Here is a 53,130-nt window from a genome sequence, read left to right as displayed (position 1 = left end):
TTAGTTCGACTAAATCTAAAACTTTTAAGATTCGTTCCGCTTCCTTTTTGTATCGATCAGGAAGTAAAGCTACAGAAACTTCTCTGGATGCTTTTGTTCGTAAATGCTTTTTGGTGATTTCAGTCAAACCGGCTTGAGTGAATAAACTGTGAAGTCGATTCTTACCTTGCGTCAGTTGCCTTGTCCAGTTCTCATGCTCTGTACACAATCGCCGATTATCTTCCTCTTCATCCGTGGGAATCGGAACAACCGGTAATTCTTCTATTGGATAACGTTGAATGAGCCTGGCTATTTTTAAACTGTCTTCTTTATCAGTCTTTTTCAAAGATTGATAGATCGTTGCTAAGTCTCCGGGATTCAAGACAATTACTTGAATCCCTTTGTTTAAAATTGATTTTGCAATTCTAAAAGATTGAGAGCCCGCTTCCAGACCTACAATATCATTTAAAGTCAGCCATTTTAATAAACTGCTAATACCGCTTTCCGTTGTACTGAATTGCCGACGTTCGAGCGAGTTCTCCGAATTAATTCGAACAACCTCTAAACTTTTCTTTCCGCAATCAATTCCTACATACTTGATTTCTTGACTGTTCATTTCTTTTCTCCTAAAATGACAGAGGGCGGAAGGTCTTAACAAAGCCGGGTGATATCACCAGCACTCCTATTCGCGGTCGACTTTGTTAAGCCGCCACACTTTGGTTTGCGGTGGCCGATTTAGATTCATCTATGGACCGGGGTCTAAGCCCCAAGAGAGCGATCAATCTGCCATCGGCCTTCTTGACTCCGTCGAATCAAGAATATCACACTTCGAGCTGTCTTACGTCCAAGAATCATACTAATCTATGGATCGCTCGACATGCCCAAACTTTCCCCACGAATTCACGTTAAATTCGAATGACTTGAAAATGTTTCGGAGAACCGGAGCCGTCCTTGTATAAACATTTCTGCAATTGTCTCATTTCTTTACAGATTCTTCTTTTAATTCCGGAGGCGAGCGCCCATTCGCCGAAGTGATAGGGGAATTTTAGTTTAGAATGATTTGTGAAAGTTATTTTCGTTCCCCGATCGGATGTTTGGAACGTATAAATGTCCCTTTGATCGATGAACGAACTTTGAGCTTCCATTATCATCCGAGAATTGGGAATCCATTCCTTTGCGAAATAATTCGTCTTGAGTTTGAAAGGCCCGAAAGAATAAAGGATTTCATAAACCGGAAGATGATTCCCGTTCCTGGTCGGAAAGACGTCGGAAATCCTATCTCCCCAATAAACTAAGTTTCTAAAATCCGCCACAAAACGAAAGGCATCGTCTAAAGAATATGAAACTAAAAAGGTTACAGTAGTTGTTATCATGGTTGAACCGTTATATCTATCTTCAAGAAGAATCTGCACATAACCAAAGAGGAGCGTTTACTTATGAATCTGAGAAAAGTGAAAACAATCAGACCGTCGCTCAGGACGATCGAAGGAGGAGGTTTTCCGGTCCGTAGGCCGTTTCCTGTTCAAGACTTAATTCAGTTGGATCCCTTTCTGTTATTAGACGAGATGGGACCTATAGAATACAAACCCGGAAAAGCGATCGGCGCTCCGGAACATCCGCACAGAGGATTTGAAACGGTCACTTATTTATTGACCGGAGAAATGGAACACCGGGATTCGTGGGGAAACTACGGAAAATTAAAACCCGGAGACGTTCAGTGGATGACCGCCGGTTCCGGTTTGGTTCATTCCGAATTGCCTTCCAACGAGTTTCAAAAGAACGGAGGTCGGATGCACGGTTTTCAATTGTGGGTCAATCTTCCTTCTTCTCAAAAAATGAGTCGTCCGAGATATCAGGACACTCCTTCGGAAAGAATTCCGGAAATTGAAACGTCCGATGGGAAAACAAAAATCAGGGTGATCGCCGGAGAAATCTTGGGAACGAAAGCCGTGATCGAAACTAAAATTCCGATTTTATATTATCATTTGTATCTCGTCCCGGGCGCCGATATCACGATTCCCGTTCCCGAGTCGTATAACGTGTTCGCTTATCCTTTTTCCGGAAACGGAGTTTTACACGCGGAAGAAGGAGCGACGACCGTGGAAGAAGGAGACATGGTTTGGTTCGAAAGGGGCGAAGGTGACGTTCGATTTTCTCTGCCGGAAAATTCTCCGAACGATTGGGAATTTCTTTTGATCGGAGGCCAACCGGTGGATGAACCCGTTGCGAGATACGGCCCGTTCGTGATGAACACCCAGGAGGAAATCCATCAGGCATTTCTCGATTTTCAGTCCGGAAAGATGGGTGCAATTCATTCGTAAAACATTCTATTTGAATATGAATACGACGATAGAAAGAGGGGGAGATTGCCGAGCGGATTTTCCATAATCGAGGATGATTTTTCTTCTTCCTTGGATTTTTAAACGGAAGTTTAAAAGGCGGGAGAGACTGGAGTTTGGGATTTTAGGTTGGAGGGGATCGTATGGGAAAACCCGTCACCAGTCGAAAGTTATCCTTGGAAAGAGCGGTAAAAGTGAACGTTTATCTTTGGAACGCCCGGTTTTTAAGAGATTTTAACCGATTCTCCCCTTGCAAAAGTTCAAGAAAGGAATATGATGAGTTTACGAATCTGAAAATTTGGAGGTGAGCTATGGATCGTTTGAACCGCTGGCTACAAGAACATCGGGATTGGTTGGTGGACTTCCTGCGAATTTATCTCGGAGGAGTTTTAATTTATAAAGGTCTGGAGTTCCTTTACGATACGGACGCATTGATTCGTTTGATGGAGATGAATAACGCTCCCATGGCGTCTACGTTACTCGCTCATTACATCGTAATCGCACATATCTGCGGAGGGATTTTACTTTTATCGGGACTATTGACTCGTTTTGCGGCTATCCTTCAGGTTCCCGTGCTGATCGGAGCGGTTTTGTTCATTCACGGTAAGGAAGGATTTATGGCTCCGGGGTCGAATCTTCCGTACGCCGCGATGATCTTGCTTTTGCTTTTTCATTTTTCTTTATACGGCTCGGGAAGACTTTCCGCGGATTATTATATCGAAACGCATAGGAGCGTTTAGATTTTAATCACCGATTTGAATTCGAGGCGGTAAGAACTTCCTGGATTGTCTTCTGAAAGTTTTCTTTGGAAGAAACGGTAAAGTCCGTAAAACTTTCGTCTTTCATCACGAGACGAACTTTCACGTTTGCGGCTCCTTGTAATGTTTTGAGAGCGGCTTCTTCGATATAAAAATACAATATTTCCGCATCCGCAGAATAGGTTCCGGTCATGTTGGTTCTGTAATAAGAGGCGCTCAGATTTTTCTTTCCGATTCTGAATAGAACTTTTGAAACGTTAGTCGGTTCTATATAAACCTGATTGTTTACCCAGAAATCCACGTTGTAAGCGACGTAGGATTTGTCCGCAGTCATGATCTTTGCTAAAACTAAAAAATGATTATTTCCTTTTTCGTCCTTTAAGGTAATGTCCGTTTTCGTAGTGTATCTTTCTTTGTCGTCTTCCTGAGTGTAGACGGCGGTTGTCGCCGTTATTAGAATAAGAGCGGCAATTTTAAAAAGTTTTGTTTTGAAGTTTTGATTCATTTTGAATTCTTCCTCGCGTTAAATATAGGTTGGATACTTGTATTACTTACGAACGTAAAGCGATTTTTTGAAAAATGATCTTATTACACGTGAATTCGGCGTAAAAAAGTTTGGGTATGTCGAGCGATCCATAGCGAGGCATCCGCCTAAGTTTTCTCGGTCGCAACATAATGCTCCAATCAACAAATTGATAGATTGCTCTAAAAACGAAATCCTTTCGTCATTCCAATTTGTTTATTCCCGGAACACGATCCACAACCGAGCGACCGTAGGAGCGGGTTTTAGTTTAGAGAGTGTTCTGCCGAGTTCAACTTCGATCGCTTTCGCATTGGCACTCACGTTAATTACGGGTGCAAAATCCTAAGCTCGTTTTTGTATGGAACGTAATGGGTTTCTATAAAAATCGGGCTAGGAATTTTCCGTTATGAGTTCCAAATCGGCGGAACGACCGAAGATTGCGGTCATCGGCGGAGGGGCCGCGGGATTTTTCGGAGCGATTCAAATCGCCTCCGAAGGAGATTGCGAGGTTACACTTTTGGAAAAAGGCAAACAATTTCTTTCCAAAGTGAAAGTATCCGGAGGAGGGAGATGCAACGTTACGCATCATTGCCTGGACCCCGAAACCTTGAGTAAAAACTATCCCAGAGGGGAAAAAGAACTCCGCTGGGCTTTTGAAACTTTCGGACCTAAGGACACGATTCGATGGTATGAAGAGCGGGGTGTTCTTTTAAAAACCGAGGCGGACGGAAGAATGTTTCCGGTTACGGATTCTTCGGAAACGATACTTCAAACCCTATTTCAAGAGGCGAAAAAGTCTGGCGTAAGGCTGAAAACGGAGACGGAGATTCAATCGGTAACTCCGACGTCTGATTTTAAGTTTCGGATCAAACTCAAAACGGAAGAAATATTAGAATATAATAAAATACTGTTTGCGACCGGCTCCGGAAGAAAGGCCTGGAATTGGCTCCAGGCGCTGGGGCATACGATATCGGACCCGGTCCCGTCTCTGTTTACTTTTAAAATCGTGGATCCTCGTCTTGAAAATCTATCGGGACTTGCCTTTGAAAAAACGGAATGTTCTCTCGTCGAGTTCGGTTATTCCCAACTCGGTCCGTTACTTATAACACACTGGGGAGTTAGCGGACCTGCGGTCTTAAAACTTTCCGCAAAAGGTGCGAGAGAATTATTCGAGAAAGAATACGATACGACCCTAAAAGTCAATTTTGTACCCGGAATGAAAAAGGACGAGGTTCGAAAAAAGATCGAAAAGGAAAAGGAACTTCATCCTTCCAAATCCGTCTGCAACGCGCCCGTTCTCGGAATCCCAAGAAGATATTGGGAAAGAATATTAGAAATTCATTCTATAGATGTTTCCAAAAAATGGTCCGGATTATCCTCTAAGGATTTACACGGAATCACAGAAGAACTTACGGACGCACGATTTAAAATTTCCGGAAAGGGAGAATTTAAGGACGAGTTCGTGACCTGCGGAGGGGTTAACCGCAAGGAAGTGAATTTCAAAACGATGGAAAGTAAGATCGTTCCGGGGATTTATTTTGCCGGAGAGGTTTTGGACGTGGACGGTGTTACGGGCGGATTCAATTTCCAGAACGCATGGACCACATCTTACATCGCGGCCCGAGGAATTCTCGACTCCGTTTAAAACGGCCACGGATCCGGATAGGAAGAATAACCTAAAAGATTTCCGTCCGGGTCCTTAAAGTATTTTGTATATTCGGTTTCTTGAATCCATTTCGGAAGATCTTTCAAATCCTCGGGTTTTAGACAAGAAGTCGAAAAAATCAAAGCCTTTGGACCTTTTACGTTCGTATCGATTTCCAACATAAAAATCGTATCTCCCGCCTGAAACCAGACCGAACGAAGGCTCCCGTCCGGATTTTGATTTTCCCTTATTTTTTTTAAACCGGGGAGGGATTCGTAAAATTTTTCAAGAGAGTTTACGTTTGGAGAACCGATCGCGATATGATGAATCATCGGGCGACCAAATCGTCGTAATTCGGATGTCTGTTCAAAAAAGTTATCGTATACGAACAACTCGGAATGATTTTTTTATTCAGGGAACGGGCCTTGTCCAAAGCGGTTCGAACGAGATCCGCAGCAAGGCCTTTGCCGCGGAGTTCGAGAGGGACGTACGTTGAAACTAAATTCCAGATATTATCGCCTTCTTCTCTGTAAAAAAGATAGGATTCATATTCGTCCATTTTAGCGTAAAATTTTGATTCTTTTTCAGAATGAAATACTTCCGGGTTCATTCATCAATTCTAAGGTTCGAAAGGAATTCATCAAGCCGAAAGAAAAACAAAGGATAAAAATCAAGAGGAAACGTTCGTTGCAGTTCTACGATACGCTTCTATGTCTTCGAAAAAATCGAATCGAAGAATTTTGACTTTCCATTTGTGAGAAATAAAAAATCCTAAGCCACTAAAAACTTCGAGAGGACTGTACCATGAGCTTGGATTCGGCTTCGAAAAAGAAAGAAATTATTTACGATTACGATTATATCGTAGTCGGCTCGGGATTCGGAGGAAGCGTTTCCGCGCTTCGACTTTCTCAAAAAGGATATAAGGTCGCCGTTTTAGAATCGGGCAAACGATGGAACAGTTCCGAATTTCCGAAAACCAATTGGAACCTACGTAAGTTTCTCTGGTTTCCGAAACTTTTTTGTTTTGGAATTCAGAGAATCAACTTTCTAAACGACGTAATGGTTTTGAGCGGCGCCGGTGTGGGCGGCGGAAGTCTTGTTTATGCGAATACTTTGTATGTTCCTCCCGAGCCGTTTTGGAAAAAGGCGATCGTTCAAAAGATGGGAGGAAAGAAAGGGATTCTTCCTTTTTACGAACTTGCAAAAAGAATGTTGGGAGTTGTGGAAAATCCTAAGACATGGGAATCGGATCGGTATATGCAGGAAACTGCAAAGACTTTCGGGATCGAAGATTCGTTCATGAAAACTCCGGTCGGAGTTCACTTCGGCAAAAGCGGGATCGATCCTTTTTTCGGAGGAGAGGGACCGGAGAGAAATTCTTGCAACGATTGCGGCGGTTGTATGGTCGGTTGTAGATACAACGCGAAGAATACGCTTGATAAGAATTATCTTTATTTTGCCGAGAAGGCGGGAGCCGTCGTTCTTCCCGAAACGAAAGTTTCCAAGTTGATTCCTTTGGGTGAGGACGGTTCGGAAGGTTATGAGATTCATACCGAGAGAACGACTTCTTTTTTCGGTCTTCCCAAAAGAATTTATAGGGTGAAGTCCGTCGTTCTTTCGGCGGGAGTTTTGGGAACGTTAGGCATTCTTTTAAAGATGAAAGAGGAAGGGATTCTTCCTAAACTTTCAGACCGGCTGGGGCAAGTCGTTCGAACCAACAGCGAATCGTTGATTGGAGTTACGCTCAAAGATAAAAAAGCGGATTTATCCCACGGGGTTGCGATCACTTCCAGCGTTTTTCCGGACGAACACACTCACATAGAGCCGGTTCGTTATTCGGACGGATCGGATGCGATGAACGGTTTGGCCGCGGGAGTTCTCGTGGACGGAGGGGGAAGTATTCCGAGACAACTTCGATTTTTAATCGAGGTTTTAAAACATCCGATTCACAGCGTCAGTTTGTTGAATCCGATCGGTTTTGCAAGAAGGACGATCATTCTTCTCGTAATGCAAACGGTGGACAATAGCATCGAAATCGTTCGTAAGAGAAGGTGGATTTGGCCGTTTAAAAGAACTCTTTCTTCCACTCAGGAAAACGGGGAAAAAATCCCCACTTATATACCGATCGCAAACGAGTTTGCAAGAAGGTTGGCGAAAATCTCGGGTGGGATCGCAAGAAGCAGCATCAACGAAGCTTTGTTGGACATTCCGGCGACCGCGCATATATTAGGGGGATGTAATATAGGAGAATCTTCGGAAGAAGGCGTGATCGATCTTCAAAACAGGGTTTACGGTTATCGTAATCTTAGGGTCTGCGACGGTTCCATGATTCCGGCCAATTTAGGCGTCAATCCGAGTCTTACGATCACGGCTCTTACGGAAAGGGCAATGTCCTTTGTTCCTCCGAAAGAGAAGGAAATATTCAGTTTTAATTTCGAAAAGAAGTGGGGCGTTATCGGTCTTTTCAGTAAGGTAAAAAATGCGGCGCTATAACGAGGTACGCGAAATATAAACCGACCCTAAAGTCAAAAAAAGATAATTAAAATATTCTAAAATTCAAATGTTTTCGGAAAGCCGTGGATTTGTTTTCCGCGGATTTCCGAAAGAAGTTCGTTCTTAGCCGAGTTTTTCCTCGATCAAAGAATCCACGGAAGCTTTTCCGCCGCCTTTGATAAAAAGAACTACCGAAATTGCGATGTAAAGAAGATGAAATTCATATCCTTCGCCTTGTTGATTCGCGAACCAATTCATAAAGAATCCGTATTGCGAATGAATTACGGCCGCGCCTAACATGATGATTCCGATTCCGAACGCGGATAATCTCGTAAGAAAACCGAAGATCAGTCCGAGCGCTCCGAGGGATTCTCCGATGATTATGAGAAATGCGATTGGTGAAGGAATTCCTAACCCGACGAAATAACCCATAGTTCCCGTAAAACCGAAACCGCCGAACCAGCCTAAAAGTTTCTGCGCTCCGTGCGGGAACATTACGATTCCTGCAACTACTCTGAGAATGAGGGATCCAAGATCCGAATCCGTTTTAAAAAATTTTTGAAGCATTTGTTTCCTCCTAAATGATTCCATAATGATCAGTCGACATTTTTGAATGATCCGAAATTAAGGTGCGGCTTTTGCAGACCAGGATTTTGCAAGAAACGTAAACTCGTAAAACCCTGATCCCTAAAATCTATCCACTGACCCCTAGAATGTGGGAACTCCCGCATTTTAGCGAACTCCACCCCATATTTTGATATTAAATCGTTTATATTCAAAGTATAAATTTGCAAAAAAAAGTTCATACCGCTTTCAATCCGACTTCCTTGCAGAAGTCACCTAAGTCCAAGAGTTGATTTTCCGACAAAGATCCGAACTTATGAATCAAAGTACCCAGGAGATCCGGAAACGCTTCCTTTACGAGTTTGCGTCCTTCGGAAGTCAGATGGATGATAATATAACGTCTGTCTTCTTCGCTCCGAACTCTTTGAACGAGTTTTCTTTTTTCGAGATTGTCTATGATTTGGGTGATATTTCCTTCGCAAGAAAACAATTTTTGCCCGATTTCCTTTTGGCACATCGAACCTAAATGGAGAAGGGTTTCCAAACAACCGAATTGACCCGTGGTCAATCCGTATTTCGCGAAAACCCTTTCTTCCAACTGACGAATAGAATCTGAACAACGGCTGAGTTTGATAAAAGCGTTTAGAACCGCAGTTTCTCGATTATTTCCTTTATAGTGCGTTCCCATAAAATACTTTAAACTTAAACTATTATTTTGGATCCACTTCTATGGTCAATGTTTTTTTGAATTCAAGATCGTTTGTGTGGGAGTTCCCACATTTTTAAAATATAGATCAAGATGCCATCTTGGCCGCCCTTTTTTTGATATGTTTGTTTCTAATTTCCTAACGCCGAACTTACGCGAGTCCGGTGGGCGAGGGATTCGGAGCTAGGAGTTCCTAGATTTTATGAATGAGTTTAAGTTTCACGTAAGTTCGGCGTAAAAAAATTTGGGCGAATCGCTCGCGAATTTCATAGCAAAAATGGCTCGCGACCGCGCTTTTCGCTCCAATTCCTTCGGAATTTCCACTACAATCGCTTTCGCATTTGTTATGCTGAACTCACCTTCTCTAACGAATTCACGTTAAGCAAAGGTGCAAAGTCCTAACCCCAATTAACTAAACACTCGCCACTTGAAACGTGGGAACTCCCACGAATATTCGATCGGTCGTGAAACGCGATCTGTGGATAAAGTTATGGATTGTTTGTGTGGGGAGTTCCCGCATTTTGGAACTGTGTCGGAGCGCCCATACAGCGGTTTTTTGGTTTATGACTTGAAGCAGAACCCGGAAGATTTTCAGGTCGAGGAAATTCTTCGTCCTAATTTTATCCAAAGAACCGGAAAATGGGCGGTTTTTCGACTTCAAAAATCCGGTTGGAATACGTTAGACGCGCTTTTGAGAATTTCGAAAGAATCCAAGGTTTCTCTCCCAGAGATCGGATATGCCGGAAAGAAGGACAGACACGCGACAACGACTCAGTACATAAGCTGCCAAAAACCTTTGAAGATTCCGAAAGAACTCATGAAGGTTTTGCAGCTGGAAAAAGTAGGCTTTAGCGAAAAATCCCTGAGTCCGGAAGTGAACGCTGGAAACCGATTTATCCTCGTACTTAGAAATTTGCTCGAAAAGGAAATCGAATCGATTCGGAACAATTTCGAAAAGATCTTCCAAAACGGTTTTATCAACTACTACGATTCGCAAAGGTTCAGCCGGTATCACCCGGAGTTCCGACTTCCCATTTTCCCTTATCTCAAAGGCGACGCTGAAACTTGTCTAAAACTGCTTTTGACCGACGCTTATCCGGGAGAAAAAAAACAGGCCCGAGACCGAAAGAAAAATCTTCAGACCGCTTGGGGAAATTGGCCTCAGTGTGAAAAATTGTCCGGGAGTAAATTGGAAAGTAGGATCTTTTCCAATTTAAAGCGGGAAAAGAATCCGACTCAAAAAACGTATTCCGATTTGATCCACCGGTTTCCTGAAGAAGAATTATTGATGTTGGTCTCATCGATGCAGTCCCTGATTTGGAATCAATTCGTATCCGAACTTTTGATTTCGGAGGAACTTTCCGGCGTTTGGATCAAAACTAAAACGGGCCCTTTGTTTTTTCCGGGGGAATCTTCCGTCGGGTCTTTTCCCTTTTCCCGAAACCTTACGGTTCCTGGAAGCCCGGGAATTCATAAATTAGAATATTCTAAAAATGAAATGAGGATTTTAGCCGAAGTCCTGGCCTATAACGGCTTGGGTGAAACCGTCTTCGATCACTCCCCGTTTGCAAGGATTAAAATGAATTCCTTTGAACGAAAAATAAAAGTAATTCCTGAAAATTTTCAGATGACGGATTTTGAAGAGGACAATTTACATCCGGGAAAAAAGAAGGTAAGAATATCCTTTCAGCTCCCTTCCGGGGTTTATGCGACTATGTTGATCAAACGCCTGATGCTTAGGGCGAACCTATAGGAGTTATATCGAAAATAATTTAAGCATACTCTAAAATAGGCGCCGTTAAGTTGTACTATGAGTTACTTTTAAAATAAATTCCAGTAATTATTATCACTTACCGCTTTGGAGATTTTACATAAATTCCGATTTAATAAATAAGGAATATATGAAAATTCTTATAGATACAAACATACTGATCCCGTTGGAGCCGGTCCACGCTGGCGTATCATAAACATTTCCGTTAAAAAGCGGCCCAAGCGCATTTTAATGAATTGAAAAAGTCGCGTAAGGAAAATTCATTCAAAAGCCGCATTCTATATCCGGACAAAACTTCGCAAAGAAATATTCAAAAATTAAAATATACTAAATTTTCAAAAACGGCATGGGGTTAATTTTTAGGTTTAGTTCGATATGAACGCTAAACCAAAACCCCGCGACCCAATTTCGGCTCACTGGGGAATTTTCGGTCCGAATTCGATCACCAACTGTTCTTCCGGAACGGTAAGGTCGATCTTATCCACTTTTTCGGGAATCCTTCCGGACAAAACGTCCTCGGTGAGATTTTTGATCTTTGTAAGAATTGCCTCGTCCGTGCAGTTCGAAATGGAGATGATATTCGGAAGGTCCCTTCCCCAAGAAAAACGAACCCCCGGACTATCCACGAAAAAGGATTCCGTAACGCCGTCTCCTTCCTTATCGATCATGGTAAAGACCGTGGCATCTCCCGTAACGACGATCGCCTTTCTGCCTTTTTTCACCTTATCGGCCTTAACCCGAGTATTGGTCATGTCTCGGTTCCAAAGATAATAGTATAATTTTCTAATTTGCGAATCGATGAGTTTGTCTCTCGCGGACTTATACAATTCGCCGTATTTTTTTCCGACTTCCTCCTCTCCTTTCATCTGCCCGTCCAGTTCGCGGGGAGTAGTGGAATGAAGATAAAAATCCGGAACTCCGTTGACGATGTTCGTATAAAACGCCTGATCTTTTCTATCTCCCGGATAGGGGTTTGTGGAAGCTCCCGGATTTTTTAGGAATTGAATCAAAATGTTTCTTCTTTCGTTTACTTTTTTTCTGAGTTCTTCCGCCCTAAAACGAATCGAACTCGTTTTTGGGGAATCCTTACCGTAAAAACGTTCGGCTCTTTCCAGCTCTGCGCTGACGGCTCTTTCGGAGGAATAACTTTTCAGAAGTTCCTCGTCGTATTTCAAAAGAAGATCCAGTTCTTTTGTTTTTTTCAAGGGTTCAACGGACGTCTGGATCGCCTCACTTGTGTTAGATGAAGAAGTTTGTGAAGACGTGTTTGAATTCGTTGAAGTTGCGTTTGCCGCGGGAGGATTCGTAGCAGAACCCGACGAATTACCGGGAACGTTTTCGTTTGAAGATTTGCTCGGGTTTACGGATCTTTCCGATTCCGGAAGTCTGTAATATTCCGATTCCAACTCCTTAAGTCTTGCATAGTTGGAAATTTTTACGAGATATTCCTTTTCCTTCTCCCTAATCCTGTTCGGATCGTCGTAACCGTCCTTTAGCAACGTTAGTTGTCCTTTGTAGATGATCATCAAAGTCGCTTCGGAAGAATCCCGGTTCGGATTGGTCTCCGATAAGGTTTTACCTTCCTTGTCCACAAGTTGAATGAAGTGAAACGCGAGACGATCCGTTCGGAAATCTGTGATGTTTTGAAGTTCGGGAGAGATTTGCAGATCGGAGGAAGACGACAAACTGCCGCTCAAGACGAGTAGAACGAGAAAACAAATCGAAACGGATTTATTTTTGCCGATCGGAAACAAACGATCCGTAAAATTGGATTTCATCTTGTTTCTAGTATCGGCCAAAAAACGATCGGAAAAAGAGGATCAGTTCCTTTTATGAGACAAATTGAGAGAATATTCCATTCCGGGAATGTCTTCCGATAAACCGTCCAGCCGATATTCCACGCTTTGAATGTCCTGAAAATTCTCGAAAACCGTCTTTTCCAAAGCGAGAAAAGTGGAATCCAAAAGGGCCATCTTCTTGCGCGCGATTTCCTTTTGTTTGTCTTCCTCTTTCATATTCTGTTGAACGTATGTATAATCGATTCTGAACTTCATTCCGGAAAGAATTTCCTGAAGTGTGGATTTCCTAAAATCCAAAATCATAACCCCTCCGTTTTTCCAAATCGTTTTTACGGCGTATTGAATTTCGGGAAGACGTTTTAGATTTTTATAATGTTCTCCCTTTCCGCTTTCGAAAGTTTTATCGAAATAGGAGGATTCGCTGATCTCTCCGATCAAGGTCATCGTTTTGTGCCGAAATTCTTCGTCTTCCAAAAGAACCCTTCTTCGAACCGGAAACACCCGACGTTCTCCGTCCGATCCGTAAATCGTGATCTCCGTCCTTGGATCTCGGTTTCCGACGTCGTAAAGAGAAAACGGAACGAGGGTTACGAAAGGACTATTCCCCGCGAGAATAAAAGAGGTAAAAAATAAAACGATTCCGATCCACGCGTAAGTGAGGAACAACGTTTTCCTAGAAACTCCGTCTTCGGTAGCGGTGCGAAACAGCCAAAGATATCCGAGATTGATTTTTTTTCCCGCGGTCTTGAGCGCTTCCCAAGCCGCGTCTTTGATCGCGATTGCGGGTTTTTTAATTTTTTGCCAATTCATATCCTCGAATTCCTTCTACGATGCTTTTCGCTATCTTAACTTGTAAACTTTTGCTTTGTAAAAGTTTGGATTCTTTTTCATGAGAAAGATAACCCATTTCCACGAGAACCGCAGGCATAAGACTTCCTCTGAGGACCGAAAAATCCGCCTTTTTCACTCCCCTGGACAAGATTTGAGGTTGGAGCTTTTTTTTCATCTCCGATTCCAAGGATCTCGCCAAGATTCTGCTTCTTCTTTGAATGAGAGAAGACATCATGCCGGCCTGAATTTTTTTAACGGCAGAAGCGCCTTTTACTTTGAGAATTTTATTTTCCAAAAGGGCGGTTTCGCGAGCCGATTCGGTGGACGGAGTTTGAGAAAGATAATAGATCTCGAAACCGTTCACGTCCTCGTTGATCGAGGAATTGCAGTGCAGACTGATGAACAACGCGCTTCCGCTTTTTCTCAGTTCCCGATTTGCGATTGTCGATCTGCGTTCCAATTCGACGAACGTATCCTCCGGTCTCGTTAGTATTACGTCGATCGAAGGATATACTTTTTCGAAAAATTTCTGAAGGACTTTTGCCACCTGTAAGGCGACCGATTTTTCGTTGGTTCCGTCGTTGGATGCGGTTCCGGGGTCCTTGCCGCCGTGTCCCGCGTCGATGAGAATCGTTTTGATTTCGAGAGTTTCGGCGCTCGGTAAAACCTCCAACTCCAACACGTTTTCCTTATATTCGTAACGGACGTCTTCGGACATGAGTTGTACGAAAAGCGCCTCTACGATTTCGGGAGGAACCAGAAAATCTTTTTCCTTGTATAAAACCGGAACGGAAATCTTTTCTATGGACTGATTAAAGGTGTAAAAGGACGAGCCGACTCTAAAGCGGACTTCTCCGGAAGGATGTTGGATCGATCCCACAAAGGTCGCGGAATTAAAAGAGGATTTAAGGGAAGGGAATTCTTTTTGGATGTCCTCAAAGCGCACATAACGTTTGGAGGACAAAGTGGGAATGGAAATTTTGGCTCCCAATTCCCCTACGTTTAGGAGGAATAGAATCAGCCCCCAAAGATAGATTTGATTTTTTGCCAAATCGAACCTTTCTTCTTTTTGGATTCATCTCTTCCGGTATCGTTGATATCGAACAGATTCCGTTTGCTCTTATCGTAATTCGAATTCTGCTGTTGTTGTCTATTCCGGTCGCGGTTCTGTTGATTTCTATTTTGATTTCGATCCCCTTGGCCGTCGGCGTGAGGCTGGCGTTGTTTGTCCTTGTTTCCCGGAAACTTACGTTGGTTTTTGTTTTCGGATTTGTTTTTTTTCGGTTCCGCGGACAAAACGGAATCGGCTTTTTGTAAAAAGAATTCCGCCTCTTGAATGGCGGCGGCCGGTTTTTTCTTTTGGCCGTCTCTTGGATGCGCGTCTCGACGTTGCGGATCTCTCGCAGGAGAATGCGAATGCGAATGCGTATGGCTTGCGTGACGTTTGTCTCCTCTGCGATCCCGATCGTGTTTGTGAGGCGCGCGATCGCCTCTCTCGTGAGGACGTCTTCCATTTTGTTTGAAATGAGTTTCCTTTTCCCGATCGTAGGAATCGCCGCCGACAAAGGCCTGAAATTCACCTGCAGGAAATTGAATGTATTCTTCTTCCACTTCCAGAACGTCTATCTTCTGTTTCAGATACTTTTCGATCTTTTCGAGTTCCACGTAATCGGACTCGGAGCAAAAACCGATCGCCTTTCCTTTTCTTCCCGCTCTTGCGGTACGACCGATTCTATGAACGTAATTTTCCGTATCTTGAGGAAGATCATAGTTGTAGACGATGTCAATGTTCTCCACGTCGATTCCTCGGGAGGCGACGTCGGTCGCTACCATGTAACGATATTTTCCGGATTTAAAATCCCGGAGAAGTCTCAGTCTTTTTTTCTGATCCAACTCGGAGGAAATTCCGGTTACGGGAATCGAATACTTCCGCAAGGTGTGTACGATTTTCGGAATATTCGCTTTATAATTCGTGAATATGATTCCCTGACCTTCGTCTTTGGAATTCACGATGAGGTTGGTCATATAGGGAATTTTTTCCTCTCTTCCCAAGTGAACGATCTTTTGATCGATCCTTTCCGTGATGATCTTTTCGGGATTGATCTGGATCTCGACGGGCTCGTTTAAAAAACGATACGCGAGTCTCATCACTTCCACCGATAAAGTCGCCGAGAACAACAAAGTCTGCTTTCGATTTTTGCATTTATGAAGAAGCCAACGAATGTCCTGGATAAACCCCATGTCGAGCATTCGATCCGCTTCGTCCAAAACGAAAAATTCCACGTTAGATATATCGATGGAGCCGGACTTGATCATGTCGATGAGTCTTCCCGGAGTTGCGACGATGATTCCGTTGAGTCCCTCCAGATCTTTGTTTTGGGATTTGTAATCCGTTCCTCCGATGATTGGAACCGCGCGGATTCCGTCGGAATGTTTCAGAAGTTTTTTGGCTTCGTCCGAGATCTGCATCGTAAGTTCTCTTGTCGGCGCGAGAATCAGTGCGGAAACTCCCTGAATATTTTTGGTAAGAATCGTATGAACGACCGGGATTAAAAATGCGACCGTTTTTCCCGTTCCGGTTTGTGCGAGTCCTGTGATATCCTTGCCTTCCAATCCGTGCGGAATCGATTTTTCCTGAATGGGAGTGAGTTCGGTATAACCGATTTCTTGAATGGCGGAAAGTAATTTTGGATGGATGGAAAGTTCTTCGAATTTCATGTGTGCCGCTTCTGTGCGATTAAGTGGAATGTATCACCGTAACAGGTGAGGTCTGAGAGACGTGCAAAAAGGCGGTGACTCAGGATTTTTCCTCTCCAACCCCGATCTCGGGACGGGTGGTAGGACATCGGTTTCTTATACTCGGTCGTAAAACCGTATCCTTTCAACATTTTTTTCAGGGAGCCTGGGCTGTAATCCCAAAAATGATCCGACGGATGTGTGCTAAACCATTCTTCCGGATTGGTTTGAAACGTCGGACCGTAAAGTGAAGGCAAGCCTAAGAAGAGAAATCCCCCGGGTTTGACAAGATCGGTTAACTTTTCAAAGACGAAGTCGGCATCGGGAAAGTGTTCCACCACGAAGAAGGCCGCAACCACGTCATAGGAATGTCCTTTTAAAACATTCTCTCCTAAAAAAGAATCACAGTGAACGTCGAGTCCCAAAGTTGTTCTGGAATACTCCACTTCCGCGGGAGAAATCTCCAGACCGGTCGTTCGATAGCCGATTTTGCGGGCTTCGTCCAAAAAGAATCCCGCGGCCGAACCCAGTTCAAACAGAGAGGAGCCTTGGCGATTGTGAAGTTTACCTAAAATCCCGAGTCTTTTTTTTGCAAGAGCGCGAAGAGAAGTTTCATCCTCATAGTAGGTCTTTTGGTACTGATTTTTATACTCTTCTAAGAAATAAGAATCCTTGTATTCCCGAGTTTTGGCCGGTTTGTAAAAACAAACCCCGGTTCTTTTACAGATCCGATATTGTTCGGGATATTGCGGATGAGGAATGAGCTCGAGTTTCGGATACATTCTCTGGATCTAGAGAAACCGGAGGGGAAAGAAAGAAAATTCCTTTTTTCGAAACTGCTTGAAAAATCGAGGAATACAAACTTTTTGGAAGGATCTTTCATTCTTCGTAAGAAAATACATGAGCGTCCAAAGTAAAATCGAATCCCTAGGTTACAAACTTCCTCCCGCACCGGCAGCGATTGCGGCTTATATTCCCGCAAACCGATCCGGAAATCTAGTTTTCACTTCCGGACAACTCCCGCTCAAAGACGGTCAACTGATTCTTGTCGGCAAATTGGGCGAGGGGCTTTCCGTAGACGACGTCAAGGAAGCCACGATCCAAGCGAGTTTGAATGCGATCGCGGCGGCTTCCGCTATTTGCGGAGGTCCGGACAAAATCGTTAAGATCGTTAAGATCGGCGTTTTTGTGGCCTGTAGTCCGAACTTTACGGAACATCACTTGGTCGCCAATCACGGAAGCAACTTTTTTCTTTCCGTGTTCGGAGACGAGGGACGTCATGCGCGCTTTGCCGTGGGAACTCCTTCTCTTCCTTTGGGAGCGCCCGTCGAAGTGGAAGTCACCTTTCAGGTTGCAGATGCTCCGTAATCTTTGGAGAGACGTTCAATGGAGTTTTCGTTCGATTCCTCTCGTTCTGAAAGAATGGCTTACGTTTTATCTTTCTTTTACGGGTAGATTTACGGAGTTCTGGAAGGAAAAATCCGTTTCCGAAAAAATCCTTTTTATCGCCGTCACTTTTCAGCTTTTATTCAGTCTTTCCACTTGGATCGAATATACGATCCATTTAGGCGGAGAAGAGACCGAGGGCCTTCGAGTTTCGTCTAACTTCTATTTTATTTTTCTTTCGGCGGGAGTTTTCTTTTTCGGTTCTTTCTGGCGTTCTCATTGGTTGGGTTCCCTTCTTTTGAGCGGCCAGTTCCTTTTGGGTCTGGGGGCGCTCGCGGGAATCTTTTTTCCCGAATCCTTTTTTGTGAGTTTCCTTAAGGAAGACGATTACGTTTTCAGTTGGAAGTTCTATGCGTTTTTAGGCGCATGGGGTTTTACCACTTTGCTTTCTTTGAAATCGTTTTTTGAGAAAGAGTAAACGTTTGTCGATTAACCCGGTCGCAAGTCGGTTGTTAGCCGATCGGTTTGGTGGAAATTCCTATCGGCTTTAAATGATGCGAGCGTAGAACTCGCGTTAAATACAAGCATATTATAATATTATTTTTTTCCTTGGAGAGAGGGCCCGACCTGTTCGGTCGGGCTCGAAAATTTAACGATAAATTAGATCCGCGCTCCAATCCCTTTCGGGAGTTGAGTTCAATTGGAGATAAAAAATTTCATTTAAACCGACCGAATTTTTCCAAAGATAGAGATAGTTGCTCCGGTTTCCGTCGCCCCACGCGCCGAGGTAATAATATTGTCCCGAAAACGTATCATAATCTTTGAATGCGATTCTGCTCCCGTTCCGTAAACATCTTTCGTCCAGGTTTATTATTTCGATCCGATTGGATCCGTCGTTGAACTTGGGGTAGTAGGCGTAGTTACCTCTTCCGCCCCCGATCCACCAATTCCAAAAGTAATTTAAGGAATGGGAAGGTTCGATTCGGACGAGCCCGTTTTTCATGCAGGACGGATTTGAATCGGGATCGTTTTTCTGCACTAAATTGAATTTTGTCAGATCCGTGTCCTCGTCCGCATTCGCTTTTAACCATTCGTTCGGTTTTTTGGAATCGGCTTGAATTTTTTTTCCGGTCGCGGCGGATACGAACGAAACTTGATCGTATTTTCTTCTATGTCCGGATTTTGTCGGAGTGGAAGGATCCGCATAGATAAAACCGTAAACGGGATAGTGATCCGAAAATTCGTCGCTTGTATATCCGGCTGCGGTCCAGGTTTTTGTCGAGATCGGATCGTACGCTAAATTTTGCCAAACCGAGGGTTGAAAATGCGATTTTGAAACGAGTATATAATCCAAATATACGGGCTCCTCTTTTTCGTAATAAAAAGCTGCCATTTCGTTCGTTTTTGTGTCCCACGTAAAAGGAATTCCCGCATACGTAGGTTCGTTCGCGTTCAATCTAGTAAGCATATTATAATATTCTCTGCTACCTTTGATCGCGTTCAGATCTCCGGCGATCAGGACGATTTCGTCATTCGGGATTTTTTTTGAGTCGATAAAATTCCTAATCTCGTCGAATTGATTCGCTCTTACGGATACCCCCGAATCGGAACATTCCGAGTCCTCCGATTGAACGTGTGTCCCTATAAGATGGATTTTATTTCCGTTTTTGTCGATTTTCACATAAACGAATCCTTTATTGGAAAAATAATCCACGCCACATCCTGAATCATGGAAGATATATTGTATTTTTTCTTCTATGGGCCATTTACTAACGATGACAACTCCTCCGTTTATGAGCGAAAGGGATTTGTAATCACCGAGGGTCGCGTCCCAATCGTTTGGAGTCCTTCCGATTACATCGGTTTGGTACGGATACATGGAACGAATTTTGTCTAAAAGAATTCCTCTGGCATTGGCATCAAAAACCTCTTCAAACACGATTAGGTCTTGATTTTTTATATGATCCGAACTCGCGATTAGCTCCGCTCTTTCGTTTTGCGCCCAATCTCCCCAACCCGGAAGCTCTTTCGGTAATAGGAAAACGTTGTGACTTAGAATTTTAATTTCTACATTTGCGGAAGCTGCACTTACGGGATTGATATTTGTAGAACCTGTGTTTGTTAAATCGACATTTGCAGAAGCTGTACTTACGGGATTGATATTTGTAGAACCGGTGTTTGTTAAATCGACATCTGCGGAAGCTGCACTTACGGGATTGACATTTGTAGAACCTGTGTTTGCGGGATCGACACTTGCGTTATTTGAAATTAGGAGCAGCAACGTTAGTAAATCATCGTAGGATGACTGTTTGTCGGGTAAACAACTTAGAAAAAATAATAAGAGGCAACCGTTTACAAGTAGTCTCGCCTTTGTTTTTTTCGGGGTTCTCATACAGTATCTCCATTTTTTATATTGGAGTTTATACTATTACATAATTTTAAAAGAAACAGTATTTTCTGAAAAACGTTTTCATTCAAATTCAATCCAAGGAGATACTTAAGTAATTTAATTTGGAGACATCAACTCTTAACGTCTATCGATTTCGGATAATGTTTCTTAACGCGAATTCCGCGTTCCTTAAGGGATAATCAGGGTTCTTCTATTTCAACGTTATCTAATGTATCAAAGAAGCCGGTTTGAAGAAGGGGAGCGAAGTCGATCATGTCTTCCGCGTTCAATTTAAGACCGTTTTCCATGGAATACGCCTGTAATAAGGACGCACAGGCAAGATGGCTTTCTCCGAGTTGAGCGTGCGCTCTCGCTTTGATGATGAGAATGTCCGAATCGGATTCTCCGAAATATCGGATGTATAAATCGATGAACTTAAGCGCGTTTTTATGATCGGCGACCTTCAGATAACACTGAGCGATCATATCGTAGTGCAGAAAATTTTCGTCGCTATCCATACGCATCGACGTTTTTAGGGAAACCAATGCGGAGTTGTAACTTCCCCTTTGATAATAAAGATGTCCTAGTTCGGCCCAAATATCCTTGCGGAGAATTCCTCTGCCTCTCGAAAGTTTTTCCTGCGCCAAAGCCTGTTTTAAAACCGCGATCGCTTCGTTGGAACGATCCGTATCTTTCAGAAGAGAGGCCAAAGTAAGATAAAGCTCCAATTGATCGGGATAGAGATCGATTCCCTTTGTGAGAAATTTTTTAGCCTGTTTGAAATTGCTGATCTTGATGAGATAGTTGGAGTAATAGAGATAACTTTCGGGTTCGTTCGGGTATTTGGTGATGATTTCTTGAAAAAGATTCAAGGTTTCCCGAGTGTTTCCAATATGATACTGACACCAGGCTTGGCGGTTCAGTATCTTAAGAATCGTTTTAGGATTACCGGTAAACGAGAGGGCTTCTTTGTAGAGATTAAAGGCTTTGGTGAATTCTCTTTGATTCTCCCTCTGAATCGCAGATCTGATCAGTGCGGGGAAATTCACGGTTTAGACAGGATAAAAATTTTCAAAAAATAATCAAGTTTTCTATTTATCATCCGAGAATAGAATCGGGAGAAAAAGAAAGAAAAACCCAAATTCTCGGAAGAGGGAATTTATGAATATCAACGGAAATACGAACCAGAGTTTACTTTTGGAAAGGGTAGCCAATCTACCTAAAGAAATCTTTCAGGCCCAGAGCGATCTGAATCGAAAAATGTTAAACCTCGCCGTGGAAGCGGGCGTCCGGAATTTAAAGGAAGAAGGACAGAGGAAAATCCTCGATCTTTACGCGTAAATTCGGGATCAGTTCTGATTGTAGACGGGGCGTTTGCGTTCCCGAAAGGATTGTATCGCTCCTCTAAAATCCGAGGAATCGAGAAAACTCGAATTCCAAAGTGCAACGTAATTCAGACCTGCTTCCAACGGTTTGCCTTCGCAGTATCTCATCACATCTTTTACGCCCGATACGACGATCTTGGGGTTTTCGGCGATTTCTTTTGCGGTTGCAAGGGCGGCGTTCATCATTTCTTCTTCGGTCTGAAACACTTTCGTTACGAGTCCGATTCTTTCGGCTTCGATTCCGTCGATGTCTTTTCCCGTTAAAGCCAATTCTCTCGTATTACCTTGTCCGATAATGGAAGGAAGTCGATTGATGGAGCCCATGTCGGCGACGATCGCAACTTTCGCTTCTCGGAGAGAAATCGATGCGTCCACCGTTGCGTAACGGATGTCGCACGCCGAGATCAGATCCAAACCTCCGCCGATACAATGTTTTTGAACCGCAGCGATGGAAGGTTTTGAAGAATTATATACGGCGTTGATTCCTTTTTGCATTTTCAAAATGAGGTCCAAGAATTTTCTCCGATCGCCGCCTAACGGAGCCTGAATCAAGGTTCCGAATTGTTGGATAAAAGAATCCAGATCCAAACCGGTGGAAAAGGATTTTCCTCTTGCGGCGATTATAAATGCGTGAATTTCCGGGTTCGAATTGATTTCTTCGATTACATCCGGGAGATCTCTCCAGAAAGGCCAGTTCATTGCGTTTCTTTTTTCAGGTCGGTTGAGATACAAAACGGCGGTTTTGTCTTCGGGTCTTACGACGATTTCAAAAAATTCAAAATGGGCTTTCATCCCGGTCAGTCTGGGAAGGAAAAAAATTCTTACAAGTCATTCCTGATTCAAAGAAATACTGGACAATTTTTCAATTATGAGAATGATTCTCATAATCTTTATGGGGAGTTTGATATGATCATCAGTTGGGAAAAAATTCGCCATCAGCATACAAAGGAAGAATGGAAGAACCTTTTAGAGAAAGTGGACTCTGTGCAGGAAAAACGAGTGAGTTCCCACATTTTTCCGGAAAAATACCGGACGCACTGGGACGTTATGGAAGGAATTACATCTTTGGTTCTGCACAAACCAAATTGAGAAGAGTTTTACGTGGGAGTTCCCATGTTTCAAGTGACTAAGGATTTACAAAATCGATTCGCAGGAATCTAGGAGTTCCTAGAGGGAGGAAACCGGAAAACGCAGTTGAATGCAAGCGCCTTCTTGATTGAGTAAATTGACTTTTCCACCGATTTGTTTTGCAAGGGATTCCACGAGGGAGAGGCCGAGGGAGCTGGGATTCCTCTTTCGAATCGATTCTTCGGGAAGACCTTTTCCGCTATCCGAAACTTCAAGGGTAAGCATATCATTTTCTCTCGTGAAATGAACTCGAATCAAACCGGATTCCGAATCGGCCAATCCGTGTTTTAAAGAATTCGTAATGAGTTCGTTGATAATCAGGGCCAGATTCATTCCGATTTCGGCCTTCACTTTCGCTTCTTGGATATTCAACTCCAACCGAATCTTTTCCCGATCCACTTGATAAATTTGGAAAAGCGCGTCCGTAAGTTTTTTCACATAGAGTTCAAAGCTGATCGAGGAAAGATCCTTGCTTTCATAAAGAATTTCGTGAAGAAGCGCGACCGCGCGCAGACGATTCTGGCTTTCCCGAAGGAGTTCGTTGGATTCTCCGTTGGCTTGGCCGGATCTAAGGCTGAAAATGGAGGAAATGATCGTGAGATTGTTTTTGATTCTATGATGAATTTCTTTGAGGTAGGTATCTTTTTCAGTCGCGGATGAATGTTGCTCTTTGGTTCTAAGAATATTAAAAGTCCCGGTCAGCTTTTCATCCGCTCCTAAAATCGGAGAACTCTGGAATTGGATTTCCTGGCTGCTTCCGTTTTTCGAGACTAAGAATAGATTTCCATTTTCTTTGGGAAGTCCGGATTTGAGAACTTCTTCGACTATGTTTCCGACCTCGTCTCCGGTTTCGTGTTTGAAAAAAAGAATTTCCCGAATCGGTTTCCCAAGCTGATCTTCATACTTGCAGCCGATTAATTTTTCCGCCGCAGGGTTCATAAAAAGGAGAAGCCCGTTTTCATCCGTGGTTACGATTCCCGCGCCGAGCTGATCCAATGCGCCTTTCAATTTTTCTTCCGTCTGTTTGGATCGTTGTTCGATTTCGTTTTTATAAAGAGCTACTTCGATCGAAGAGCGGAGTTGATCCGATTCGAATGGTTTAACGATATATCCCAGGGGCTCGGTTTTTTTAGCCCTGTCTAAAGTGCTTTCGTCGGCGTATGCCGTGAGATAAATCACGGGAGTGTGAAAGCGGGTTCGAAGGACTTCAGCGGTTTCGATTCCATCCAGATTCCCTTCTATGTTTATATCCATGAGGACAAGGTCGGGATGGTTTTCTTACGCTTTTTGGATCGCCTCTTCTCCTGAAGATGTGATTCCCACTAGCTCATAACCTAATTTTTTCAGCTTTTGGCCTAGATTGACGGCGACAATGATCTCATCCTCGACCACCAATATTTTGGGTTTATGAAGCATATCCATTAGTTACTAAAAATAACTTCGAATTCAACAAGATATTTGTCAAAACGCATAAAAAGTCATGGTAATATTATGTTTGATCCTTTCGGGAATTTCATTGTCTTGGATGAAAAAGCAAAAAATAGACGGAAACATTCGATCTCTTATTTCCGTTTCAATGAGAATCTTTTATTTCCCATTCGCCGGAGTTCACCGAATTTTCTTCGGCGGAAACTTCTCCATGAAAAACGAACTTTCAAATCGATTTCTCTTCCGTAATCAATCGATCCTTGCGAATTTCAAAATATTGAAAATTCGTACCGTCATAGGACTCCGCATTTTAGTTCGGTCATCGATACGGTAATCCATTACTAGTTGGATTGAAAGTTCGGTATAACAAATGCGAAAGCGATTGAAGCGGAATCAACAAATTGGAATGACGAAATAAAACCGTTTTTCGAGCAAACCGTCAATTTGTTGATTGGAGCAGAAAGCGCGGTCCGGCCTATTAAGGCCGGATTCGCCCAAATTTTTTCACGCCGAACTCACGTTAATTAATAAAAGTTGAATATGAATTTTCGGAGTAACTAAAGCGCTTCGTTTCCTTTCTAATTTCTCAGGATATAATTTTCGTTTCCGAAAGACTTTCGGATAAAGAGCCTCTTCTCGGCTTTGACACCGAGGAGAATTTGATAGATATCCGTTAGGAGAGGTCTGGAAGAATAGTATCCGTGTCCCAAGGAAATCAGGGAAGAATCGACCGGGTTCACGTTGATCACGTCGAAACCCGGGATTCGAGTACAGGAACCGAGTCGTTCCCCTTGGTTTACGGATGAGGAAGCCAGGAGAGCGTTGTCTCCGGGAGAACAATATAGGGTCGTTCTTTTGGCGGCCTTTGAAAGAGAATCCGAAAGAAGTCTAAATTCTCCGGAATCAAAGTCCGGAGCGGTGAGAATCAACTCGCTAATCAAGGGTTTATCCGTTTGTTTTCCGATTTCGTCTAACGCGGGTACGGCCACCTGATGTCCCATAGAATGAACGATCAGGTGGATCTTTTTTTCCGCGTTTTGCAGAGACATTAGAAAATCCTTAAATTCTTTTCGGGATGATCGAGCCGAGGAAAGATTTTTTTCATACGTTCCCCTGAGTAATATCCGATCGATCAGTCCCGCTTTGCTTCCCGCGGGCCAAGTAAAAACCACCACTTTGCCGGGAAATTTGAGGTCGTATCGGATTTGACCGGCTCTAAGAATCGCTTCTTCGAATTTTACGTTGAATCCGTGTACGAATACGAGCACTTCGTCGAACGGATCTTTTTTGAGATCTTCGATCATGTTCCCGCGAGTTTCAAAAGGTTTGTGTCCTAAAAACTGAAAGAAATTTTCCCGGCTTCCGAGTCCCGACGGAAGCGCTCCCACCTCGCGGTTTGCGGGAACGTTTACGATACAATATCCGGTTTTCAGTTCTCGACCGGCTGTCGTTAAAAAATAGGAATCGTTACATCCGTTTTCAGAGTTCGGGTCTTGGGCTCTGATCGTCGCATAGTATAAGTTGAGTGTTTCGGTTTGATCGTAGGTTTTGATCAGTCGTTGGTCCAGAAGTTCTTCGATGGAGGATGTCTTACAATGGAATGCGAAGAGTAGAAGGATAAGGAATACGTATACGGTTTTCATTTTAAGAAATATTCTACGACCGTTCCAAGATTGAAATCAATTTCTTCCTTCAAATTTTTTTGGCTGAAAGATCGTTTCGTTCGTTCCTAACATCGAATTGGGGCGCATTTTAGATGTCAGTGGATAGGGGTCAGATGTCAGGGTTAAAATTTTTCCGAGTTTATCTATATTGGTATGGAAAAGGTTCGAGTTTTACTGTTTGTTTAAAAGCGCGGGAGTTCGTAATTAGGGGGTCAGGTGAATATAAAACTGTCTAAAGTCTCAAAAGAGAACCGACAAACATTAGTGCGTAGGTCCGCCCTTCCGAAATGTAAGTCCCTTTAAATATTTGGAAGGATTGACCGGCTGTCCGTTTTTGATGACTTCGAAATGCAAATGCGGGCCGAACGAATAACCGGTAGAACCGGATCTTGCGATCTTTTTTCCGGCCAAAACATAATCGCCCCGTTGTACGAAAAGTTTGGAGTTGTGGGCGTAGAGAGTTTTGAAATCGTCCGTGTGTTCGATGACGACCACGTTTCCGTAACCGCCCATCCATCCGGCGTAAATTACCTTGCCGTTTCTTGCGGCGGCGATGGGTTCGTAAAACGCTTTTAAGTCGAGACCCTCGTGAAACTTTTTTCTAGGGAAGGTTCTAAAACCGAAATTGGAAGTTACGACTCTCGAACCGACCGGGATCACCCATTTAGGGGCTGGGTCCGGAATCACAGCGCCGGGTAAAAATACTTTCTGGCCGGGCCGAAGAATATCCAGATCTTCCAGTTTGTTTTCCGATAGGATCTCGTCCAGATTGACCTTGTAAAGATTGGCGACCTTGGCGACGGTGTCCCCCGTTTTCATCTTGTAAAGAAGGCCTTGTTTATTAGGAATACTTAATATTTGACCGGGGTAAAGCGTATCATCGATTTTGATATTGGACGAACCCGCGATGGATTCCATAGAAACCTTAAAACGAGTCGCAATTTCGGCTAACGTTTCGTTCCGTTTCACTCGATACGAGGTGACCTTGAGTTGTTTTTTCTTTTCGGAAGGGTTTTTGAGTTCCTTCGCCATCAAAATCGTGAGTTTGGCCTTTTCGGATTCCTCCAAAAACTTTTCGTCCCCCGATTTTGCCTTTAAGTCCTCGGAATCGTTTTCGCTGACTTCGTGTCCGGAAGAGTCCATCATTGCGTTACTCGGATTCATTCCGAATCCCAAGAACGCGAGAAAAAGCGCGACGCACGCGAATATGGGAATAAGCCGGAACTTCCTTCTTCGAAAGTCCAGATTTCCGTGATAGAGATTTCCTCTAAAATAAAACGAATAATGAAAATGAAATGCGCCCAGGTAGATCAGGGTAAAATTTTCCGTCCGAAGGAGTTCTTTTCCTGCAGTCAGTTGTCTGGGCTTTTTGAAGATCATACAGAAAAAATATCGGCCGCCAAGCGGCCTTTCCTATAGAGAGAAAAGGACTTATTCGTCCTTTCCGTTGTCTAAAGTCCTGGTTCCGCCGAAAGATTCTTCCACGATTTTTTTCGCGTCTTTCTTCTGTCCGCCTGTGATCGTTATGTTACCTTTTGCAACCACTCCTTTGGCAAGGTGAAGAGTAGGGGCGATGATATCTCCGAGAAGTCTTCCGGTTTCTTCCAAACGAACTTCGTTTTCGGCTTTGATATTTCCGATCATCGTTCCGGAAACGGTCACTTCTTTGGCCGAGATATTGGTTCTTACCTTTCCGGTTTCTCCGATATAAAGAGTATCATCCGTTTTGATCTCTCCTTCGAATTTGCCGTCGATGCGAAGAGAACCCGCGATATAAAATTTCCCTTCGAAAATGGACCCTGGACCGATTACGCTATTATTATTTTCCCTGCCGATGGCCATCTAAAACTCCTGCTAACAATCAAAACCTATCCCTGAATCGGGATATGCCGTAAATCTATTTGTGTACTCAATCCCAAAACGACAAGTATTTTTGTTCGGAATTACCGAATCAAATCATCGTCACCCTGGAAAATATTGGTTTTCTGCTTCTTTTTCACATGAGTTGGGTGGGAAGGCGGATCGGGTTCCTGTGTAAAACCCGCTCCGCGATGATCGTCGCAAATTTCTTTGGGAACGGTTTCCTTCGTAAAATATTCTTCTTCGGTTTGATTGCAGTGTGAACCCGGAAGTTTTCCGGAGATGGAACAGATTTGTTTTCGAATGACCCCCGTTTCTCCGAAGTGAAAGGGTTTCGATTTTTCCCGAGAAAGTGCATTGGACATAAACCTTCCCCAGATCGGAGCCGCGACCACTCCTCCGGACATTCCCTTCCCCATAGAAAGAGTTCCGGTATCATAACCGAGCCAAACCACGCTCACAAGTTCGGCGGAATAACCGGCAAACCAGGCGTCCCGAAAGTTATTCGTCGTTCCGGTTTTTCCCGCGGCGGGACGGCTGAGACCGTACGACGTGGCGCCGGTTCCGGTTCCTTTTTTGATCACGTCCTCCATCATCGAAGTGAGTATAAAACAGATTTCCGGAGAAAGAATTTGTTTTCTTTCCTGTTTAGTCGCTTCGTCCCGAAAATCCTTGATTACGTTTCCGGAGCCGTCCTCGACGTAAAGAACGCTTAACGGAAACACTTGTTTTCCTCCGGAAGCGATCACCGCGTAAGCGCGGGCCAATTCGTACGGAGAAACTTCGAAGGTTCCCAAGGAGATGGAATAATTTTTAGGAATGGATCTGCTTTCTATCTGGAGAATTTTTTCCAAGTTCGGCATAAGGTTGCTGATTCCGGTGTGTTCCAACACGCGGACCGCGACGCTGTTTCTGGAAAGTTCGAGCGCTTCCCGGAGTTTTATAAATCCTGAATATTCCCCCGTATAATTGGAGGGATTCCATTCATCACCGTCTTCTAATACGTATTGTAAAGGAGAATCGGAGAAGAGAGAAGCCGCCGTGACGTTCTTTTTAGGATCCGGATGTTGATTGTAGTATTCCATCGCGGCCGCATACACGAGAGGTTTGAACGCGGAACCCGGCTGGCGGAACGCTTGGAAGGCGCGGATTTGCTGGTTGTCCGATCGAAAACCCGAACCTCCCACCATTGCCGTGATGTATCCCGTATCCGGACGTATCGAAATCAAAGCCCCTTCCACCGGAAGCAGAAAGTCTTCGGTTTGTTGACTTCTATAACTCCAATCGATCGCTTCTCCCAGGGTTTCCGTTCCGCTCAAAAGATTGAGAGCTCCGAGTTCGTCCCTCAGATCCTCCTGCCATGCGCGGTTGAACGTTCGTCCGGATCTGGAAATTTTGAACTTAAAATCCGGGACTTCGTTTAACATAGACAGTAGTTCGTATATGTCTCCGTAGGCGTCGTCGAAGGCGTCTATCTTCGTAAAGGTTCTTTGGTTGGATTGTGCCGTTTGGTTTTTTAATCCCGCATACAAGGCCTTTTCCGCCTGAGTCTGGTGTTGTATGTTCAAGGTGGAATAGATTTTGAGACCGCCGCTGTAAAGCGTCGTTTTCGGAATATAACGCGTCAGGTTTTTACGAACGTATTCCGTAAAGTAAGGGAAACGGTTGAGCCTGTCTCCGAACGCGGAATCGTTCGGAGAACGGTTTAAAGTTATATAATATTCAGAAAAACTTTCGTATTCTTTCTCCGCGGTTTTGACGTCAAGGATTCCGTTTTCCACGAACTTCTTGAATACGACCCGCACCTTCGCGCTGGAAGAATTGGGATTGACCAAAGGCGAAAATTCGGTGGGTCTCGTCGTCAAACTCGCGAGCAGAGCCGATTCTCCCCAAGTCAATTCTTTGACGTCCTTTCGAAAATAGAATCTCGCCGCGGCCCCGACTCCGATCGTTCCGTGTCCGAGCGGGATTTCGTTCAGATAAATTTCCATCAAAGTGTCTTTGTCGAAGACCGCTTCCAATAAAAGCGCGAGCCAGGCTTCTCTCGCCTTTCTTAAAAACGAACGTTCCGTGTTTAAGAACTTTAAACGAGCGACCTGTTGTGTGATCGTCGAGGCCCCTTCCTTGATTCTTCCCGCGAGAAGGTTGACCATAAAGGCTCGGAATATTCCGCGTAGATCCAGTCCCCAATGAGAATAAAATTGATTGTCTTCGGTGGAAACAAAACTGCGGATGAGTTTGTTCGGTTTTCCGTCCGCTTCGGCAGGAAGTTCTTTGATGTTTAATACGACGCGAGAAAAACGGTAGAACTCCGCGATCGGCTCGTACTCGTTCTTATCGTTCAGTCCGTAAAGAACGGAAGGTTTTTCGTACTGATTGGATTCGGGAACTCTCCATAAATCCTTAATGGAAAATACGAACAGAAATCCGTTCAGAAATAACAGACCCGCGCAGAGTTTGACGAGTTGTTTCAGGGGATTTTCGGAGTTTGCGATTCTCTGAAGAACCCGATCCCGGAAATGAATGACGAAAAAACGGAAAAGATAACTGACTGGTTCTTGTTTCATATTCGATTAAACTTCTTCCAACGGAGAAAATTCCTTCATACTGTCCACTCCTTGAAAGCGGAGTCCCGTGTCCAAGTTGTATCCTTGGTATTCCTTTAAGAATGTGGTGCGGCTCATTTTGTTTTCGAGATAATTCCACGCGTGGGTCAGCGCGTCCTTGCCGTTTTGCGCCGAACGATTGATCAGTTCCACAAAGGAATCCTCCCTTACGATCGAAGGATCGGCCGGGTAGTTCCATTTCTTTTTTGCCTCGTTCATGATCCGTTTGTCTATATGTTCCTTGAGAGGAAGCATCAGAACCGAGGAGCGAACTTTGTGAAACGTGATCTGATCCAGGAACTTCAAAGTGCCCCGCACCCATCTGCTTCTGGAATCCATAATCCTGTGAAATTCCAGATAACCCAGAAAGGATTCGTTTAACAAATCTCCCGGGATGATTTTGTCTTCCGAACCTATATAATGTTTTTTGAATTCTTCCGAGAAGGTTTCCTTGAGACCTCGGAGCCAAAAATGCCAGAGCATAGGGTCCATCTTCCAGATTTTTTTTTCGGATTTGAAGATGGCGTCGACGTGATGAACGAAGTCGTACTCTTTCGGAGTCATTCCCCATCTGTAATCGAGCAACCAGGAATCGAGGGCGTTCTCCACTCGCATATGATTGTATTGCGCGAGGCTGCTGATCTTTTTGTCCTTGTTGTAAAAGTCTCCGGAGATGTAAAAGATATACGGATGAGTGACTATGTCCACGACGCAGTGGCAGATATAACCGAGCGTAAACGCGATGTAACGGTCTCTGTGAATTCCCTCTTCGGTTTGTAGGATCAGATCCAAAAAACTCAAGACGAGTTCCGCGACGGAGTTATGATGACTCATGTCTCCCCAGGTTGTGGCCTTTTTTGTTTTTCGAGGAGAAAGAACATGATAAAAATAAAATATATCCGGAGCGATAGCTCCGATGTTCGCGAACTTACGGTTGGATTCCGCGCGCATGAGGACAGCAATTTTTCTTTGGTCCGCGGTTCCGTGATCCAGGTGTTTACAAACCTGGGAAAGGACTTCAAGATGAGTGATTTTGCCAGCCATGACGGAAAATGCCTTTAAAAAAACGGAACTCTTTCGGAGCGTGTTCTAAAACCATTTAGAATTGTACGTTTCACTATGCAATCAATAGAAAAATTAAAATTTTTGACGGAGTCTCAAGTGCGTTCGATCGCGCAACAATTCGGAACTCCCGTTTTCGTTTATTCCCGGGAAAGGATCGAAAAAAGCTGCGACACCGCGCTTGCGTTTCCGAACGGCTACGGACTTACCGTACGTTACGCGATGAAAGCCAATCCCAATCGAACCGTCTTGGAGATTATGAAACGAAAGGGGATTCGGATCGACGCGAGTTCGGAATTCGAAGTGTTGAGAGCGATTCACTACGGATTCAAACCGGAAGAGATTATGTTGACTTCTCAGGAACTCGCAAAGGGCCTCAAGGAATTGGTGGAAAAGGGCGTGATTTTCAACGCTTGTTCCTTACGTCAATTGGAAGCCTTTGGAAATTTATTTCCCGGAAAAGAAGTCAGCGTTCGTTTTAATCCGGGGCTCGGTTCGGGGCAGACCAAAAAGACGGACGTGGGCGGAAAAACTTCCTCCTTCGGAGTTTGGCACGAGGATATAAACAAAGTAAAGGAGATCGCCTCCAAATACGATCTCAAAATTTTTAAGGTTCACACTCATATCGGATCGGGTAGCGATCCGGCGGTTTGGAGAACGGTCGCTCAGGTTTCTTTGGACATCGCCGCGCAATTTCCGGAGTGCAGGATCTTGAATTTAGGCGGCGGTTTTAAGGTCGGAAGAATGGAAGACGAAAAAACCACCGATTTCCAAACGATCGGCAAACCAGTGGTTGAACTCTTCCAAGAATTCGCGAAGAAGAACGGAACCGAACTGCATCTGGAGATCGAACCCGGTTCTTTCATGATGGTGAATAACGGAGTCGTCGTAACCTCCGTAGACGACGTGGTTTCCACGGGTAACGGCGGTTATACGTTCGTAAAACTGGACGCGGGGATGGACGTAAACACGAGGCCTTCCCTTTACGCCGCAAGACATCCGTTAGTCGTCGTTCCTCGGGACGAGGTTTCTTCCGAAAAAACCGAGGAATACGTTTACGTGGGACACTGCTGCGAGAGCGGGGACTTATTTACCCAAGCCGAAGGCGGCGGACCGGTCACAAGAATAACAGGAAAAGCTAAATTAGGAGATTATGTTGTAATGGAAGGAGCGGGCGCGTATTGTTCTTCCATGTCCGCGAAAAACTACAATTCTTTTCCCGAAACGGCGGAGGTTCTGGTGGATTTGGACGGAAGTTTTAGACTCATTCGGAAACGTCAGAATTTGGAACAGATCTTTCAGAATGAAATCCCTGTTTCTCTCTGAAAAAATTTACGTTTTGATACTCGCCGGCGGAACCGGTTCGAGAATGGGTTCGCAGATTCCGAAGCAGTTTTTGGAACTGAACGGCGAACCCGTTTTACTTCACTCTTTAAAACGGTTTCAAAACTGGGGGAAACAAAAACGGATCGTTTTGGTTTCCCATTCCATTCTTCAAACCGAAACGGTCTGCGCTCCGTTTTTACGGGACGAGGACCGGATCGTGGAAGGCGGCGATACGAGACACGCCTCCATGCTTTGCGGTTTGTCCGCTTTGGATCTTCAAAGCGAGGACATCGTTTTGGTTCACGACGCGGCCAGGCCTTTCGTTCTTGCGGAAGAATTGGATCGACTTTGTGAAAGTGTTCGTTCCGACGGAATCGCCACCCTGGCCTCCCGCACTTCAGAAACCGTATTAGAAGAATTGAATGGAAGAACCGTATCGCTTTTGGATCGGGAACATATCCTGTTTATGAAAACCCCTCAGGGAATCCGAGGCGACGTTTTGAAAGAGTTACTAACGTTTCCGACGGATTCGACTCCCACAGATCTTTGTTCCTGGGCATTGGGCGCGGGAAAAAAATCCTCCATCGTAGAATCACATCCCTTCAATCTCAAGATTACGCGCAAGGAAGACTTGGAACTTGCGGAATTCTATTCCTCCTTATTTCAAAAGATTTCGTAAGAAATCGAAACCGAAAACGTATTACTAAAAGACGATATTCTTAACTTTACTTAAGTATTGTATAAGATCGATTTCGTTAAGCACTTATTTATAAAACGCTGGTCTTCTTTTTTTAGCCGTGTATAGTAATAAGACACAAAGATAAAGAATGGAGATAGTATATGAGAACGAAGAGACCCCAAAAGCTGAGGCTTCTTGTAAGTTGTTGCCTCGTTCTATTTCTTAGCTTAAGTTGTTCGGCCGATAAACAAACCTCTTACTTTGATTTACTTATGTTGTTGTTTGTCGCTTTAGGAAATGAAAATGCAAATAGCGAAAATCTTGGTCCTGACAATTCCGGTCCTGAAAATCCTGTTTCTGCAACTCCTCGCGCTGCGAATCCTAATCCAGCAGATTTAGGTCCAGCCGATTCAGGTCCAGCAGGTTCAGGTCCAGCAGGTTCAGGTTCCACAGGTTCAGGTTCCACAGGTTCAGGTTCAACAGGTTCAGGTTCAACAGGTTCAGGTTCAACAGGTTCCAATGTGGAAATTAAAATTCTAAGTCACAACGTCTCGATCATGTCGGCCTCACTTTCGGGTTGGGGAAATTGGGGACAAAACGAAAGAGCGGAACGGATCGCGAGTTCGGACTATATAAAAAATCAAGACGTGATCGTGTTTGAAGGTCTCTCCGATGATAACGGGAGAAAAATTCTCTTAGACGGAATTCGTGCGACGTATCCGTATCAAACCGATGTGATCGGAAGAACCCAAGACGGTTGGAACGCGACTTTCGGAACTTACAGAAGATCCACGTCTACCAACGGAGGGGTTGTCGTCGTAAGCAAATGGCCGATCGAAGAAAGGATACAATACATCTTCAATAATCCCGGATGCGGCGCGGATGCTTCTTATCATAAAGGATTCGCTTACGTGAGAATCGATAAAAACGGAAAGAAGTTTCATATCGTAGGAACCCAAGTCCAAACAAAGGACGCGGCGTGTGCCGATTCGGGAAAACCCGTAAGAGCGGAACAATTCAACGATATCGTAAATTTCATCGCCTTAAAAAAAATTCCGAACAACGAAACCGTGTTGATCGCGGGAGATTTGAACGTACACAAAGGTAGTGGTGAATATTATGATATGCTTAATAAATTGAACGTAAATCCTTCCAGATACGCGGGAGTCCCTTTTACATGGAACACAAAAAACAACGGAATGGCCGCTTTTAGACGACCGAACGAGGCCCCCGCATATTCGGCTTATATACTCGTTTCAAAATCTCACGCCCAACCGCCCGTTTGGCAAAATTTGGCCTACGATCCGATTTCGCCGAGAACCTGGAAAAGACCGGGCGGATATACGAGTTACGAATTTTCAGAACGTTATCCCGTTTACGGTTTTGTCTATGCGGACGTTTCCACTCCGACGAGATCGGGACATAGAAGAAAATACGATCAAGTTTCCTTCGTGTCCGCAGCCACCGGAAAAAGAATTCAAGCAAATTCTGATCGACCGAACGGATGGTTGAAAGCGGACACGACGGAAGAAACCGATTTGGCAAAATTCAATTTATTACAGGAAGGCGATCCGGACTCGAATCCTTCTTGTATTACGGGAGGATTTGTACGAATCGAATCTTCTTTTTATTTAAATTATTTTTGGAGTTGGTGGTTTGGCGGCGGAAACGCGAACTACGCCTATTATCCCGGTTTCAATAACGGTTCCAATCGACTCGAAATCGTAAACATCCTCGGAGGTTGTCTAGGAGACGGTAGCAGAATCGCATTCAAAGATTATAATACGGCCTTGGCAAAGTATTACTATCTTACCGTTTGGAACACGGGAAACTGGAGTGAACATATCTTTCTTTGGATGAGATCCGTCAGTCCGAGAGAAACCTTTTATCTCCGACTCAATTCCACTCCCGAAAGAGATTGGAGTAGGGATCTCATATATCGTTAGGCGAAATTCATTCCTTCCATCTTTCTGCGAATTCGATTCTTTGTAGAGTGGTCGGATGCGAATGATAATAAAACACTTCGCTCGGATGCGGATCGAGCCTCCCTCGATTGTCCTTTGCCATTTTGATTTCGGTGCTGATAAAGGACTTTTTATCTTTGGTAAGAACGAGCGCTTCCAGATCCGCTTCCGTTTCCTGATATCGACTCAATGCGCTCCAAACGGGTTTTGTCAGGGATCCGAAAAGTGAAAGTAGTAAAAACAAAAAGGGAAGTGTGGAGGGGGAATACAATTCCCGTAACGAGATCGACTTTTCCGTTTTGAATTTTTGAAATAGGAATCCCAGTATCATACAAAGAAAGAATGTCTCGAACGTACCGATGAGAATGTCTTTGATCTGATGATCGTAAGTCCAGTGTCCGATTTCGTGACCCAGTACGCTTACAATTTCCTCTTCCGTATGATTTTGGATCAAGGTATCGTATAAGAATATTTTTCGATTTTCACCCCAGCCGGTGAAGTATGCGTTCGTATGTCCCGAGTATTTACTCTCGTTGATCACATAAACGTTTTCCACTTGGATGTTTGCCTGATTGCAGAGGGTGAAGATTTTTGTTTTGAGACTTCCTTCTTCGATCGGTTTGTATTCATAAAATAAGGGAGTGATCACGATCGGAAAAAGAATGGAGATTAAAAGTCCGAGTATCAAAGAAGTTGCGGGTATTAAAATTTTCCAAATCTTTTCGAATTTTTTTAAGAGGAACGAGATTCCTAAAACGGCGACGCTTCCTCCTACGATTCCGATCCCAAGTCCTTTTGCGGTGTATAGGATCCAATCCGGAAAGGTCATTTTTGAAAAACCGAATCGGTGTTCCAGTACGAATCCGAAATAATACTGAAAGGGAATGGAAATTAAAAATTGAATCGCGCAGAAGACGAAAAAGAAAAGTAAAACCGTGAGATAAAAACGACCTCCGGTTTTTTTTTCGATCCATTCTTCCAAACGAACGGAAAGGGGAGAAAAAACAAAAAGTCCGGCCACGACGAAATCGATAAGGTCGGAAAGGACCGAGGCGAAAAATCCCCTTCTTGCGTATTCGATTCCTTTTTGAACGTCTTCCTGCGTAAAATACTTTAGAATTTGCTCATGCAGTTGGGAGGAATCGTTTCCTTGGTAGGAAAGAAACTTCATAGCAATTGTGAAAAAAATTTGTAATACGTAAAAGATCAGTAGAACGGTTTTGAGTCGCATTTGATTTCCAAAATGTTTTAGATTGAAAGCTTCGGTGATTTTTAAACGATTCCGTCGTAAGTCAATGATTTTCGCGTACGACGACGCATTAGGGATACGGAAGGCGCGTCTCGAACCTTTGGTTCGAGATGAGTCGCTTTGCGACGAACCTGGAGTAGCCCGACCCGCCTGCGATTTTTGATTTCATTTTTTGATACGGTAAGTTTACAGGCGGGGAATGCCCTAAACGTTTTTTGAAAGTCCTGTGGTCGGGTTTGATATCGGATCGTACCTTTCTTTTTAAACCGAAGAACGAAAATTCTTTACAAGATCTTATTCTCTTTTTTAGAATAAACCCAATACTATGTCAAAAAATATAATCCTTGAAAGAGTCTGGCCCGCAAGGGAAATCGTAGAAGATCTTTTCGAATTAAAAAAACATTCCCCACTAACACACGTTATGACGAACGTCGTGGTCACAAATTGGACTGCGAACGTTTTACTCGCAGTCGGCGCGTCTCCTGCGATGGTGATCGCCGAAGAGGAAGCGGGAGAGTTCGCAAAGATTGCAAACGGGTTATTGATCAACGTCGGCACGGTAACTTTGAACGACGCTAAGGCCATGAAGATCGCGGCATCCGCGGCTTGTCAAAAAAATGCTCCTTGGGTAATGGATCCCGTCGCCGTAGGCGTCCTCGGTTTTAGAACGGAAGTGGCGACGGAACTTCTAAAATTTAAACCGACCGTGATCCGAGGAAACGCTTCCGAAATACTTGCGTTAGCCGGAACAGGGAGCGGAGGTAAAGGAGTCGATTCTACCGCCCGCTCTTCGGATGTTTTATCTTTTGCGAAAGAACTTTCCGAAAAAACCGGCGCGGTTGTCGCCGTAAGCGGCGAAGTGGATTACGTTACGAACGGAATCGACGTGATCGCGGTTCCGGGCGGAGATCCGATGATGACCAAAGTTACCGGAGTCGGTTGTTCCTTGGGCGCGCTCATCGCTTCTTTTTTAGGAGTTCAAAAAGATCCGTTACGCGCCTCTGTTTCCGCTTCCGCCGTTTTTGCGATCGCGGGTTCCCGCGCCGCGAAGGATTCGAACGGCCCCGGAAGTTTTGCGGTGAACTTTTTGGATCGATTGAGTCTGCTTTCGATCGAACGATAGTCGCCGTTTGAAAGGAGGTTCGATAGAAATCCGGATTTGGAAGAATAGAATATTAGAATATACTATTAAGCTGAGGTTTGCGATTCGGTAAGGCGTCATTTTCCGTTACGTAAATTTTTCTTGCCGGGGATGCGTTCGAGATTAAGATCGTTCGCGTTTTTATTTGAACTAAAAAAGGATCGAAACATGAAGTATCAGTGTTTACTTACCGAACTGAGGAATCAGGTTCTTGTCGTCACCCTCAACCGGCCTGAAAAATCCAACGCATTGAACGTACAAATCAGGGACGAACTTGAAAACGTATTCAATACAAACGCAAAGAACGACGAGGTACGGGCGATTCTTCTGAATTCCTCGGGCAAACATTTTTCGAGCGGTTACGATTTGGAAGAAGTCGTTCAAACGAAACTCGAATCTTTTCGTCATAGAATATTAGAATATCATTATGCGCTTTATAGTTTTCCGAAGCCGGTGATCACGCTTTTAAAGGGTTTTGCGTCCGCCGGGGGGTTCGATTTGGCTCTTTGCGGAGATTACATAATATCCGAAAAAAAGGCGATTCTTTTCAGGCCCGAGATACGATTCGGGGGCCCTCCTTTGATTACGACTCTCGCCAGAAAGGTCGGACCTTCCAAAGCCTTGAGTTTGACCTTAAAAGGAGATCCGATTCGATCTTCCCAAGCTTTGAGTTTAGGAATTATAGACGAGGTTTACGAGGGAGAGGACGTTTTGCAACACGCGGTTCAAATCGCTTCCAAACTTTCCCAGTGGGATTTTAATATGTTATCCGTTTTAAAGGGAATTTCGAATAACTATTTTATGGGAAACTTATACGAAAATTTGAAAAACGAATTCGATGAGTTCGCTTCCGTACTGAAAGATCCGAAATTTTTTCAGAGGGTTCAGGAGTATGCGGAAACGATTCGGCAATAACGTTTTCTTACAAATATTCTATTTCGGATGAGTTTGAACTCTTGACCATTAGAATTTTTGAATTCGTTTTAGTCCGAATGAACCGTTCCTGCGGGGATATAAAGAACTTCTTCCGGTTGAACGAGGACAAGATTTATTTTTCTCGGTAATCTCGGCACGTTCAATACGTTTACGCCGATCTTCGTTTTGTCTTTTTAATATCCATCGGGTCGAGGATCGTACGATTCAGCGCTTCGATTCTCCGAAGGACAAAACGTCGGTGGGACACTTGATTACACATTCCGAACAACGAACACATTGAACGTTGTCCATAGGAATTCCTTTGTTTGCGTAACCCATCACGTCGATTCCTTGGTGACAGACTTTGGTGCAGATATTGCAGGAGATACATTTTTTCTTTTCCGAGAGGATCCTAAACTTGCTGAATCTTCCGTAGATGTGCATGAGCGCGGCTAAAGGACAAAAAAATCTGCACCAGACCCTTCCGCTCAAAAAGAAATACGCTCCGAGTCCCACAACACCGGCTAACAGCAAATCGACGACGATGTCGTAGATTTTTTTTCCGTTGTCCGCTATGTTTCCTAAAACGTGGGTAAAGGGAAACCAAGGGGATAAAAAGATTTCACTGAACTTCAAGATCGTGACGATCGCGGCGAACAAAAGAATCCATTGACCCGAATTTTCCAATTGATTGGCGAATTTTCCGTGAGGCATTTCGGTTCTAGTTTCGTCTCCGAGGGTCTCGGCAAGTCCTCCGCAGGAACAGATCCAACCGCAATACGCTCCCTTACCGAAACGATACACTAGAAACGGAATGACTCCGAATGTCTGAACCGTTCCGTAAATCAGCCAGAAAGAAGTGATTTCGGTGTTGTAAAAAATTCCCATGTTCAAAGGCCAAGCGAGAATGAAACCGTAAGCGTTCCAATAGGCGCCGTTAGGAAACACTTGGGTTAATAAAAACCCATTCGAATTTCCTAATAAACCGTTTTGTTCTAAAAAAGGAAGAATCATTTCGGGTAATAAAAACAACGGAAAAATCTGAATCAGGATTAAGGTCCAGGTTTGTTTTCGAATGTATTCTGTGGGTTTTACCTTCATTCTCCGCAAACCGAAAACGAGGATGGTGAGCGAATACAAAAGAGTGTAGTGAAAACCGGGTTGTTTTCCCAATAATGAAAAGCCGAAATATTTGCTTCCGACGTAAACAAGGCAGAAATAAGACGCTGCTGAAAATAAATAAGAATTTTTGAATGTACTCCAACCGTTTTTAAAAAGCTCCTTTCTTTTTTGAAACAGATAAGTCGAGAACGGAATTCCCACAACGATGAAACTTAACAATGAAACGGAAGCGATCCAAGTATGGATGGGATTTCCGTAGAAGGAGGTTTTTCCCCAATAGATTACGTTCGCAAAAAGGATCATCTCTAAAAAACCGATCCAATCCCAAAAACGTTTTTGACTTTGAATTCGAAGCCCGATTTGTTTTAAAAACTCTATCGGTGCGTTGGAACCGATCCGGACTAAGACGCTCGTATTCGGAATTTGTTCCGAGCGCAAATCCGAACTTCGATGGGAAGAATTAGGAAAACCGATTCGTTTCAATCGAACTTCTTTGTCTAAAATTTCTTCAACGACCGTTTCGTTTAAAAATTCTATTTTTCCCGACGCGACGAGCGATTCTAATTTTTGTCCGTTAGTCGCCTTTGGACGGACCAATTCTTTTCCTCGATAGGAAAGTCGAGTCGAGTTTGCGTATTCGCTCACTGCGATCGCTGCTTCCACCGCGGAATCGCCTCCTCCTACGACGAGCACGTCTTCCTTTTCAAAATCCTTCGGATCGATCAGTCTATAAAAGACTTTCGATAATTTTTCCCCGGGTACTCGGAGATTTCTCGCGTTTCCGCTTTTGCCGACGGCGAGAACCAATTCCTTCGTTTCGAATTTTTCCCCGCTTTCGCAAAAGACGCTAAATCCGAAATCTTCGGTTCGAATTTCGGTAACTCTTACGTTCGTTTGAATCGGAAGCTCCCATCGATCGAGGGTATTCTGCAGGTCTCGTAACAGGCTTTCTTTGGTTCCGTCGACGATCGGAACTTCGGAGTTCGTTTGCAGATCTTTCGGTTCCGCAAAGATCGGTTTTGCTTTCGGATAACTTCTTATCGTATGAAACGGTTCATTGGATTCTAATATAATAAATTTATAATTTAATTTTTTACATTCGATTCCGGCGGAAACTCCGGCCGGTCCCGCGCCTACGATTAAAATATCGTAAACGGAGGATTCTTTTGCAACGGCGGATTGGTTTTTTCTTTGATTTTCGGCCCGGATTTTTTGGACTACCTTGGCTCCGCTTTCGACTGCGAACTTTAAAAGCGGAAGACCGGTCAAGTCTCCGATCACTCGAATTCCGGGGATCGAACTTTCATAGGAATCAGAAACTTCCGGATATATTTCCACTTCGCCTTCGGGCGCGTTGTTATGAAGCCATGAGAAATAACGCGAGAAAAGCGGGATTTTTACGTTCATATTTGCCTACTCGAATTAGAAAGCCGCATTTGTTTTCGGGTCGTACTTCGATTATACGATAAGATTGCCGCGATTTCAATTCGTCTTTTGAATCGGAAAGTTACAAATCCTTTTTCGAACGCAGTCAGTTTAGAAAATTATAATATCATTCGGATCGAAACCTTGTTTTACGGTTTTTCCGCGCTAAGGATGCGGAGCGTGCGAAGCAGTTGTCTCGTTAGAGACAACCGAAGGCGAACGCCGGAGCGCGGAGCAAGCCTGGCCTGCGTCTAACGTGTCGATTTTGTTTTTCAATCGATTCGCGCAGGAGCGCCCGAAACGTATCTCAAGAAAATTTTCTTTTTAGATCGAGTCGCGTTAAGACTGAAATAAAAGGGAAATTTTTACCGAATTAAAGTGGGGAGGATTCGGTATGGAGCTTGTCGGGATCGAACCGACGACCTTCTGAATGCAAATCAGATGCTCTCCCAGCTGAGCTAAAGCCCCTTGTCGAATACCGGATGGGCCTGATGTGATTTGAACACATGACCCCACGCTTATCAAGCGTGTGCTCTAACCAGCTGAGCTACAGGCCCGGTAAAGGATATGATTTTGACCGGGGTTGCAAATGCAAACAGTTTTTTGTTAAAAAACCGTTTTGGGTTTCGGGTTAAAAACCGTCCCTGCGATAAACTCGAATTTGATGATCCAAAAAATCCGAGATCACTAAGTAACGGTTATCGGGCGAGACGTCAAGCCCCGTGGGTTGATTTCCCGCCTCCCAAAATTCTTTTACCGTGTCGGTCGCGGTGTCGATCACGTAAACTTTTCCGAGTACCAATCCTTTTTTGAGATAACCTTCGGTCGGATTGTTCGGACCTCTGCAGGAAACATAAAGATATTTGCCGTCCGGAGAAAGCGCGATCGTATTCGGTTTATCGAATACAGGAATCGACTTCCGAACTTTTTTTTCCTTTAAATCGTAAACTTCGATTTTGCTACAACACATGTCCGAGACGTAGATTTTATTTTCCACGTTACCCGGAACAATATGACGTTTGTTGCCCGGAGGGCCGATCGTATCGATCAGCTTTTCCTTTTCCATGGAATAAATTCCGAGTCTACCGCCTCCGGATTCCTGATTGCTCGCCGAAAATTGAGCGATGTATAATTCTTTTCCGTCTTTGGAAAGTAAAAGCCCTCGAGGTAAACCGATCTTTTCGGTCTTGCGGGTTTCCGTTTTCGTTTTTCTATCGATGACGGAAATGTCCTCGCTGATCCAATTCGAGCAGTAGACCAGATCGCGGATCGGATCATAAAGAAGAATCTTGGACCACTTTCCGGTAAGGTCGACGCTTGTCTTATAGGCGAGAGTTTTGAGATCGAAAACGTGAACCGCATTCGCCTGCATCTGACTTACCCAGAGTTCGTTGTGTTCCGGGATCGCGATCGTTTCCACAAAACCCAATTTCTTTCTGTACTTTTCGGGAGGCGCAAGTCTGACCGTTTCGCCCGTTCTTATATCCAAAACGTCCATCCCTTCGTCTTCCAAAAGGGGAATCGCAAGTCTCGTGTTATCGATAAAACGGACGCTTTTGGGTTGGATTCCCGTTTTGAATTTTGCGGTAAAACGATGCGTTATGCCCTCTTTATCGAGCGCGATCAACTTCTCGTTCAGTTCCTCCGCGTTTTTTATTCGATAGGAGGAATTTTGAAAACCCGGAGAGGAAAGTTTCAATTCGATTTCCTTACCGTCCTTGTAAACGGGCGCTTCCATTTCTACGAGGCCGACGTTCTTATCCGTTTCCAAAACCTTAAAAGGCAGGACCTCTTCTTCGGATCGGATCACGGTTCCCTTGTAAGGATGAACGCTGAATTTAACGATCTTAGTTCCGCTTTTTTCCCTATGGACCGGAGAGGAAATCAGGGAGGAGTTCCCGCTTTTGCAGCAGAGTAAAAACAGGAAGATCGGGATTAAAAGCGCCGTATCCGGTTTGACGAGTTTAAGAAGAATTTTTTTGAGATTCGAGTTCACTGGACGCTCCTCTTAGATTATGAATTCCTTTTTGTTCGTGTTTGATTTCCGAGGATCAGGTTAATCCAACGGAAAGGGCGTATTAGAAAATGATAAATTGCGAATGTGATTCCGAAAACCGATAAAAGGTGTAAAAGAAATTTCTCCGTAATTCCTAAGGAAGTATGAACCACAAAAAAACCGGTTAAAAGCGAAACCGGATGGTGTACGAGATAAATCGGAAGACTCGCGGTTCTCATATATTCGGTTTTATCGTTTCTAAAATCGAAAAATTTCTGAAAGAGTCCGATCAAAAGACGGATCATCAGCCAACCGGCGGCGCATTTGGAAAGAATGTGTAGAATCCTTCTCCAATTGCCCGTATAACCGAAGTAAGACCAGAACGGATCGATTCTGCCGATTTCGTAAAAACCCCAGAACGTAAGAAAAGCAAACGGGCCCCAGATCCAAAAACGATCCGATTGAGGTTCCAAGAGAAGATTTTCCTTTGAAATCAAAAGACTTCCGCAAAGAAAAAACGTGTAGTTGTAGACGAAGTTTACGGGTTCGATCGCAAACCAGGATTCGTCTTTCATAAAGTAAAAATTGATCATACAGGTTCCGACAAAACTGACGAAGGTGAAAACGACGATCGTTTTCCATTCCTGTACGAAACCTTTTTGATCGGGTTCTTCCTTTAAAAGCGTCGTCAACGGAAGCGTTATCTTTCGAACAAAAAGATGCAGGATCGTAAATAGGATCAGAAAGTAAAGGAACCAGATGTGTGAGGGTCTAATATTAAAATTTAAGAATATTCTAAAATAGAAATCAAGATAGGAAATTTCCCCTCCCGCTTGTAATAGGGAAACGTAGGATTGCATGGGCGCGAAAAGAAAAATCCCGACGACCGTCGGAATGAAAATCCTGAAAATTCTCATCCTTAAAAACTCTTTCAGGGTTTTGGCGCGAAAGATCGCTTCCGTAAAGTAACCCGAAAGAAAGAAAAAAAGGGGCATTCTAAAAACGTGCACCCATTCCCCGAATACGTCGAAGATCTCCGATCTTTGTTCGTTTCGAAGTGGGTATTTGATTTCAGCGGCATAAACGATCGCTACGTGAAATACGAGACCGATTAAAAGAGCAAAGGAACGAAGATTGTCTAAATAAAAAAGTCTCTTTCGAGTTTTTGATAAGATCGGCTTAAGGCTCAAACATCCACCGTATATTTAAAAAGAGAATCCCGAATGATTAAGGTCGAAGGGTCCTCTTTTTTTTGTTCCACCATTTTATCTTTTACCAATAGTTTGATCGCGCTCACCAGGTCATGGTGTTCCAATCCCACTCTAAGGATCGCCCATCTGATAAAATGATTCAGATGAATTCGATAATTACTTCCGTCTGGTTGTCCGTACGTTTGCGAAAAAGTAATCAAGGCGGAGGTCACTAAGTTCTTTTTATCCGCTTTTAAAAGTATGGCGATCGTCTTGTTGGTTTCTCTCAATCTTGAAGTGAGAATTTTTACGATCTTCATGGAGAATCCGGGATTCGTCCGTATCAGATTGAAAAACGCGCCTTCGTTGATTGCGATGAGCGAAACGTCCGTCCTTGCAACCGCCTTTGCACTTCGAGGCGTCTTATCGATCAGTGCCATTTCGCCGAACATATCTCCCTCTTTTAATTCTACGAGGAGTTTATAGGCCTCTTTCACTTTTTTGTGAATTCCCACTTTTCCTTTGACGATCAGGTACATCTCTTCCGCTTCCTGATTCTCCTCAAAAATAATATCGGATTCTTTGAACTCGACGCCCAATTTCTGGACCATGGATTCGGTTATTTTCATAATTCTTAATGGACCTTAATTATAATCTTGCAACAACTCCGACGGCTTTTAGGATCTATAAAGTCTGCACCAGCTTTGATGATTGTGAGTCGAAATCAACCAAAATCCGAAGATCAATTTTTCTAAGGCAATTTATAGAAGGCGAGGGTGTTAGGGAATCTGCCGTCGGGTTCCTGGGGGCAAAGATCGGAATTTTACGTATCCTAAGCAAGGTCGCCTTGACTTCTAAAATGTGGGAACTCCCGCGCTTTGAATATAAATTAACGTGAATTCGACGGTTAGAAATGTTGGAGTTCCCACACTTCGAATGGGTGCGACGGTTAGAAATTAGTTGTTTGTTAGGAGTTCCCACATTTTGAGCGGGTTAGTCGGCAAGGAAGTTATCGATCGAATTGGAAGCCGAAATTGCTGTTGACTGGGGGCCCTTCTAAAATATCTTTCTGAGATTTGTCTTTTCATTTTTCTCCCATAGATTAGAAACCGGTGGTGAATGGATAGATGTTAGGAATCACTGGTTCCGGCGACCTTACCCATCGAACTCCTCACTTTTATGAATGTAAGTTTTGGGAAGCGCCGTTAAGAAAAAAATCCCGTGAGCGAGGCTTTCGGCAAGAGGAAAGAATATGGATTTTACGATACCTAAAGAAGTCGAAGAGATCAAAAAAAGAATCCGAGACTTTGTCGAAAACTACGCGATACCGGCGGAAGTTCACTACGATTACGATCACGGAAGAATGCCCGAAAAGGTCACGGAAGAACTCAGAAAAAAAGTAAAAGAACTCGGTCTTTGGACCCCACATCTACCTAAATCCGAAGGCGGCCTCGGACTCGACATGGTCGGAACTGCGATCATCTTTTCCGAACTCGGACGTTCTCCGATCGCACCTTATCTCTGCAACTGCGACGCGCCCGACGAGGGTAATATGCATCTTCTGCATATAGCGGCCAATAAGGAACAAAAAGAAAAATATTATTATCCGCTCGTTCAAGGAAAGATTCGTTCCGCATTTGCGATGACCGAACCTCCGCCGGGAGCCGGAGCCGATCCACAAACTCTTACCACCAACGCGGTCAAAGACGGAAACGATTATATAATCAACGGACACAAATGGTATTGTACAGGCGCCAACGGAGCGGGCTTTTTGATCGTGATGTCCAAAGTCGCCGAGTCTTTTCGAAGAACAACGATGTTTCTCGTACCTACGGACGCACCCGGTTATACGATGATGAGGGAAATCGGCGTGATGGGTTCTCACGGTCCGGGCGGTCACTGCGAATTAAAATTTGAAAACGTTCGAGTTCCCGAGTCCGCAATTTTAGGGAGAGTAGGCGAAGGATTCAAATGGTCCCAGGAACGTTTGGGTCCCGCTCGACTAACACACTGTATGCGATGGATCGGGCTCGCGAGGAGATCTATGGAGATCGCAAGGGAATACGCTCTCAAACGGGAAGTGTTCGGTCAAAGGATTGCGGATCACCAGGGAATTCAGTGGATGTTCGCCGAGTCCGCGCTCGAAATCGAATCGGGATATATGCTGACCTTAAAAGCCGCCCATACTTTGAGAGCGGGAGAAGACGCGAGGCAGATCATATCGATGGCTAAGTGGCACGTCTCGGAAACTCTCTGTAAGGTGGTCGATCGGGCGATTCAAATCTGCGGATCACACGGATACGGAAGAGACATGAAACTCGAACTGTTTTATAGGGATGCGAGAGCGGCAAGGATCGCGGACGGACCGAGCGAGGTTCATAAAATGGTGATCGGAAGAAACCTGGTCAGCGGCAAAAGCGATTTTTAATATTAAAATATACGAATATTATGAACGATACCGAATTAAAAAACGTTCTGGAAGGATATCTTTCCGGAAGATTGAAGGGAAAAACGGAGATCCGTTCCATGGTATCTCTTAGCGGCGGGGCCTGTCAGGAAAATTTTTCCGCGCAGCTTCAAGTATTGGACGGACCGGAAAAAGGTTCTTACGATACGGTATTTCGAACCGACAAAGGCGCGGCTCTTCTCGCATCTCTCAGTCGCGAGGATGAGTTCGGCGTTTGCGATCTGGCTTACAAAACGGGAGTCAATACTCCGAGGCCTTTCTGGTTGGAAACCGACCGGACAATCACCGGAAGTCCTTTTTACTTTATGCAAAAGATATCCGGAAAGGCGACGGGAAGATACGTCGTCAAAGATCCTTCGCTTAACAAAATGAGAAAACAACTCGCGATCGATCTCGCGGAAAATCTCGCCCAACTTCATTCCGTAAAACCTTCAGATTGTAAAAACGCAAAACTTCGTAATACTCTTTGGATGGATCAGGATCCGAACGACAAGATCGTGGCAAACGGATCGATCCGTTCCCTTCGATTTCAATTGGAAAGAATGACGGAAGCGTATCCCGCGATGGAGTTGATTCTCAACTGGTTGGAAAAAAAAGCGAAACCCTCCGACGATGTCGTATTAATACACGGGGATTTCAGAACGGGAAATTTTATGGTAACTCCGGACGGATTACAAGGAATCGTAGACTGGGAATTTGCCCATTGGGGAGACCGTCACGAGGATCTTACCTGGCTTTGTATGAGAGATTGGAGATTCGGAAAATTGAATAAGGAAGCCGGGGGTTTTGCCGATCGTTCCGAGTTTTACGAAGCGTATGAAAAATCATCCGGCGTAAAACTCGATCCTTCGATGATCACTTACTGGGAAGTGATGGGAAATCTCCGATGGGCGATCGGATGTATCGGTCAGGCGGAAAGACATCTTTCCGGAAAGGACAAGGGGATAGAACTCGCGGCGATCGGAAGAAGGGCCTGCGAGATGGAATACGAGGCGATGAGGATCATAGAAAATGCAGGATAAACCGACGTCCACGGACTTACTCGAAGCGATTCAGGATTTTCTAATGAAGGAAGTCCTTCCTCAATTTAAGGATAAGGATCTTCTTTCCTATAAAACATTAGTAAGTTGGAATATGTTGGGAGTTGTCTCCCGGGAGATCCGTTCGGGTGAAGAGTCACTCGATAAGGAACTGGCTCGTCTCGTTAAACTTCTAAAAAAGAATTCTTCCTTACCCTCCACTCTGAACGAAAAGAAAAACCTGGCTCATACTTGGAACCTGGAGCTGAGGGATAAAATTCGAAAAGATAAACTTTCCTTGGAAGATTCGCAGTGGTGGAATCACGTGAAGGAAACCGTAAGAGAAAAAGTCGAGGTTACGAATCCTAGATTTACCACGGAAAGTTAGTCGCTCATGTCGGTTGTTTATTTGATCCGTCACGGCCAGGCTAATTCCCAGGGTGAAAATTACGATCTACTGACTCCGCTCGGAAAGGAGCAGGCTTTTGCGCTAGGAAAGTTCACGGCTCAAAACGGAGAATTACCCGATCGGATCGTGACCGGAACTCTTCGAAGGCAAATAGAAACCGCGGAATTTTTTATGAAAGGTGTGCTCTCGATTACCGGCGATCGCGATATTTATAAAACGAATTCCTTCGTTGTTCGAGACGCGGGTTGGAACGAGTTTGCACCGGAACTTTGGACTTCTTATTCCAAACTTCTTTCTTCCGGAAAACCCGAGTTCGCAAAAACACTTTCCCAATTCGGCAAGGTTCGGGTCAAAGGTGGGATCCGATCGGCGGCCTTATTTTTTAAATTGACGGAGGAAATCCTAAGATTCTGGAGAGAAGGAACGGAAACTCCGGAAGGAATCGAAACATTCAAAAATTTTGAATCTAGAATATTCCATTCTTGTAATGTTTTGTTTTCTCCGGGAGATAAGGAAAGAAATTTCATTTTCACTTCCGGGACTCCGATTTCTCTGGTATTAAATCGTATTCTGCGTCAGGACGAAGACTGTTTCGCGTGGATGCCTTGGATCTGGAACACTTCCTTGAGTACGTTCCGATGGGTGAAAGGAAGATATCTTCCGGTTTCGATCAACGGGGTTCCGCATCTTCCCGATAAATTCAATCGAACTCTTTTTTGACGCGGGAACTCGCACAGGCCGGAGAAATTCGATCGTCGCTCAAATTATATACAAAAAGAAGGGGCGTCTTTCAACGTCGAATTCACTTTATTTATAATAGAGTTGTTGAAAAATGAATTCTCCACCCGTTTGTTTCATTGAAACGGACGATTGAAGCAGTTTTGTTAAGCTGAACCGCGGAATTTTGGGGCAAGTATAAAATCTTGTAGAAATGAGGCTCCTGTTTTGGATGGTAACTCGGGAATCATCGGTTCCCGAGAATCTTAAATGAGAAAAGGATCGACGGAGTGGACGGCTAACGTTTAGACTGTCCGTCGTCTGCGAGCGATTGATGACAAATGTAAAAAGTCATTCACGATTTTCGACGTCCAACGTGGGACTATGGATCTTCGGAATCAGTACGATTTTGGTGATCGGTTCTTTTTTCGGTAATTATTATTACGAAGAGAGACACTTAGACAGACTGTTAGACAACATTCACTGGACCATCTCTTACGTATGCGCGGCCGCTCTTGCCTGGTTGGGTTATTTCTCCGTCGAGGGCAAAATTCATCGTTTTAGATTTTGGTTCGCTCTCGGTCTCACGGCAAACGCACTCGGACAATTTTCCTGGGCGATTCAAGTTTATCTGGACTATTACGTGATTCCGACTCCCAGCGATTATCTTTTTCCCTGGGTAGCTCCCTGTTTTATCATCGGATACTCTATTATAATTATTGAATGTGATCGCAATAAAATCCGGGCGGCCGTGTTGGACGCTCTCGGTCTCATCACCGCCATTCTCACCTTCTCGCTCGCATTGTATCTTCCTCAAAGGGAAGGGGTCGGAATTCCTCAGCTTCTTCCTTTGATCAATCATCCGGTTTCCTTTTTAACCGCCGCGGCTCTCGGAGTTTTACTCATTCCTCTTTTAAGATTACAACCCGATAAGTCCTGGTTTTCGTTCATACTCGGCATGGGAGGAACGGGGTTTTGTTGGTTGTTATGGAACGCATTGCTTATCGTGGAGATTCCTCCGGACGGAACCCTGCTTAACGCGGGTTTTTCCGTCGCCGCTCTGATCCTGGGTTACGGTGTTCTGACCTGGGAACCCAAGTTCAACGATCATCCCGTTTGGGGAAGAAGGTTCGAAGCCGGACTTCGTCTATTACCTTTGTTTGAAGTGGTTGCCAGCTCGATTACGATCGTTCTTGCGGGAACTCTCAGCGGATTGCCCGAAGGCGTTCGAATCGTCGCTTGGACCGGAACCACGATCGTGGTTGTGATTGCGAGCGCGAGGCAGACCTTCCTCGTAAAGGAAATGACGGACGCGGAACAGGAAATCCGTCTGATCAACGAGGGACTCGAAGAGATCGTCGCCAAAAGAACGGAAGAACTTAGGACCGTAAATCAATATCTTATTTCCAAAAACGAACAAGTCATTCGTGCTATCGAAAATGTAAAAAACACGCAGAAACAACTGATTCGTTCCGAGAAGATGGCCGTACTCGGACAGTTGGTCGCCGGTATCGCGCACGAACTCAACACTCCGTTAGGCGCTATCGTTTCCTCAAACGAAGCGATTCGATCCGTATTATCCGATTCTTGGGAAGATCTTTTAAGGAATTACTCCGATTTTACGGAAGATGAAAAATCGATTTGGGAAAAACTTTTTTCCAGAGCGATTTCTCTGAGGGAATTTTACGATACGAGAGAAGAAAGGATCAAAAGAAAAAAAATCGCGGGTTTGTTAAGCGACTTCGGATTTTCCGATTGTGTACGTCTTGCGGACATCCTCACCGATTTGGGAATTAATCCCGACTACGTCTGGGAGAATTTTAAGGATCTACCTCAAAAGGAAAAACTTCTGAGGATCGCGCAGAACGCTCTTTCTCTTTCCGGTCTTGCTAGGGCGAGTTTTACGATCGAGAAGGCGGCCGAAAAAGCGTCTCTCGTAATACAAGCTCTGAAGGAATACGCGTATAGGGATCGGACGGATACGGCGATGGGACCCGTGGACGTGCGTAAACAACTGGAAACCGTTCTCACTCTTTATTATTCGAAATACAAAACTCAAGTGGAGATCGTTCGCGATATGCCCGAAACTTCGTACGTCCGTGGAAACGCGGAATCGCTTACGCAAGTATGGACCAATCTCATTGGGAACGCGCTTTATGCGATGGGTTATAAGGGAAAAATCGTCATCTCCTGCAATAAAATTCTAACGGGTTGGGAAGTCGCGATCAAAGACAGCGGAACCGGGATCGAAGAAGCAGTACAAGACCGCATCTTCGAACCTTTTTTCACCACGAAACCTTCCGGTGCGGGGACCGGTTTAGGTTTGGACATATGCAGAAGAATCATCGAAGATCATAACGGAAAAATCTTTTTTGAAACTTCCAAAGAGGGAACCACTTTTTTCGTGATTCTTCCCGTTGCGGAACCGCCTCACAAAATATCCGAAAAACAACTCGTCAAAAGTTAGAAAATTATACTTTTCTAATGTAATTTGCGTTTTCTTCCCGATTTCTTCCGCTTTGTCTTTAGTGGCCCGTCTTGTCCGGAACGTCATTCCCTTTGATAAAGGCCGGACGTTTTGCGAGTTCCTCGTTCCAACGTTTTAAATTCGGAAATTCGTCCAGGGGTATTTCCGCCCAGTCGTGAATATTGACCCAGGGCCAGGTGGCGATGTCGGCGATCGATAGTTCTTTTCCGGCTAAAAATTTACTTTCACCGAGTCTTCTATCCAAAACGGAATAAAGCCGTTTGGTTTCGTTTTGATATCTGGAAATCGCGAAAGGAATTTTTTCGGGTGCGTATTTTAAGAATACTCCGGCCTGTCCTTGCATAGGTCCGACTCCGCCCATCTGAAACATGAGCCATTGAAGTACGATACTTTTTTCCTTCGGTTCTTTCGGTAAAAGTTTTCCCGTTTTTTCGCCGAGATAAATCAGAATGGCGCCCGATTCGAACACGGCAAAACTTCCGTTGTCCTTGTCGATGATGGCGGGTATTCTTCCGTTCGGATTAATTTTCAAAAACCATTCTTGTTTTTGTTCCAGTTTGCCCAAATCAATCGGATGAACCGTATAAGGAATTCCTAATTCTTCCAGCATGATGGATACTTTTCTTCCGTTGGGTGTGGCTGCGGAATATAATTCGATCAAAGTTTTTCTCCTAAAAATTTTGAGTTTTTTCGTTTCGGAGATTAGACTTTTTCGTTTCGCAGAAAAACCGTCTTCGTGCGTAACATCCAAAAAAAAATCGGCGCCAAACGAATTTCTTTTGAAGTTGAAAAAAACATTGGCAAAAATTGCGAGGCCAAGCCGGGTTTCCGTAGAATCGAGTTCTTGCACGTTATGCGCCTTTGGAGCCGGTTCTTTTCTAAAAGGGAGGGAGTATCTTCCTGTATGTAACGCGATTTCGGTGTAACCTAACGGCATCCAGGTGAATTCAGATAAATTTTCTTTGTCAATCAGCCTCTTTTCGACCGTAACCAATCCACTATCGACTTGGTTCTGAAGATAAATCTGTCGGAATTCCGACAATCTTCCGCCCCACCCGCGTTTTGAGCGGACAACTCAATGAATTGCTTCCTGAACTCAATCTCACTCCCTGAATGCCGCCCCATAGGAAGGCATTCACTGAGTTTCCACGGGTCGTTCGATAGGGCGCAATTCGGGGAATAAACTCAATCTCACTCCCTACGGGTCGTTCGATAGGGCGCAATTCAGGGAATAAACTCTATTTCGCTCTCTGCCGAATGATCCATAGAGAATGAGGCACCTATTTCAAGGGATCATTCTCTGAACTCAGTGAAACGCTCTCTATCATAACCTTACCCACAAGTTAGGTTTTCGTGAGTAATTTAAACATAAACCCGATTTCCATAGCTCTCATGAGGCCTTTAAAAATGGTAAGGGGGCCCGGAGGAGCATCGGAATTGCGAGCCAAGTGCCCGCCTAATTTAGCAATCCACAGTAAGACGGTTCCTAACTCGGGTTCTTCCTTAGGAGGTTTCGGAGTTTCAAAAAGTCGACAATAAATGCCTTTCCATTCAAAAGACTCGAATAGGATGGATGCTTTTAAACCTGGAATATTTCTACCTAAGAATGTTAACATCATAACTCTCCAAGCAACAATAGCGCAGACAGCAATACAAGCTTTGAATCGATTCCCAAATTTAAATTGAGTAGATTCAATATTACATCCAGACTTTAAAACCTTGAAGAAAACTTCAATACCCCAGCGGCTTTTGTAATAGGCGATCATACTTTTTGCATCGTCCGAATTGTGAATAGGAATTGTGGTTAGAAATTTCCAATCGATAGATTCTTCCGGAGGTCCGCCTACCTCGGTTGCGGTTAACGCATACATATCAATATTTTCTAATTTCTTGTATTGAGGAGGTTTTATCGTTAGCTTTTCAAATCGAAGTTCGATTGTTGCTTCCCTCGCCTCCTTTCCTTTTTTCCTA

General features: G+C 44.2%; 46 protein-coding genes, 2 tRNA genes and 2 pseudogenes. 20 read left to right on the top strand and 30 right to left on the bottom strand.

Going from position 1 to position 53,130, the window contains the following annotated elements; translation table 11 throughout:
• Together LEP1GSC194_RS02235 and LEP1GSC194_RS02230 are read right to left on the bottom strand one after the other, a co-directional pair.
• Positions 1-595 (bottom strand): IS110 family transposase (locus LEP1GSC194_RS02235; RefSeq protein WP_036040806.1); only part of this gene is annotated, 595 nt, incomplete at its 3' end.
• Between the two features lie 289 nt (positions 596-884).
• Entirely contained in the window at positions 885-1,352 is a 468-nt protein-coding gene (locus LEP1GSC194_RS02230; RefSeq protein WP_036040804.1) for an LIC13081 family protein, read from the bottom strand.
• A 63-nt stretch (positions 1,353-1,415) separates the two neighbouring features.
• On the opposite strand from LEP1GSC194_RS02230, the gene LEP1GSC194_RS02225 reads away from it, so the two are divergent.
• The 3 genes from LEP1GSC194_RS02225 (at position 1,416) to LEP1GSC194_RS02220 (ending at position 3,058) form a co-directional block, all read left to right on the top strand.
• A complete protein-coding gene (locus tag LEP1GSC194_RS02225) occupies positions 1,416-2,300 on the top strand; it encodes a pirin family protein (RefSeq protein ID WP_020772075.1) in 885 nt (294 codons plus the stop codon).
• Between the two features lie 161 nt (positions 2,301-2,461).
• The gene (locus tag LEP1GSC194_RS22115) at positions 2,462-2,626 is read left to right on the top strand and encodes a hypothetical protein (protein WP_020772062.1); all 165 of its coding nucleotides are present in this window, start codon (positions 2,462-2,464) and stop codon (positions 2,624-2,626) included.
• A 12-nt stretch (positions 2,627-2,638) separates the two neighbouring features.
• Positions 2,639-3,058, top strand: coding sequence for a DoxX family protein (locus LEP1GSC194_RS02220; protein WP_173644582.1), 420 nt, complete (start codon positions 2,639-2,641; stop codon positions 3,056-3,058).
• Positions 3,059-3,065: 7 nt separating this feature from the next.
• Here the strand turns inward: LEP1GSC194_RS02220 and LEP1GSC194_RS02215 are convergent, their stop codons facing one another.
• Positions 3,066-3,581, bottom strand: coding sequence for a hypothetical protein (locus LEP1GSC194_RS02215; protein WP_020772057.1), 516 nt, complete (start codon positions 3,579-3,581; stop codon positions 3,066-3,068).
• 424 nt (positions 3,582-4,005) lie between these two features.
• On the opposite strand from LEP1GSC194_RS02215, the gene LEP1GSC194_RS02210 reads away from it, so the two are divergent.
• The gene (locus LEP1GSC194_RS02210; protein WP_020772083.1) at positions 4,006-5,244 is read left to right on the top strand and encodes a BaiN/RdsA family NAD(P)/FAD-dependent oxidoreductase; all 1,239 of its coding nucleotides are present in this window, start codon (positions 4,006-4,008) and stop codon (positions 5,242-5,244) included.
• Here LEP1GSC194_RS02210 and LEP1GSC194_RS02205 read toward each other — a convergent pair.
• Both LEP1GSC194_RS02205 and LEP1GSC194_RS02200 read right to left on the bottom strand, forming a co-directional pair.
• Entirely contained in the window at positions 5,241-5,576 is a 336-nt protein-coding gene (locus LEP1GSC194_RS02205) for a VOC family protein (protein WP_020772061.1), read from the bottom strand. The two genes, LEP1GSC194_RS02210 and LEP1GSC194_RS02205, sit on opposite strands and share 4 nt — an antisense overlap.
• The gene (locus LEP1GSC194_RS02200) at positions 5,573-5,854 is read right to left on the bottom strand and encodes a GNAT family N-acetyltransferase (protein ID WP_020772063.1); all 282 of its coding nucleotides are present in this window, start codon (positions 5,852-5,854) and stop codon (positions 5,573-5,575) included. The genes LEP1GSC194_RS02205 and LEP1GSC194_RS02200 overlap by 4 nt, the downstream gene beginning before the upstream one ends.
• A gap of 194 nt (positions 5,855-6,048) precedes the next feature.
• On the opposite strand from LEP1GSC194_RS02200, the gene LEP1GSC194_RS02195 reads away from it, so the two are divergent.
• The gene (locus LEP1GSC194_RS02195) at positions 6,049-7,737 is read left to right on the top strand and encodes a GMC oxidoreductase (protein ID WP_020772071.1); all 1,689 of its coding nucleotides are present in this window, start codon (positions 6,049-6,051) and stop codon (positions 7,735-7,737) included.
• Between the two features lie 123 nt (positions 7,738-7,860).
• Here LEP1GSC194_RS02195 and LEP1GSC194_RS02190 read toward each other — a convergent pair whose 3' ends face one another.
• Entirely contained in the window at positions 7,861-8,304 is a 444-nt protein-coding gene (locus LEP1GSC194_RS02190) for a DoxX family protein (protein ID WP_020772095.1), read from the bottom strand.
• Between the two features lie 235 nt (positions 8,305-8,539).
• The gene (locus LEP1GSC194_RS02180; protein WP_020772092.1) at positions 8,540-8,989 is read right to left on the bottom strand and encodes a MarR family winged helix-turn-helix transcriptional regulator; all 450 of its coding nucleotides are present in this window, start codon (positions 8,987-8,989) and stop codon (positions 8,540-8,542) included.
• Positions 8,990-9,497: 508 nt separating this feature from the next.
• On the opposite strand from LEP1GSC194_RS02180, the gene truD reads away from it, so the two are divergent.
• On the top strand, positions 9,498-10,760 hold the full coding sequence (truD, locus tag LEP1GSC194_RS02175) for a tRNA pseudouridine(13) synthase TruD (RefSeq protein WP_020772073.1): 1,263 nt from the start codon (positions 9,498-9,500) through the stop codon (positions 10,758-10,760).
• Positions 10,761-11,191: 431 nt separating this feature from the next.
• On the opposite strand, the gene LEP1GSC194_RS02170 is transcribed toward truD, so the two are convergent.
• The 5 genes from LEP1GSC194_RS02170 to LEP1GSC194_RS02150 are packed head-to-tail and all read right to left on the bottom strand — an operon-like array spanning position 11,192 to position 16,926.
• The gene (locus tag LEP1GSC194_RS02170; protein ID WP_020772097.1) at positions 11,192-12,556 is read right to left on the bottom strand and encodes a hypothetical protein; all 1,365 of its coding nucleotides are present in this window, start codon (positions 12,554-12,556) and stop codon (positions 11,192-11,194) included.
• 42 nt (positions 12,557-12,598) lie between these two features.
• The gene (locus LEP1GSC194_RS02165; protein WP_020772100.1) at positions 12,599-13,387 is read right to left on the bottom strand and encodes an LIC_10740 family protein; all 789 of its coding nucleotides are present in this window, start codon (positions 13,385-13,387) and stop codon (positions 12,599-12,601) included.
• On the bottom strand, positions 13,368-14,459 hold the full coding sequence (locus tag LEP1GSC194_RS02160) for an N-acetylmuramoyl-L-alanine amidase family protein (protein WP_020772067.1): 1,092 nt from the start codon (positions 14,457-14,459) through the stop codon (positions 13,368-13,370). The genes LEP1GSC194_RS02165 and LEP1GSC194_RS02160 overlap by 20 nt, the downstream gene beginning before the upstream one ends.
• Positions 14,426-16,126, bottom strand: a complete 1,701-nt coding sequence (locus LEP1GSC194_RS02155; protein ID WP_020772065.1) for a DEAD/DEAH box helicase — start codon at positions 16,124-16,126, stop codon at positions 14,426-14,428. The genes LEP1GSC194_RS02160 and LEP1GSC194_RS02155 overlap by 34 nt, the downstream gene beginning before the upstream one ends.
• Entirely contained in the window at positions 16,123-16,926 is an 804-nt protein-coding gene (locus LEP1GSC194_RS02150; RefSeq protein WP_020772074.1) for a class I SAM-dependent methyltransferase, read from the bottom strand. Before LEP1GSC194_RS02150 ends, LEP1GSC194_RS02155 begins: the two co-directional genes overlap by 4 nt.
• 118 nt (positions 16,927-17,044) lie before the next feature.
• Between LEP1GSC194_RS02150 and LEP1GSC194_RS02145 the strand changes: the two genes are divergently transcribed.
• Positions 17,045-17,512, top strand: coding sequence for a RidA family protein (locus LEP1GSC194_RS02145; protein ID WP_036040797.1), 468 nt, complete (start codon positions 17,045-17,047; stop codon positions 17,510-17,512).
• Complete coding sequence (locus tag LEP1GSC194_RS02140; protein ID WP_020772058.1) at positions 17,502-18,008, top strand: hypothetical protein; 507 nt, start codon at positions 17,502-17,504, stop codon at positions 18,006-18,008. Before LEP1GSC194_RS02145 ends, LEP1GSC194_RS02140 begins: the two co-directional genes overlap by 11 nt.
• A 171-nt stretch (positions 18,009-18,179) precedes the next feature.
• Here LEP1GSC194_RS02140 and sph (LEP1GSC194_RS02135) read toward each other — a convergent pair whose 3' ends face one another.
• A complete protein-coding gene (gene sph, locus LEP1GSC194_RS02135; RefSeq protein WP_036040795.1) occupies positions 18,180-19,922 on the bottom strand; it encodes a sphingomyelin phosphodiesterase in 1,743 nt (580 codons plus the stop codon).
• A gap of 197 nt (positions 19,923-20,119) precedes the next feature.
• Positions 20,120-20,968 (bottom strand): tetratricopeptide repeat protein, encoded by an 849-nt coding sequence (locus tag LEP1GSC194_RS02130; protein ID WP_020772089.1) that lies wholly within the window; start codon positions 20,966-20,968, stop codon positions 20,120-20,122.
• Between the two features lie 112 nt (positions 20,969-21,080).
• On the opposite strand from LEP1GSC194_RS02130, the gene LEP1GSC194_RS02125 reads away from it, so the two are divergent.
• On the top strand, positions 21,081-21,260 hold the full coding sequence (locus tag LEP1GSC194_RS02125; protein WP_020772093.1) for a hypothetical protein: 180 nt from the start codon (positions 21,081-21,083) through the stop codon (positions 21,258-21,260).
• 8 nt (positions 21,261-21,268) lie between these two features.
• Here LEP1GSC194_RS02125 and LEP1GSC194_RS02120 read toward each other — a convergent pair whose 3' ends face one another.
• Positions 21,269-22,096 carry a crotonase/enoyl-CoA hydratase family protein gene (locus LEP1GSC194_RS02120; protein WP_020772066.1) on the bottom strand — a complete coding sequence of 276 codons (828 nt, stop codon included), beginning with the start codon at positions 22,094-22,096 and terminating at the stop codon, positions 21,269-21,271.
• Between the two features lie 114 nt (positions 22,097-22,210).
• Between LEP1GSC194_RS02120 and LEP1GSC194_RS20760 the strand changes: the two genes are divergently transcribed.
• A complete protein-coding gene (locus LEP1GSC194_RS20760; protein ID WP_021064644.1) occupies positions 22,211-22,393 on the top strand; it encodes an LIC12628 family protein in 183 nt (60 codons plus the stop codon).
• Between the two features lie 78 nt (positions 22,394-22,471).
• On the opposite strand, the pseudogene LEP1GSC194_RS02110 reads toward LEP1GSC194_RS20760, so the two are convergent.
• The 6 genes and pseudogenes from LEP1GSC194_RS02110 to LEP1GSC194_RS02080 all read right to left on the bottom strand — a co-directional run bounded on the left by LEP1GSC194_RS02110 (position 22,472) and on the right by LEP1GSC194_RS02080 (position 31,034).
• Positions 22,472-23,854: pseudogene (locus LEP1GSC194_RS02110) on the bottom strand (histidine kinase dimerization/phosphoacceptor domain -containing protein).
• A 584-nt stretch (positions 23,855-24,438) separates the two neighbouring features.
• Positions 24,439-25,503 (bottom strand): alpha/beta hydrolase, encoded by a 1,065-nt coding sequence (locus LEP1GSC194_RS02100; protein WP_020772070.1) that lies wholly within the window; start codon positions 25,501-25,503, stop codon positions 24,439-24,441.
• Between the two features lie 282 nt (positions 25,504-25,785).
• Positions 25,786-26,904, bottom strand: a complete 1,119-nt coding sequence (locus LEP1GSC194_RS02095; RefSeq protein ID WP_020772072.1) for a peptidoglycan DD-metalloendopeptidase family protein — start codon at positions 26,902-26,904, stop codon at positions 25,786-25,788.
• Between the two features lie 51 nt (positions 26,905-26,955).
• Positions 26,956-27,366 (bottom strand): bactofilin family protein, encoded by a 411-nt coding sequence (locus LEP1GSC194_RS02090; protein WP_002995359.1) that lies wholly within the window; start codon positions 27,364-27,366, stop codon positions 26,956-26,958.
• Between the two features lie 101 nt (positions 27,367-27,467).
• Complete coding sequence (locus tag LEP1GSC194_RS02085) at positions 27,468-29,951, bottom strand: penicillin-binding protein 1A (RefSeq protein WP_020772060.1); 2,484 nt, start codon at positions 29,949-29,951, stop codon at positions 27,468-27,470.
• Between the two features lie 6 nt (positions 29,952-29,957).
• Entirely contained in the window at positions 29,958-31,034 is a 1,077-nt protein-coding gene (locus LEP1GSC194_RS02080; RefSeq protein WP_020772086.1) for a zinc dependent phospholipase C family protein, read from the bottom strand.
• A 75-nt stretch (positions 31,035-31,109) separates the two neighbouring features.
• Between LEP1GSC194_RS02080 and LEP1GSC194_RS02075 the strand changes: the two genes are divergently transcribed.
• The 3 genes from LEP1GSC194_RS02075 (at position 31,110) to sph (LEP1GSC194_RS02060) (ending at position 35,003) form a co-directional block, all read left to right on the top strand.
• Entirely contained in the window at positions 31,110-32,378 is a 1,269-nt protein-coding gene (locus LEP1GSC194_RS02075; protein WP_020772078.1) for a diaminopimelate decarboxylase, read from the top strand.
• Positions 32,356-33,057, top strand: a complete 702-nt coding sequence (locus LEP1GSC194_RS02070) for an IspD/TarI family cytidylyltransferase (RefSeq protein WP_020772091.1) — start codon at positions 32,356-32,358, stop codon at positions 33,055-33,057. Before LEP1GSC194_RS02075 ends, LEP1GSC194_RS02070 begins: the two co-directional genes overlap by 23 nt.
• Positions 33,058-33,218: 161 nt before the next feature.
• Positions 33,219-35,003, top strand: a complete 1,785-nt coding sequence (gene sph, locus LEP1GSC194_RS02060) for a sphingomyelin phosphodiesterase (protein WP_081605017.1) — start codon at positions 33,219-33,221, stop codon at positions 35,001-35,003.
• Between the two features lie 7 nt (positions 35,004-35,010).
• Here sph (LEP1GSC194_RS02060) and LEP1GSC194_RS02055 read toward each other — a convergent pair whose 3' ends face one another.
• Positions 35,011-36,252, bottom strand: a complete 1,242-nt coding sequence (locus LEP1GSC194_RS02055) for a M48 family metallopeptidase (protein WP_020772084.1) — start codon at positions 36,250-36,252, stop codon at positions 35,011-35,013.
• A 343-nt stretch (positions 36,253-36,595) separates the two neighbouring features.
• On the opposite strand from LEP1GSC194_RS02055, the gene thiM reads away from it, so the two are divergent.
• Together thiM and LEP1GSC194_RS02045 are read left to right on the top strand one after the other, a co-directional pair.
• Entirely contained in the window at positions 36,596-37,393 is a 798-nt protein-coding gene (gene thiM, locus LEP1GSC194_RS02050; protein WP_017809087.1) for a hydroxyethylthiazole kinase, read from the top strand.
• A 186-nt stretch (positions 37,394-37,579) separates the two neighbouring features.
• Positions 37,580-38,326, top strand: a complete 747-nt coding sequence (locus LEP1GSC194_RS02045; RefSeq protein WP_036040790.1) for an enoyl-CoA hydratase/isomerase family protein — start codon at positions 37,580-37,582, stop codon at positions 38,324-38,326.
• A gap of 225 nt (positions 38,327-38,551) precedes the next feature.
• Here LEP1GSC194_RS02045 and LEP1GSC194_RS02040 read toward each other — a convergent pair whose 3' ends face one another.
• The 6 genes from LEP1GSC194_RS02040 to LEP1GSC194_RS02015 all read right to left on the bottom strand — a co-directional run bounded on the left by LEP1GSC194_RS02040 (position 38,552) and on the right by LEP1GSC194_RS02015 (position 44,688).
• On the bottom strand, positions 38,552-40,855 hold the full coding sequence (locus LEP1GSC194_RS02040) for an NAD(P)-binding domain-containing protein (RefSeq protein ID WP_020772102.1): 2,304 nt from the start codon (positions 40,853-40,855) through the stop codon (positions 38,552-38,554).
• 413 nt (positions 40,856-41,268) lie between these two features.
• Positions 41,269-41,341, bottom strand: a tRNA-Ala gene (locus LEP1GSC194_RS02035).
• A 15-nt stretch (positions 41,342-41,356) separates the two neighbouring features.
• A tRNA-Ile gene (locus tag LEP1GSC194_RS02030) sits at positions 41,357-41,430 on the bottom strand.
• A 74-nt stretch (positions 41,431-41,504) separates the two neighbouring features.
• Positions 41,505-42,869 (bottom strand): YncE family protein, encoded by a 1,365-nt coding sequence (locus tag LEP1GSC194_RS02025; RefSeq protein WP_020772069.1) that lies wholly within the window; start codon positions 42,867-42,869, stop codon positions 41,505-41,507.
• Between the two features lie 17 nt (positions 42,870-42,886).
• Positions 42,887-44,059 (bottom strand): acyltransferase family protein, encoded by a 1,173-nt coding sequence (locus LEP1GSC194_RS02020; RefSeq protein WP_020772101.1) that lies wholly within the window; start codon positions 44,057-44,059, stop codon positions 42,887-42,889.
• The gene (locus LEP1GSC194_RS02015; RefSeq protein WP_081605016.1) at positions 44,056-44,688 is read right to left on the bottom strand and encodes a Crp/Fnr family transcriptional regulator; all 633 of its coding nucleotides are present in this window, start codon (positions 44,686-44,688) and stop codon (positions 44,056-44,058) included. The genes LEP1GSC194_RS02020 and LEP1GSC194_RS02015 overlap by 4 nt, the downstream gene beginning before the upstream one ends.
• A gap of 623 nt (positions 44,689-45,311) precedes the next feature.
• Between LEP1GSC194_RS02015 and LEP1GSC194_RS02005 the strand changes: the two genes are divergently transcribed.
• The 5 genes from LEP1GSC194_RS02005 (at position 45,312) to LEP1GSC194_RS01985 (ending at position 51,138) form a co-directional block, all read left to right on the top strand.
• A complete protein-coding gene (locus LEP1GSC194_RS02005) occupies positions 45,312-46,487 on the top strand; it encodes an acyl-CoA dehydrogenase family protein (RefSeq protein ID WP_020772096.1) in 1,176 nt (391 codons plus the stop codon).
• A gap of 20 nt (positions 46,488-46,507) precedes the next feature.
• Positions 46,508-47,548, top strand: a complete 1,041-nt coding sequence (locus tag LEP1GSC194_RS02000) for a phosphotransferase family protein (protein WP_020772099.1) — start codon at positions 46,508-46,510, stop codon at positions 47,546-47,548.
• Positions 47,538-47,933 (top strand): DUF6285 domain-containing protein, encoded by a 396-nt coding sequence (locus LEP1GSC194_RS01995; RefSeq protein WP_017809236.1) that lies wholly within the window; start codon positions 47,538-47,540, stop codon positions 47,931-47,933. Before LEP1GSC194_RS02000 ends, LEP1GSC194_RS01995 begins: the two co-directional genes overlap by 11 nt.
• 6 nt (positions 47,934-47,939) lie before the next feature.
• Positions 47,940-48,674 carry a histidine phosphatase family protein gene (locus LEP1GSC194_RS01990; protein WP_020772059.1) on the top strand — a complete coding sequence of 245 codons (735 nt, stop codon included), beginning with the start codon at positions 47,940-47,942 and terminating at the stop codon, positions 48,672-48,674.
• A gap of 331 nt (positions 48,675-49,005) precedes the next feature.
• Positions 49,006-51,138 carry a sensor histidine kinase gene (locus LEP1GSC194_RS01985; protein ID WP_020772103.1) on the top strand — a complete coding sequence of 711 codons (2,133 nt, stop codon included), beginning with the start codon at positions 49,006-49,008 and terminating at the stop codon, positions 51,136-51,138.
• A gap of 9 nt (positions 51,139-51,147) precedes the next feature.
• Here the strand turns inward: LEP1GSC194_RS01985 and LEP1GSC194_RS01980 are convergent.
• Positions 51,148-51,820, bottom strand: a pseudogene (locus LEP1GSC194_RS01980) (glutathione S-transferase family protein); the annotation flags it as partial.
• A 682-nt stretch (positions 51,821-52,502) separates the two neighbouring features.
• Positions 52,503-53,130: IS4 family transposase (locus tag LEP1GSC194_RS01975; RefSeq protein WP_020772098.1), on the bottom strand; the 628-nt coding region annotated here is incomplete at its 5' end.

The sequence above is a fragment of the Leptospira alstonii serovar Sichuan str. 79601 genome, from assembly GCF_000347175.1.
Lineage (GTDB): Bacteria > Spirochaetota > Leptospiria > Leptospirales > Leptospiraceae > Leptospira > Leptospira alstonii.
Note: the sequence above shows the minus strand (reverse complement) of the source record. Positions and strands in the feature narration are given on the sequence as shown.

Excerpts from the sequence above, each read along its gene's own strand:
- LEP1GSC194_RS02170 (WP_020772097.1), bottom strand. The coding sequence starts at position 12,556 with ATGAAATCCAATTTTACGGATCGTTTGTTTCCGATCGGCAAAAATAAA.
- thiM (WP_017809087.1), top strand. The coding sequence starts at position 36,596 with ATGTCAAAAAATATAATCCTTGAAAGAGTCTGGCCCGCAAGGGAAATC.
- LEP1GSC194_RS02155 (WP_020772065.1), bottom strand. The coding sequence starts at position 16,126 with ATGAAATTCGAAGAACTTTCCATCCATCCAAAATTACTTTCCGCCATT.
- LEP1GSC194_RS02070 (WP_020772091.1), top strand. The coding sequence starts at position 32,356 with ATGAAATCCCTGTTTCTCTCTGAAAAAATTTACGTTTTGATACTCGCC.
- LEP1GSC194_RS22115 (WP_020772062.1), top strand. The coding sequence starts at position 2,462 with ATGGGAAAACCCGTCACCAGTCGAAAGTTATCCTTGGAAAGAGCGGTA.
- LEP1GSC194_RS02055 (WP_020772084.1), bottom strand. The coding sequence starts at position 36,252 with ATGCGACTCAAAACCGTTCTACTGATCTTTTACGTATTACAAATTTTT.
- LEP1GSC194_RS02120 (WP_020772066.1), bottom strand. The coding sequence starts at position 22,096 with ATGAAAGCCCATTTTGAATTTTTTGAAATCGTCGTAAGACCCGAAGAC.
- sph (WP_036040795.1), bottom strand. The coding sequence starts at position 19,922 with ATGAGAACCCCGAAAAAAACAAAGGCGAGACTACTTGTAAACGGTTGC.
- LEP1GSC194_RS02045 (WP_036040790.1), top strand. The coding sequence starts at position 37,580 with ATGAAGTATCAGTGTTTACTTACCGAACTGAGGAATCAGGTTCTTGTC.
- LEP1GSC194_RS02195 (WP_020772071.1), top strand. The coding sequence starts at position 6,049 with ATGAGCTTGGATTCGGCTTCGAAAAAGAAAGAAATTATTTACGATTAC.
- truD (WP_020772073.1), top strand. The coding sequence starts at position 9,498 with ATGGATTGTTTGTGTGGGGAGTTCCCGCATTTTGGAACTGTGTCGGAG.
- LEP1GSC194_RS02075 (WP_020772078.1), top strand. The coding sequence starts at position 31,110 with ATGCAATCAATAGAAAAATTAAAATTTTTGACGGAGTCTCAAGTGCGT.
- LEP1GSC194_RS02090 (WP_002995359.1), bottom strand. The coding sequence starts at position 27,366 with ATGGCCATCGGCAGGGAAAATAATAATAGCGTAATCGGTCCAGGGTCC.
- LEP1GSC194_RS02140 (WP_020772058.1), top strand. The coding sequence starts at position 17,502 with ATGCTCCGTAATCTTTGGAGAGACGTTCAATGGAGTTTTCGTTCGATT.
- LEP1GSC194_RS01990 (WP_020772059.1), top strand. The coding sequence starts at position 47,940 with ATGTCGGTTGTTTATTTGATCCGTCACGGCCAGGCTAATTCCCAGGGT.
- LEP1GSC194_RS02040 (WP_020772102.1), bottom strand. The coding sequence starts at position 40,855 with ATGAACGTAAAAATCCCGCTTTTCTCGCGTTATTTCTCATGGCTTCAT.
- LEP1GSC194_RS02080 (WP_020772086.1), bottom strand. The coding sequence starts at position 31,034 with ATGGCTGGCAAAATCACTCATCTTGAAGTCCTTTCCCAGGTTTGTAAA.
- LEP1GSC194_RS02190 (WP_020772095.1), bottom strand. The coding sequence starts at position 8,304 with ATGCTTCAAAAATTTTTTAAAACGGATTCGGATCTTGGATCCCTCATT.
- LEP1GSC194_RS02230 (WP_036040804.1), bottom strand. The coding sequence starts at position 1,352 with ATGATAACAACTACTGTAACCTTTTTAGTTTCATATTCTTTAGACGAT.
- LEP1GSC194_RS02000 (WP_020772099.1), top strand. The coding sequence starts at position 46,508 with ATGAACGATACCGAATTAAAAAACGTTCTGGAAGGATATCTTTCCGGA.
- LEP1GSC194_RS02205 (WP_020772061.1), bottom strand. The coding sequence starts at position 5,576 with ATGATTCATCATATCGCGATCGGTTCTCCAAACGTAAACTCTCTTGAA.
- LEP1GSC194_RS02225 (WP_020772075.1), top strand. The coding sequence starts at position 1,416 with ATGAATCTGAGAAAAGTGAAAACAATCAGACCGTCGCTCAGGACGATC.
- LEP1GSC194_RS20760 (WP_021064644.1), top strand. The coding sequence starts at position 22,211 with ATGATCATCAGTTGGGAAAAAATTCGCCATCAGCATACAAAGGAAGAA.
- LEP1GSC194_RS01995 (WP_017809236.1), top strand. The coding sequence starts at position 47,538 with ATGCAGGATAAACCGACGTCCACGGACTTACTCGAAGCGATTCAGGAT.
- LEP1GSC194_RS02005 (WP_020772096.1), top strand. The coding sequence starts at position 45,312 with ATGGATTTTACGATACCTAAAGAAGTCGAAGAGATCAAAAAAAGAATC.
- LEP1GSC194_RS02165 (WP_020772100.1), bottom strand. The coding sequence starts at position 13,387 with ATGAATTGGCAAAAAATTAAAAAACCCGCAATCGCGATCAAAGACGCG.
- LEP1GSC194_RS02215 (WP_020772057.1), bottom strand. The coding sequence starts at position 3,581 with ATGAATCAAAACTTCAAAACAAAACTTTTTAAAATTGCCGCTCTTATT.
- sph (WP_081605017.1), top strand. The coding sequence starts at position 33,219 with ATGAGAACGAAGAGACCCCAAAAGCTGAGGCTTCTTGTAAGTTGTTGC.
- LEP1GSC194_RS02085 (WP_020772060.1), bottom strand. The coding sequence starts at position 29,951 with ATGAAACAAGAACCAGTCAGTTATCTTTTCCGTTTTTTCGTCATTCAT.
- LEP1GSC194_RS02100 (WP_020772070.1), bottom strand. The coding sequence starts at position 25,503 with ATGAAAACCGTATACGTATTCCTTATCCTTCTACTCTTCGCATTCCAT.
- LEP1GSC194_RS02200 (WP_020772063.1), bottom strand. The coding sequence starts at position 5,854 with ATGAACCCGGAAGTATTTCATTCTGAAAAAGAATCAAAATTTTACGCT.
- LEP1GSC194_RS02180 (WP_020772092.1), bottom strand. The coding sequence starts at position 8,989 with ATGGGAACGCACTATAAAGGAAATAATCGAGAAACTGCGGTTCTAAAC.
- LEP1GSC194_RS02150 (WP_020772074.1), bottom strand. The coding sequence starts at position 16,926 with ATGTATCCGAAACTCGAGCTCATTCCTCATCCGCAATATCCCGAACAA.
- LEP1GSC194_RS02145 (WP_036040797.1), top strand. The coding sequence starts at position 17,045 with ATGAGCGTCCAAAGTAAAATCGAATCCCTAGGTTACAAACTTCCTCCC.
- LEP1GSC194_RS02095 (WP_020772072.1), bottom strand. The coding sequence starts at position 26,904 with ATGATCTTCAAAAAGCCCAGACAACTGACTGCAGGAAAAGAACTCCTT.
- LEP1GSC194_RS02015 (WP_081605016.1), bottom strand. The coding sequence starts at position 44,688 with ATGAAAATAACCGAATCCATGGTCCAGAAATTGGGCGTCGAGTTCAAA.
- LEP1GSC194_RS02125 (WP_020772093.1), top strand. The coding sequence starts at position 21,081 with ATGAATATCAACGGAAATACGAACCAGAGTTTACTTTTGGAAAGGGTA.
- LEP1GSC194_RS02210 (WP_020772083.1), top strand. The coding sequence starts at position 4,006 with ATGAGTTCCAAATCGGCGGAACGACCGAAGATTGCGGTCATCGGCGGA.
- LEP1GSC194_RS01985 (WP_020772103.1), top strand. The coding sequence starts at position 49,006 with ATGACAAATGTAAAAAGTCATTCACGATTTTCGACGTCCAACGTGGGA.